Raw genomic sequence first — 57,671 nt, 5'->3', positions numbered from 1 at the left:
CCGCAGTCGCTGTTCTTCTTCAGTAAGTGGTGAGAAGTAATTATCAACTTTTGTTTCCATACTTGTTCCTCCGAGTTTTTTTGATTTGATAGTCCCATGGTAGCGTGTAAGAAAGATAACGTATATAATCATTTTCTCAGCATTGGAAAGGCATACATTTTTTAGGATTATTTCTCAGTCGAATTGGAAAACCATTGATTTATCAACGTTTATCATGATTGTGATTTTTTTAACATGTAAAAGTGATTATATACGTTGTCCCCGCCTCATGATACGTTGGAAATACCTATTTAAGTAAAAAAAGATGGAGGTTTTTCCTATGCAACAAACCCTAAAAAAAACGAACCGCCCGAAGAGTGAACGGGTTGTTCAAGGATTTATTATCGGTTTTCTACTACTCTTTACCTTAATGTGTCTCTTGCCTTTTCTGAACATTCTCGGAAGCTCCTTTGCTTCTTCTTCTGAGATTGCGACACGAACATTTATCATTATCCCACGTGAATTTAGCTTAAATGCTTACCGGTATATTCTCTCGACTCCCACGATTTTTACGAGTATTGGTGTTTCCCTTTTTGTGACCATCGTCGGAACGGTTCTTTCAATGATCTTGACCTCTTTTATGGCCTATGCTCTTTCAAGAAAATATTTGCATGGACGTGGCATCTTCAATTTTATTGTCGTATTTACGATGTTGTTTAGCGGAGGGATGATCCCAAGTTTTATTTTGGTACAAAGCCTCGGCTTGATCGATTCTCTCTGGGCACTGATCTTACCGAGCGCCATCAGTGCATATAATATGATCATTATGAGAAACTTTTTCCAAGGGATTCCTGATAGTTTAGAGGAATCAGCAAAAATGGATGGTTGCTCTGATTGGGGCGTCTTTTTCCGTATCATCTTACCTCTTTCCTTACCATCGATTGCGACGATCTCTTTGTTCTACGCTGTTAGTTATTGGAATACTTATCAATCAGCGATTTTGTACATCAATGATTCAGCGAAATGGCCGATCCAAGTGCTCCTTCGACAAATCGTGATTGTCTCCAGCGGGATGAACGCCGATGCCGCTAGTGTCGATGTTGTCCCCCCAGCACAATCCGTGAAAATGGCCGTGATCGTCGTTGCGACTTTGCCAATGTTGATCGCCTATCCATTTGTCCAGAAGTATTTCGTGAAAGGTGCCATGGTTGGTTCCGTCAAAGGGTAACCAACAGGCAGCAAAGAAAAAAAGCGTTTTTTGATCAACGATCAAAAAACGCTTTTTTTCTTTTAATCTTTGGATCGTTTGCGATACTCTCCGGGTGTCATCTGTTCTTTCTTTTTGAAAAAGCGGATGAAGTTTTGAGAGTTGGTATATTGTAGGTTGGCGGCGATTTCTTTGATGGTCAAATCGGTTTCTCTTAACCACTTTTTCGCGACTTGCAATCGATAGTTTTGTAAGTAATCGGCAAAATTGATGGATAATTCCTTTTTAAACACATTACTTAAGTAATTGGCATTATAATGCAACTGTTCAGCAATGCTATCTAAGGAGAGATCTTGGTCGTATTGTTGGTGTACGATCAAGACCATCTTTTCAGACAAGGAGCGAATTTCTCGATCTGTTTTGGCTTGTGTCGTTTCAACGATAGGTAAAACTAACTCTTGATAGATGATTTGCTCAACTTTGAACAAACTGGTTTGGTTGAGCACGGATTGATAGACTTTACGACTATTCTGCAAGCTAGTATGATCTGCTCCTAGGAGTTGTCCTAGCTGAACGATACTGTTGATCAACTTAAACAAGGCACTTTCAATCGTCAACGGATTTTTGTTTTCATGAATGATTTCGCGTACGACTTCTGTGTAACTCGTTTTGATGGTCGCTAGATCCCCACTACGCATTGCATCCAAAAAGGTGCTTTCTGCTTCTCTAGGGTACTGAACGATCGCGTTATTGTCTAATTGTGCCGCAATGTCGTCAAAAAAGATAATGACTTCTTCCCCTAAATTCATTCGATAGTGCAAGGCTTCTTTAGCGTTATCAACCGCTAATTTGGTTTCTACGAGGCGGTCGTAGGATTGTGAGACCCCACAACTTATTTTGATTTTCAAGTAATCTTTTGCCGCTTGATGGATCTTTTGACAATAGGTCAATACTTGTTTTTGGTCAACTGATTCAGGAAGCTTTAAAATTGTTCCTTGGGTTTCTTGACTGGAGATGATTGGCTGAAAACGCAAATTGGCCGGAATGATTTCAGAAACGAGATTCTCGATGGCAAGCAAGAAAATATCAATAGTCGCTGTTTCTCGTCCACACAAATCATCGATTTGAATCAGTAATACGGCAAAGTGTTCCGTTTCGGATACTTCATACCCAAATTGTGACAGTTTTAAGTGACTATCTGCTTCTGAGATACAGCCGCGAAACAAGTTTAATAGAAACAAGGATTCTAACTCGGGCTTTTGATGTTCAACTTTAACAGCAAGATCGTGGTTTTGATGTAAGACCTGGTCGATATCGGAAATCAACTGATTAACTTCTAATTTCTGACCTTGTTTTTTTGGCTTTAAAAGCTCACCGATCCGATTGATGGGTGAGGTAGCCACGATCGCAATGCGATAGGATACTAATAAAAAGAGGATGATCAAAAGACTGCCAATCACGATCAAACCGCTTCTTAATTCACGGATTGCTTGCGAAACGCTAGCAGGCGCCAGACGGATCACATGATACCACTGATTGTAATCCGATTGTGTGACCACATACTTATTGTTTTCTTTGTCAGTGAAGATGCCATCGCCGTGGGCAGCTGCAATCATTGTTTCTTGTAAGGCAGAATCGATCACTTCACCATTATCGAAAAGCAGTTGTCCGTCCGCATGAAAAATATTCAAAAAGGAATCGTCATGATCTGCCACCAACTGCGCAATGGTATGGTCTTGGATTTCAGCGATCCCCAAAGCAGTGGTTTCCTGTCGAAAAACAGGCAGCGTCATCACCATTTTTAAATAGCCATCTTCTGGCAACCAATACAAGTAGCGTTGGTTGTCAATCAACGCTTGAAAAGCAGCGAATTCAGTATCATCGATCTGTTTTAAGGAGCCTTCTTCGATTTTCCAATGCTGATTCAAATTCACCAATTGGTAGCTGGCGTTTTCGATTCCCATCACACCAATGTAAGCCAGTTGCGAATTGATCTCGCGCACTTGTCGATAATTCGTCACGGAAAACGGCTGTTCCATCGTATCGGAAAAGCTTTGCGTGCTGCTATATGTAGAAAAGGCATACTCCACCATCTGAATTTTTTGATCCAGATTTTCTTTGACTTGGTTGACCAAATTATGTTGACTTTGCAAAAACGTTTCTTGAATGTTTTGATACGTTCGATGATAAATGACCCCACTAAACCCAATGATTAAAGCGCTACCAATCAGAAAAATCAAAATAAATATTTTATAAAACAAGTTGGACGTTTGATGATAGCTTAAAAAGAATTTCATAGACTCCCTCCCATTACCTAACTATCTTCTTTTATACTAGCACATCCCAGAAAAAGTTCCTATGTTATTTTGAAAAATGTTTCACGTGTGCATCCTTGGTGTATTGACATTCTCGTGGGAACAAGCTATGCTTGAATCAAGCAAAAAGGAAGAAGGTTTTCTATGGTCACGATCAAAGATATCGCCAAAGTCGCTGGTGTTTCACATACAACTGTTTCTCGTGCGTTAAACGATAGCCCATTAATCAAGCCAGAAACAAAAAAGAAGATTGCAGCCATCGCTGAATCTTTACACTATGTGCCCAATGTCAATGCCAAAAGTCTGGTGAATCAAAAATCCTATATCATTGGACTTTATTTTTCTCATCTATCCATTGGTACTTCCGATAGCTTTTTAGTCGAAGTGATCAAAGGAATCAGTGATACCCTACCATCCGAATATACTTTGGCGGTTCATGAATTATTGCAATCCGATACATTTGATGAAGAGCCGAATCGCCTCGATGGAGCGATCGTGATGAGTCAAAGTGATCGTGATGACGGCTTTATCGCTGCTCTTTCAAAGAAAAACATTCCCATCGTCGTTTTGAATCGTCAATTGCAGGATGCAACCTTGATGAATGTCACTAGTAATGATGCCCAAGGGGTCTATCAAATGATCACCTATGTGCTTGAACAAGGCTTTCGAAAGATCGCCATGATCGAAGGGATCGCTTCCTTTGGTTCCGCTAGAGAGCGTCGCAAAGGATTTATGAAAGCGATTCAAGAAAAGCAGCTTGTCTGCCCGAAAGAATACTTCGTTGCTGGCGACTTCTCTTTGGAAAGTGGTCAGCTGGGTGCCCAGCAACTACTCGCTTTACCTGAACCACCTGAAGTGATTTTTTGCGCCAATGATGATATGGCGATCGGTGCGATCAATGCCTGTCATCAAGCAGGACGAAAGATCCCAGAGGAGATCGGTATCATCGGTTTTGATGATAGTTCTTTTTCTCCCTATACGTATCCCCCATTAACAACGATCCGCAAACCAGTCTATGAAATGAGTCAATTGGCAGCAACTCTGCTGTTGCAAGCATTTGCCAATCAAGTAGTTGAGAAACAACATTTCTTTGATACCTCGTTAATCATTCGTCAATCGCTGTAAGCCTCTTGTTTTCAAGAGCGCTTATGCAAAAATGTTAACGTGTGCATAACTATTTTTTAAGGAGGATTCTATGAAAAAAATTACCGAACAACCCCATCAAACCTATCCAGCCCGAGTGATTCAATTCGGGGAAGGCAATTTTATGCGGGGCTTTTTTAACTGGCAGCTGCAGCAAATGAACAAACAAGGGCTTTTTAATGGCAGTGCCGTTGTGGTACAGCCGATTGATCACGGCTTGAAAGAGCTGTTGGCACAACAAGAAAATCTCTACACCGTTATCTTAGAAGGACTTGTCGATGGCGCTCCTTCTCAAACATTTGAAGTCGTCTCCACCATTGATCAAGTGCTGAATCCTTATCAGCAATGGGAAGACTATCTTGCTTTAGCCGAAGATGAGCAACTCGAGATCATCGTTTCTAATACGACGGAAGCAGGTATAGCGTTTCACCCAGAGGATACCTTACACGATACCCCTCCCCACAGTTTCCCTGCAAAACTGACCGCTCTTTTGTATCGTCGTTTTCAACGACAAAAACCGGGATTTTTGATCATTCCTTGTGAATTAATCGATCGGAATGGTGAAAAACTAAAAGAGATCGTCTTACAATATGCCGCATTATGGTCTTTGGAGTCAGACTTCGTCAACTGGTTAGAAAAAGAAAACACCTTCTGCTGCAGCTTAGTCGATCGGATCGTTCCAGGATATCCTCGCGATAAAGTGGCACAATACCAAGAGATTCTTGGCTATGAGGATGCCGTAATGGTCACTGCGGAACCCTTTATGCTCTGGGTGATCGAAGGAAGCGGCGTAGCCGAAAAGCTTCCCTTGCAAGAAGCTGGGTTGAATGTGATCGTGACAGAAGATATGACCCCCTATCGTGAACAAAAAGTACATTTATTAAATGGTCCTCATACGGCGATAGTTCCACTCGGTCTTTTAGCTGGTTTAGAAACCGTTGAAGAAGTAATGAACGACCGTGATTTTGCAGCCTTTTTGGATGGTCTTTTTCTGGAAGAGTTGATTCCAATGCTTGATTTGCCTAAAGCGCAGCTTGCAGCTTATGCGGAACAAATCAAAGAGCGCTTCAGAAATCCTTATGTGAAGCATCAGCTGCAATCGATCGCTTTAAACAGCGTCTCAAAATTCCGTGCGCGTCTTCAACCAGTCTTAACTCGTTATGTCCAACAAAACCAGCAGTTACCAAAACGAATCACTGCCGCACTGGCAGGGTTGCTGACTTTCTATCTCACTCGACCTTTTCAAGATGATGACCTAGTGACAACCATATTTCAGCAAGTGAAACAATTACCAGCAGAAGAACAGATCGCCACTCTATTAAAAAAAGAGCAACTCTGGCATGCAGACCTGAGCTTTATGACAGCGACAATCAATGAAATGTGCGCATATCTAAAACAAGACGGACCCCGCCAGTTACTTGCGTCGATTGACACCCCTGAGCCAAGTTTGAAATAAAGGAGAATCTTTATGTCCAGCATATTAACAGAAACACCCGCGCAACTATTGAAATTGCACCCTAATGATAATGTCGCAGTCGCATTAAAACCACTAGCTGCTAAAACGACCCTTTCATTTGAAGACCAAACGATCACCCTTTTTGAGGATATTCCACAAGGACACAAAATCGCCCTCAAAGATCTAGCACAATCACAAGACGTGATCAAATATGGCTATCCCATTGGACATCTCTTAGCTGACGTGAAAACTGGCCAATGGTTGCATACCCACAATGTCAAAACCAACCTTTCTGGTACCTTAGCATACACCTATGCCCCCGATTTGCATCCCGTCCGTTATCCAAAAAGGGCTGCGACGTTCCAAGGGTACCGTCGAGCAAACGGCAAAGTTGGAATTCGTAATGATTTACTGATCGTGCCAACAGTTGGTTGTATCAATGGTATCGCTGAGATCATTGTTGAAAACTTCAAGAAGAATCATCCAGATCTTGGCACCTTTGATCATATTACGATCCTTAAACATCCCTACGGCTGCTCCCAGTTAGGCCAAGATCATCAAAACACCCGTCAAATTTTAATTGATGCGGTGCATCATCCAAATGCCGGTGGCGTCTTGGTCTTTGGCTTAGGTTGTGAGAACAACACCGTTCCCGAGTTTAAGAAAAACCTGGGTGACTACGATCCAAAGCGCGTCAAATTTATGGTGGCACAGGAAAGTGACGATGAAATTGCGGTCGGCGAAAGCTTATTAGAAGAATTACTGGAAGCAGCAAAAGAGGATCAACGAGAAGCCGTTCCCTTGAGTGAGCTAAAGATCGGGTTAAAATGTGGGGGTTCTGACGGGTTTTCTGGGATCACCGCCAACCCTTTGTTAGGGGCATTTTCTGACTTTTTAGTTTCTCAAGGTGGCAGCACGGTCTTGACGGAAGTACCCGAAATGTTTGGCGCTGAACAAGTCTTGATGGCGCGTGCACAAGATGAAGCAACCTTTGAAAAAATCCTCCATCTAATCAACGACTTTAAAGATTATTTTCTTGCTTACGGTGAACCAGTCTATGAAAATCCTTCTCCTGGCAATAAGGCAGGCGGTATCACTACGCTAGAAGATAAGTCATTAGGCTGTACCCAAAAATCTGGGACTTCCGCTGTGGTCGATGTCTTAAAATATGGGGAGAAACTCCGAAAGCCAGGCTTGAGCCTGCTGGAAGGTCCTGGAAACGACCTTGTTGCCGCTTCTGCACTGGCTTCTGCCGATTGCCAACTCGTCTTATTTACCACTGGTCGGGGCACGCCATTTGGTGCCTATGTGCCGACCATGAAAGTTGCCACGAATCAAGAGATTTATCATAAGAAACCCCACTGGATGGATTTCAACGCTGGTCGCTTGTTGGAAGAGCCGATGGAGGTCGTGCTGGAAGACTTTATTCAAGCGATCATCGATACTGCCAGTGGAAAACCGACTCGTAATGAAGCCAACAACGTTCGTGAGATCGCCATCTTTAAAAATGGTGTGACACTATAACCAAAGAAAAGAGGTTCGACATGTTTTTAAATGAAAACTATTTACTGCCAAATGAAATTGCTCAAACCCTTTACCATGAATATGCCAAAGATCTGCCGATCATTGATTACCACTGCCACTTAGACCCGAAAGAAATCTATGAGGATCGGCCCTTTAAAACTATCACCGAGGCATGGCTAAGTGGCGATCATTACAAGTGGCGATTGATGCGCGCTTGTGGCGTACCCGAAGAAGCGATTACGGGCAATGCCAGTGATTATGAAAAATTTTTGGCATGGTGTCAAACAGTGCCAAAATTGGTGGGAAATCCCCTTTACAGTTGGACCCATTTAGAGTTAAAGCGATTTTTTGCGATCGATCTTCCCGTTACTGAAGAAAATGCCGAAACTTTGTGGAGGCTATGCAACGAAAAATTGCAGCAAAAAGACTTTACCCGAAGAGCTTTGATTGCTCGCAGTAAAGTCGAGATCGTTTGCACCACAGATGATCCAGTCGATGATCTTCACTATCATCACCAATTAAGCCAAACAGAGCAACGTTTTCGGGTCTTGCCGACCTTTCGACCTGACAAAGCGTTACAAATCGACCATCCGAATTTTCTTACCTATGTTACCAAACTCGAAAAGAGTGTCGAAAACGCGATCACTACCTACGATGCTTTCTTGACAGCCTTGCGGGACCGTGTAAGCTATTTTCACCAGCATCACTGCCGCTTGTCTGACCATGCGCTGGATACTTTAGTGTATGCTACAGACGAACAGTTATCCCTTGAAGCAATTTTTGCCAAAGCATTAGCTGGAGAATCTTTGGAGGAAAAAGAAGTCTCGTTCTTCAAAACCAATGTTCTAGTTGAACTGATGCAGCTGTATCACGAACATGGTTGGACGATGCAACTGCATGTCCATGCGTACCGTAACTGCAACCAACGAATGTTTGAGCGCTTGGGACCAGATACTGGCTACGATGGCATCAATGATCAACCACTGACTCAAAACTTGCAGAAATTATTGAACGCTGCTGATGCGCAAGACCATTTGCCTCAAACGATTCTCTACTCCTTAAATCCCAATGACTATGATGCACTCGTCGCTTTGATGGGGTGCTTCCAGCAAGAAGGCAATAATAAATTGCAGTTAGGATCTGGTTGGTGGTATAACGACACCCGCGCAGGCATGCGTCACCAATTGACGAAATTCGCAGACGGCAGTGTGATCTTTAACTTTGTCGGCATGCTGACGGATTCAAGAAGCTTTCTGTCTTACACCCGTCATGAATATTTCCGACGCGTCTTTTGTGAATGGCTTGCTGAGATCGTTGTACGTGGTGAAGCACCTGCTGATCTTCGTCAGCTAAAACCATTAGTAGAAAATGTCTGTTATCAAAACGCCAAAAACTACTTCAAATTTCAGGAGAAAGACAATGGAAAAAATCGTCATCGTCGGTGATTCCACCGCATCGATCAAAGAGCCTAGCGCTCGTCCAGAAACGGGCTGGGGAGAAAAAATCTCACGGTATCTACCCCAGCATCAAATCGTCAACTTGGCAAAAAATGGGCGTTCCTCCAAGAGCTTCATTGAAGAAGGACGCTTGTTGCAGGCAGAAAAAGAACTACATGCTGGTGATTATCTCTTGATTCAATTTGGACACAATGATCAAAAAACAGATAGTCGCGGCACGACACCTGTTGAATATCAGCATAATTTAGCAACCTACGTGCAAACGGCACGCCAGCAGCAAGCGACACCGATCCTATTGACCTCGATCACTCGTTTGCATTACGTGGACCAACAACAACTTGATCCTTTGGCAGTCGGTCCTTACCCAGAAGCAATGCGTGCTTTGGCTACCTCCTTGGATGTGGTCTGTCTGGATCTTTTTGCCGCAACACAACGGTTCTTTTCAGCGCTGGAACCACAACAGGCGAAAACCTATTTTCTTCATTTAGAAAAAAATCAGCACCCCAATTATCCAGCCGGCATTACGGATAACACGCATTTAAATGACCAGGGTGCTACAGCCGTTGCCAAATTAGTTGCAGAATGTTTGAAAAATTCTCCATTACCGCTTGCACAACAAGTTTTGTTAGATTGAAACTCATTGTTCGTGTTTAATCTTCCCCTAACATAAATACGCTACCTGATTTTAAAAAGAGCAACTCAAGCAAAACGCTGCGAAGAACATTTTCCTTCACAGCGTTTTGCTTTTCCTTCTTTTTAAAAGATTTGTTTGCAATTGCTTTGCTTCAACCCATTTATCGCCAAGCTACCTTTTAAAGCCCTGCATTTATTAGGTGTTGCACCATAAAAATGGGAACGATTGCAATCGTCCCCATCCTTACTACTGATTGTTTTATTCAGGTTGTTTCCCGATATACGCCAAGATACCGCCATCTACATATAAGACATGGCCATTGACAAAGTTTGATGCCTCAGAAGCTAAGAAAACAGTTGGTCCTGCTAAATCTTCTGGCTCACCCCAACGGGCAGCAGGTGTTTTCGCTACGATAAATTGATCAAAGGGGTGACGAGAACCGTCTGGTTGGATCTCTCGTAATGGTGCAGTTTGCGGTGTTGCAATATAACCAGGTCCGATCCCATTACATTGGATGTTTGCTGAACCAAATTCGGCACAAATGTTTTTCGTCAACATTTTCAAGCCGCCTTTAGCCGCTGCGTATCCAGCTACCGTTTCTCTTCCCAATTCACTCATCATTGAGCAAATGTTGATGATTTTTCCATGTCCTTTTTTGATCATTGACGGTAAGACTGCTTTTGAAACGATAAATGGAGCGTTCAAGTCCACGTCAACGACTTGGCGGAAGTCTTCAGCAGACATCTCCAACATCGGGATTCGTTTGATGATCCCAGCATTATTGACTAAGATATCGATCACGCCAACTTCTTCTTCAATCTGCTTGACCATTTCGTTGACTGCTTTTTCATCCGTTACATCGCAGACATAACCGTGGGCTTCGATCCCTGCTTCACGATAGTTTGCTAATCCTTTATCCACTGATTCTTGATCCAAGTTGTTAAAAACGATCGTTGCTCCTGCTGCTGCTAGTGACCGAGCGATCGTAAAACCGATCCCATAGACAGCGCCTGTCACTAATGCGATCTTACCATCTAAACGAAATTGATCCATTGAAAAATCCATAATTGATAAACCCTCTTTCTTTTTATTTTAAGTCGTCCATTGCCACCATATCCATGTCGGTATAGGTGATATTTTCGCCACACATTGCCCAGATAAAGGAGTAGTTACTTGTTCCAACACCCGAATGGATCGACCAGCTTGGAGAAATAACGGCTTGTTCTCCACTAACGACTAAATGCTTCGTTTCATCTGGTTTGCCCATCATATGGAACACTTTTGTGTCTTCGTTGGCAAAATCAAAATACACATATGCTTCCATCCGACGTTCATGGGTATGACTTGGCATCGTATTCCAAGCACTGCCTGGTTCTAAGATCGTATACCCCATTTGTAATTGACAGCTTTCGCAAACGTTTGGGTGAATATATTGATAAATTTTCCGTTCATTTAATGTCAAGCCTTCGCCAGTCTCCATTGGTGTGACTTGATCAATACTGATTTTTACATTTGGGTATTTCTTATGTGCTGGCACGCAAGATAGATAGAATTTCGCTGGATTTGCTGGATCATCTGAGTGGAACAAGACTTGTTTGGTTTCCTTGCCGATATAGTAGCCGTCTTGTTTTTTCATTGGTTCTTTTTGGCCATCGATCGTGATCGCACCAGGTCCTCCAATATTGATGACGCCTAATTCGCGACGTTCTAAGAAGTATTCCACCCCTAATTCGCTGCTTAATTGCACTTCTAACGCTTCTTCTGTCGGTGTCACTCCGCCAAAGATCATCCGATCATTGTGGGTATAGGTCAGCATGATTTGTCCTGGTGTGAAAATTTTTTCTACCAAAAATTCTCTGCGTAATTCCTCGGTACTATAGTGACGAATATCAAGTGGACTATGGGTATAGCGTGTTTCCATGTGTTGCATGTTTTATTCCTCCTATCGAATAATTTTTCCTGAACCTGTTGCAATAAATTCTTGTATCTCATTGGCGCTAAACTGATTACAGTCGCCATGGATCGTATGTTTCAAAGCAGATGCGGCTGTGGCAAAATCAACGATTTCTTGGTCTTGTTTCTTCGTGACAACACCATGTAGGATACCAGCTGAAAAGGCATCGCCGCCTCCGACGCGATCAACGATTGGATTGATCTCATGGGTAGCAGAAACGACATAATTGCCGTTATGCCATAGGCTTCCTGTCAATTGATTGTGACTTGCTGAGAGCACCTGACGACTAGTTGAATAAAAGAGCTGGATATTTGGGTATTTCCGATGCATTTCTTGATAATAGTAGTCATCTTCGACTTCCTCTGTTGGAGCTGATACATCCATAAAGACTTGGGCATCTAACTGTCCTGCCGAGCAATAATCGACATAGGGGAGCACTTCTTGCAAAAAGACGCGTGCTTCAGCGGTCGTCCACAGCTTTCCACGATAATTGATATCGAAACTGATTTTACAACCAGCTGCTTTCGCTTCTTTGATCAACGTCAGCAAAAGTGTCTTCCAAGTCGTTGAAAGAGCGGGCGTGATCCCTGAAAGGTGAACAATATCAACCCCATCAAAAAGGTCAGATTGCCACTCATTTTCTTTCATTTGAGCAAAGCTAGAGCCTGCGCGATCATAAACCACTCGCGCTGCTCGTTCCCCGATACCGGTTTCAATATAGTAAGTACCTAGTCGGGAACCGCCACGAAGCACGTGGCGACAATCGACGCCATAGCTTCGTAAATGATGAAAAACGGCATCTCCTAAAGCATTCTCAGGCACTTTACTAGCAAAAGAAACGCGATGACCAAAATTCGCTAAGGAGATCGCAACATTGGCTTCTCCACCGCCATAATGGGCAGCAAACATCGAACTATGGGCGATTCGTTCGCCTAACGTTGTCGATAGACGCAACATGATTTCTCCTAGTGTCAGAATGTTTGCCATCTTACTTTCCTCGAATCTCTTTTAATTTTGCCGCATATTGTTTCGCTACTTCTGTTACTTTGTCAAAATCCCCACTTGCTGCTGGCGCTAACAAATTCCCCCCTACACCAACGGCTACAACACCCGCTGCAAACCATTCTTGCATGTTGTCTAAGCTGACACCACCGGTCGGCATAATGTTTAATTGTGGCAATGGCGCTTTGAAGGCCGAGATGATACTTGGTCCATACGCACTACCCGGGAATAGTTTAATGATATCTGCGCCTGCTTTTAAGGCGTCCTTCATTTCTGAAATGGTCATGCAACCAGGCAGATACGGGATTTGATATAAATTACATAATTCAGCCGTTTCTTGATCAAAGGTTGGGCTGACGACATATTCTGCTCCTGCCATGATCGCTAAGCGGGCGGTCACTGCATCAAGAACGGTCCCCGCACCAACAACTACCTCTGGATTCTCTTTGAAGATTGCTACTAATTCAGCGATTACATCCGCCGCTTGAGGCACTGTAAAAGTCAACTCAATGCCGGTGATCCCCCCTGCAACGATCGCTTTACTTGCTTGTAGTGCTTCTTCTTTTGAAGCGCCACGTACAACAGCGATCACACCGCTTTCCTTTAGTTTCATTAAATTCGCTACTTTTTTCATTAAGACCCTCCACTTATTTCCTATTTGGAAAATGGTATTTATTATAAAGAAACTTACACGTTCATTATACCGTTCTCGTTTTTATTTGCAAGGGCTTTCCATTAAAAAGTTTACAACGCTTGCTCAATTTGTTGTTTTGTCGCAATAATCGCATCGATCAATGTCGTTTTGTATTTTGGGGTCAAGCGGTATTTCGGTAGGCTGATAGAAAACGCCCCAACGATCTCCTGATCTTTTGTCAGTGAGGCGCCGATGCAATAGATTTCTTGTTCCATTTCTTCATCATCAAAGGCTACTTGGTTCGCTTTTGCCTGTTCCAATTCTTTCTTCAACTTCAACTGATTTGTAATGGTATTTTCGGTATAAGCGGTTAAAGGCGTTGCTGCCAAGTACTCCTCTACTTGAGGGGCATCAAACTCCGCTAAAACGGCTTTCCCCATGGCAGAGCTATACAACGGTCTTGTGATTCCTACTTTTGAAGACATGCGGATCGTTTGATTCTGAGGCTCCAATTTATTGACATAAAGAATCTCATTGGCGGTCAAGACCCCTAAGTGGATCGTTTCATCCGCCGTTTTCTGCAATGCTTCCAAGTATGGCAAGCTGATTTCCACTAAATCAAGCTCTTGAATGTTTTGATTCGCATACTTGATCAGCTTAGACCCTAAGCGATAATTCTTCTCTTTGTCGCGTTTGACATAGCCGATCATTTGTAGCGTTTCCAATATTTTCAAAGCTGTGGATGGGGTCAGTTTCGTTGCTTCTGAAATTTCTTGCAATGGTTTACTTGGCGCTTCTGCGAGGTAATCTAAAATGGTTGCTGCTTTTAGTAGTACGGTTCCATATGGTTTTTGTGTCATCATTTCTCCACCTTTATTTTCTATATAAGAAATTATAATATCTTTTTAGGAAATGCACAATCTTTTTCCTCTATAAAAGCATGACGCGATTCCTATTTTACTTTCTGTCGTTATTCATTGTATGATGAAGGCAAGACAAAGGAGTGCCGAACAATGGACTTAAATGTATTGATCAAAGGAAAAAAATTGACTGACAATGAGCTGCAAATTCTTGATTATTTGCTTGCAAATACCGCTGCGATCGATGGACTGCCCTTAAGAGAAATCGCTAAAACGATCTACACTTCCCCAGCAACCATCGTGCGGCTTGCGCAAAAACTAGGTTTTTCTGGCTATCTAGAGCTGCTTTACTTCTTAAAGAATCGCTTGAAAAATCAGACGATCACTGAAGCCGCCATCGATTACCAAATTGACGCTGCCAGTATTGCAGATACGATCGAAGCGATCAAAGAAATCTATGGACAAAACAAGAACAAGTTTATTACGATTTATGCCACAGGTTTTTCGGGGATCGTGGCAGAATACCTCCACAAAAAAATGCTTGTCAACGGCATCAAAACCTTATTAGTCAGTGCTTCTGACTCAGGTGGGATCATTAGTAACAACATTGAGAACATCAGTATGTTGATCACCATTTCTAAATCTGGCGAAACACAAAAAGTGCTGGAAAAGATGGCATTAGCCAATGAACATCACATACCAACTGTTTTGTTTTGTGGTAACGGTGAGCATCGCGCCAATCAACTAGCGACCTTTTCCTTTGAAGTGACAGATGAACGTCCCTACGACACCCAAAACATCCAGTACACCAGTTTCTTTGGCAAACTGCTCTTATTGATGGAATATATCGTTGACGCTTTCACGTGTGTTGAAAAAGAAAACCAGCAACCCTAGTGGATTGCTGGTTTTTGCTTATGCATGAAAATACGTTTTTGCCAGTTCTTGATAAAGCGCGTGGTTCTGCAGATCAGGAACAAATTTTTCATCTGGCTGATCTTGCCGCACAACAGAGCTTTTGTACAAATCATACAAGCCGAATATCGGTTCATTTTCATCGGAAAGATAACAGGTTAGCCCCAACACATCCGCGGTCATTTGACCTAATAGTTTTGTTTGAAAGAAACCACCACTTACAGTGACTGCCCCTTCCAACTGCGCCATTTGCTTTAATAAATCGATGTTCATCAGCATGCCTTCGAGGACTGCCCGTAACATATCTGAGCGATTGTGTTTCAGGGTCAAGCCAGAAAAGCCACCTGTGATTTCATTCGTCCAAAAGGGTGCCCGCTCGCCATTTAAATAGGGGAAAAAACGTAAACCGTTGCTGCCGATCGGTGATTCCTCCATGACTTGCGGCAGATAATGATAAAACCCATCAGGATCTTCTGATAAGGTCTCTTTTGCCCAAGCAAGCACACAACCGCCATTATTCGAAGGTGCCCCTACGACATAGAGGTCTTCTTGCAGATAGTAGCAAAAATTTTGTTTTTGGCGATCAAAGACCGTGGTCTCACTTACTTTACGAACCGCCGCACTGGTTCCGATCGTCAAGCTGTTGCGGATCCCTGTAGAAATATAGCCAGCATATGCTGCCAAACACCCATCGCTAGCCCCACACATCACTTCTACCTCAGGCTTCAAGCCACACCGCTGCGCCATCTCCTTGGTAATCAAAAAACGATCAGTCGGTGCACATAAAGGCGCTAATTGGGCTTTTGAAAGGGATAAATAGTTGAGAATCTTTTGACTCCATTGCTTTTCTTTCAAAGAAAAAAGACCGGTCGCTGATGCGGTACTATAATCGATCCGTGCTTGTCCGGTAAACAACGCCATTGCTAGTTCTTTTAAGCCTAACCATTTCGTCTCTTTGGAATATGAACCACTTGTTTGAAAATAAGCCAGTTTCGCAAAGGGAGACATCGCATGGATTGGTGTCCCTGTCTCTTCATAAAACGTTGCCGCCAGATCCGTTTGACGAAAGGCCGTCATCGTTTGATTCGCTTGATTGTCTGACCAAATGTAAATCTCTTCTGCTGTCTCACCAGCCACTGGCATCAAACTGTGCATGGCGGTACTGAACCCGATCACTGTGATTGCCGCTTTTAATTGAGCGGGAATCGTTGTGACACCACTGATTAATTGGCTACTGATCTGGGTCGCTGATTGGGTCTGTTTTAACCCGTGGCTATGGGTTTTGATTGGTAATGACTGTGAGTAAATGATTTTCCGATCTTCAATGACCCCAAATTTTATGGCTGTTGTGCCGATATCAATCCCTAAAAACATCGCATTGCTCCCTCTCATCTGATTCAATTAGCTTTATTCTACCATAGTTAGTGGCATATTCTAGCATACCTGTCTGATCGTTTTGTTGAGAAGACGTTTAGTGGTGATTTTCTTCAGAGAAGTATCCTTCCACAGCAAAAATAAAAAAAGAAAGATTCTCGGAGAATCTTCCTCTTTCCAGTTAGCCAATCAGCAAATGTTTCGCAAATGTGAAACAAATCAAGACAATCCTGGCCAGTAATCACCATTTTCCGAGACCAAATCATCGAGTAACTCTTTGGCTACTTTTGCGCTAGGAATCGTTTTGGAAAGGCTTAACGCTTGCCACATTTTTTGATAGCTCTTTTCCACATATACTTCGACCACTAATTTTTCCACAGTCACCTGTTGGAACATGAGCGCTTGTTGGAAGGCAGGAATTTTTCCTTGAGCGAGGGCTTCTGGTCCATCAGAACCGACGATACATGGCACTTCCACCATGGCATCATCCGGGAAGTTCGCAATCGCGCCGTTGTTTTCCACAATCATGACCATTCGCTCATGCGTATTAAAAGCGATGGCGCGTGCCAAATCAACGATAAAGGTTGCATGGGCATCAATCTCAAAAGCGATCCCTTCAGCAGATCCTTGTGCAGTGATCTTTTTGGCATGATCGAACACTCGTCTTTCCCGTCCTTCCATCACTTCATTGGAACGCGTATACTCCGGGTGTTCTTTCATGTGTTCGTAGACGTAATCTGGGTATAAATAATACTTCAAGTACGTATTTGGCAGATATTCTGGTGTGAGAGCCAAGAGGTCTTTGGCTTTTTTGTGGGTGTCTTGCCAACTTGGGTCTGTATGTTGAGTATCCACTTCGATCTGCGTCAAATAGCCATGTTCTGCAACATAGTCACGTATGGTTTGAATGTACTCCGTGCCTTCTTTGTCTTTGACACTAGTCCACCAGCCAAAATGATTCAAGCCAAAGTAGCGAACTTCTAGTTCCTCTGGCTGTTTGCCAATGATTTGCGACATGCGCCGCAACGTGCCCACGGGCATGTCACAGATATTCAGAACTTTTGATTTAGGACGCAAGACTCGACATGCTTCAGCTACGATTGCAGCCGGATTGGAATAATTCAGCATCCAACAATCGGGGGAATACTTTTCCATGTAATCAATGATCTCCAGCATACCAGTGATGCTGCGCATCCCATAAGCGATCCCTCCTGGACCACAGGTTTCTTGACCAAAGACGCCATGACGCAAGGGAACTTTTTCATCTTTTTCCCGCATATCATACTTTCCTACTCGGATATGCGCCATACAGAAATCGATATCGCTGAAGGCTTCCTCAGGATCCGTCGTAAATGAAAATTCGATTTGCGGTGCTTGTTCTTTTAATAAGATCGCTAGGGCTTCACCGAGGATCGCTTGGCGTGCTTCATCATTGTCGTATAGTTTCAGCTTTCTTAAAGGAAAGCGTTCTTGATTATCAAGCAGCATCATAACGATTCCCGGGGTAAAGGTACTGCCGCCCCCTGCGATCACTACTGAAAAATTTTTCATCATTCAATCTCTCCTTCTCTTCCAAGATAATTTTCTAATTCTTCCCGCACTTTCGGCACAGTCAACCCGTAAACGACATGGACATTTTCACCATTTTTGATCACGCCTTTGGCTTGTGTTTCGTCTTTTAGTAGCGCTTCATCCACGAGTTCAGGATCCTTTAGTTTTAAACGTAAGCGGGTATAGCAGTTGTCGATGGTTTTGATATTGTCATCGCCACCTAGCGCTTTGGTGATGATTGCTGAGATACTTGTTTCACCAGTCGGACTAATGGCGGCTTGGTCACTCGCCATGACCCCGACACCTGCTCCAGCAAGTTGTTTTTCTTTGTACTCTTTCTTCGAATACAGTTTGGTCTCTGTCCCATCTTCTTCACGCCCGACCGTTTTCAAATTCAGTTTCGTGATCAAAAAGCGGAACAAGAAGTAATAAAGAAAGAAGAAGACGACTCCGACGATCAAGTACACTGGCCAGCGAGTTTTCTCGATCCCTAAGGGCAAGTTGTACAAAAGAAAGTCGATGAAGCCATTCGGTCCGATGGCGCGAGAACCAAAGAGATTTAACGCCACCATGCTCAAGCCGCTAAGTGCAGAATGAATGACGAACAAAACAGGTGCCACGAACATAAAAGAAAATTCGATTGGTTCAGTCACACCTGCAATAAAGGAAGTGACGACAGCTGGAATCAAAATGGCTTTGACTTTGACTTTATTTTCTGGTTTTGCCGTTTGATACATCGCCAAACAGGCACCGATCAGTCCAAACATTTTTGAGATCCCACGAGCGTCCCAAATGACACTTTGCGATAATACGCGGACTGCTGGGTCAGCAATTTCCGCAAAATAAATGTTTCGTGCCCCTTCAAAGACTTGACCGCCAACTTCTGCGACACCGCCTAATGAGGTATACAAAAACGGCGTGTAGATCAAGTGATGCAAGCCAGTTGGAATCAATAAGCGTTCCAACATACCGTACAAGAAGATGCCAAAGTTGCCCGTTTGTTGAATGATGCCGCCTAAACCGTCGATGCCAGTTTGTATTACTGGCCATATAAACGTGAAAACGATGGCTAATAACACGACGACCGGAATCAAGACAATAAAGACGAAGCGCGCGCCGCCATAAACTTGAAAGGCGTTGTTAAAGGTCGTATCGATAAAACGATTATGGATCAATGCTACGACGATCCCTAAAATGATCCCCAGAAAGACCCCCATATCCAACACTTGGATTCCTAAAACGATCGCTTGTCCTGAACCTTGAAGGGCATCGGCTGGAACCAACATCCCCCGAAGTTCCATGAATTTATTCATGGCATTCAAGAAGACGAAATAACCTAACAACGCGGTAAATCCCGCTTCAGCTTTTTTCTTATTAGCTAACCCTAGAGCAATCCCGACACAAAAAATAATGCCCAAATTGGTTAAAATCGGTAATAAGGAAGCGGATAAGATACTACCAAAACCGGTGGTTATCGGATTATCCAAAAAGGGAAACTGCTCAAGCAAGCGGACATTTGTAAACACATTCCCAACGGCAATCAATATCCCTGCGATCGGCAAAATCAAGACGGGCACAAACATTGCCTTGGAGAATTTCTGCATCGCATCCATCACTTTTTCTTTCATTGAGGAAACTCCTTTGTAATTGATTTGTAGGTTCATTATAGGAAACATTTGTTACTAATAGAATAGCAAACGTTTTCAATTCAATGCGTTTCAAAGATTGGAATGTGTTTCATCCTGTTTACTTCCTTGCTAGTGGTGAATACAAGCAACAAAAAAAGAGTGAATCAAGATTGATCCACTCTTTTTAGATGCAACACTTTTTGATAGAAATACAAGGGCCCAGACAGACAAAATAGATAGAAGATACCTGGTGCTGATTGCCATGTGAAGAAATAGCCGATCGCTGCTAGGACTAAGATTCCGATCCCTTTATGGTAGTGCATCATCGTAAAGAAAAAACTACTACGAAAAAGGTCAAACAAGTTTTGCCGATCTTGCATTTTTGATTGCATCACATACAGGTTAATGTTGTAAGACAACAAAAAAGTAAGAAAAATGATGGTCAAAAAAGAGAAAAACAATGAATTCGTCAAAGTAGCAGAACGCCACAAGCTGAGTCCGCATAAAAATGAGAAGAGATTGAAGACCCCTAGTGGCAGAGTCTTCAATAACGCGCTTTTGCTATTTTTCAAAAAGGGTTTTAGCAGTTTTGCTTCAGGATGTTCGTAAGCATCGACCACTGCTCGCAAAGCGGCTGGAAACGTGATGATCGGAAACGATACCACTAAAAACAAGAGATTCAATACCAGCATACGAAAAACGATTTCGCAAAGACGATAAAAACGACTCTCTAAAGCAAACATCACACTCACACACCTTTAGTTTAATTTTTCAATATTTTCAGCGATTTTCTCATTTCGGTAATCAACGATTGCTGACCATCCATTGTTTTCTCGTTCTTTTAGGTAGTCTTCCCAAATCTGACGGCCCGCTTCTTCCGAGTCTGCTTGAATAAAGTTGACCAACGCTTGCACTCTTGCTGTGTTGATGGAAGTGAGGTTTCTTGCTTCAGAACCGGTGCGAGGATCAATGTCTTCGATCTCAAAACGCGGCGCCAATTTGTCTTGCGACCATTCCACCATCTGCCGAATCGATGTTGCTGGTTTTTGTCCCATTTGAATGGCGTAATTGTCATTGCCAACAAACCAATAAGAACCTAAACCAATTTCCTTATCAAAGCGAGCAATATCAGAATTTCGTAACGCTTCTGTTTCTTCTGAGTACTCAACCACGCCATCCACAAGATTGTATGTTTCCCCTTCGATACCAAAGGTAGTGACCATCGTGCCATACTCACTTGCTAAATACGTCAAAAGTTCCATGGCTTTTTGGGGTTCTTTTGTCGACGTCGTGATGAAGGTTTGTGTCCATCCACCAATATTTCCGCCAGTAAAAGTGGAATCATCGCCATTCGAATTTTTCGGACCATCGACGGCAATATAGGTTTGCTCAGGATTACGGGCATTATTATCGGACATAAACTCATTGAGTCCCTTCGTATTCGTATGCAGGTAAGCAAAATAACGCCCTTGTCCTAGTTTTTCCTTCATCGTGTTGTCATTGTCTGAAAACTGGTCATTGTTGATGTATCCCTCATTGTACGCTTTTCTAAATGTCTCGATCCAAGTGATGTACTCCTCATCAGCGTCACGATCATTGAATTGACCGTCTACACTTGGTGCGATACTGAGAAAGTCTTGCAAAGTACCACCATAGGCGCCATCCCCACCATTGGAAATATCTAGTGCAGTCGAAGCAAATGGGACTAGAGCTGCACCATCATCTGCTGTCGGAAATGCTTCTTTTGCCCGTTTTAACGCATCTAAAAATCCTTCTGGCGTCGACATATCGGGTTCACCTAACGCTTCGTAAATATCTTTGCGGACAATGAAAACTTGGTCTCCCACTACATTGCCGTCCTCATAATCTTGTGCAGTCGTGGAAAAGCTCGGGTATCCATAAATGTTGCCATCTTCTAAAGTAAACCATTGAACAGATTCCGGTTTCGCTGCATGTTCTAAGAAGTAAGGGTCATATTTTTCTGCCAAAAGATTCAATGGCAAGGCAAATTTTGTCGCTTCATTTGCAGCAGACAGGTTTTTATCGAAGGTCATGATATCTGGAAGATCGCCACCAGCTAGCATCGTATTAAGGTTCTCGTCATTTCCTGAAATAAATTCGACATTGATATTCATGTCTTCTTTGATTTTTCGCGTCACAGTGTCTTTGCCCCACCCCGGCTGAGCATACCAATCAAAATTGACATACCATTTTAAGGTAGCTTCATGGTCGGTGTCTTTTTGCCAGCTTGGTGTATCTTTGTCTGCTTCAAAGCGAGCTTCTGGCAGATCTTCTACCTCAGCAGCTCCTTTTGACTCGCTGCTGGAATTACCACAGGCACTTAATACCATGACTGATGTACATACGAGACCGATCCCTAAAAATAATTTGCTTGCTTTCATTTTTTTCTCTCCTTTTGTCTATTCTTTTACTGATCCAAGAGTCATCCCTTGAATAAAGTACTTTTGTAAAAATGGGTAGATCACGACGACAGGAACCGTCGTTACCACCATGGTTGCTAATTGCAATGACTGTGAAGTTGTATTTCTGACAACATTGGTTCCGGTCGCCACTGCGGGCGATAGATTTTCCGAAACGATCCGAAATAGTAGCATTTGTAAAGGATATAAACTACGATCATCCACATAGATATTGGCGGTCATGTAGTCGTTCCACTGAAAGACGCCGTGGAATAATGCAATGGTTGCCAAAACTGGAAGGGACAATGGCAAAATGATTTTCACGAAAATAATAAAAGGATTGGCGCCATCCATCATGGCAGATTCTTCCAGCGAAAATGGAATGCTCCGGAAAAAATTCATCAAAATCACCATATCGTAAAAAGAAAATAAGACAGGAATGATGTAAACCCAAAAATTATTTAACAATCCTAATTCTTTGAATAAGAGAAAGGTTGGGATCATTCCTCCGGAAACGAACATCGTTAAAATCCCCATGTTCATGTAGATTTTCCGTCCCATTAAGTTTCTGCGACTCATCCCATAGGCGACCATCGCCGTTAATGCCGTATGCAAAACAACGCCAATCACTGTTTTTGCAACTGAGATAACAAAAGCTTTATAGATCGCAGAATCTTCAAAAACGGTGTAGTAACTTTCTAGTGAAAATTCCCGTGGCCAGAAATAGATCCCCCCTCTTGCGGCATCGGTTGCATCATTGAACGACAAAGCGACGATATTCCATAATGGCAACGCAATGATGGCTAAAAAGAATACCATGAAAATCACATTGGCGGTATTGAAGATCTTCTCATCTTTTGAAAATGTTTGTTTCATACTTTTCCTCCTCTAAAAGACTGATTCATCACTGATTTTTTTGGTCAAAAGATGACTTCCTACTACGAGGATCAAAGAAACAACCGACACAAACAGGCCAACGGCGGTCGCATAGGAGAAGTCTCCTTGTTGGATCCCCATTTTATAGACAAATGAATTAATGACTTCACTGGACTGATAATTGACAGGGTTTTGTAAGACGAGTGTCTGATCGAGGTTTGAACCCAATAACCCACCCACTGACAAAACAAATGTCAAGGCGATAATATGACGGATCGAAGGAATCGTGATCCGCGTGATCTGCTGGAACTTCGTGGCGCCATCCATTCTAGCTGCTTCATAAAGAGCTGGATTGATCCCCGTCATAGCAGCGATGTATAAAATCGTATTCCAGCCAACTTCTTTCCAAATATCGGAAATGACTGCAATCGCCCAATATTTTTCGGGATCGGTCAAGAAGCGGATCGGTTCATCGATCAACCCAAAACCTAACAGTAAATTATTGACCAGACCGGTATCAGACAACCACGTAATAAACATGCCACCTAAGATGACCCAAGAAAGAAAGTGCGGCAAATAAGACACCGTTTGAACGACCTTCTTCAAGCGCACATGAACGATTTCATTGATCAATACCGCTAAACCAATCGCCGCTGGAAAGCCAATCAGTAGTTTAAAAAAGCTGATGCCCAATGTATTACTCATCACCGTCCAAAACATTGAATCACTAAAAAATTCTTGAAAATATTGAGTACCGACCCACTCCGCATTTGCGATCGAATCAAGAACTGAGTAATCTTTAAACGCGATAACGATCCCATACAATGGGATAAAATTAAAAATAATCATCAAGATAATACCTGGCCAAACCATCGCTTGATAAAAGCTTTGGCTTTTTAGTTTTTGCAAAAATGACCTTTTCTGTGGGGTTGCTTTTAGTATGACACCTTTTGATTCCATTTTTCCACCCTTTCTAAAACGCTTACTTTTTCACCCAAAGGAAATACATGCTTTCCTTTATTGGTTCATCAATTGATAGACCGCACCAATCATACCAGCATCATTTTTTAATTTTGCTCGTTGAATCGGTGCAATCGTGCGACCTTCTAAATAACCAATACTTTCATGGCGAGCTTTTAGCTGGCTCATGGTCTCTTCAAGCCTTGTCATGAAACCATCATTTTCACTGACCCCACCACCAACCAAAATCAGCTCGGGATCAAATGTACTGATCAAATTCAGTAAGCCCACTGATAAATCTTGGAAAAATTGAGCAATCACTTGGTTCGCTACTACTTCTCCTTGTTCTCCTCTCTGGAAGATCTCGACTGCATCTTGAGGCAGATCACTTCGCCCTTGTTGCTGAAGTGCCAGTTGATACTGATGGCAAAGACCACCCACGATGGCTGCTCGTTGATTCAAGGAAACTGACTCTAGATTTCCCTGTTCAGGCAATGTGTCGATCAGCATCCACCCAAATTCACCTGCCATGCCATGACTGCCTCGATAGAGCTGATTGTTGACGATGATCCCGCCACCAATACCAGTTCCCACAACAAGACAAAGATAGTTCTCACAAGCCTGTGCATGCCCAAGCCATTTTTCAGCAATCGCTGCAGCATTGGCATCATTTTCAACAAGGACTGGCAGCTTGACACGTTTCTCTAATTCCAACTTTAGGTTGATTCCATAAAGCGGTTTGATTGATCCTGCCGTGATCATCGTGCCATCTTTTTGGATGATGCCCGGTGCGCTAATACCGACACCTTCGATCACTGCATCTTGCTGCAGCGATTCGATCAATGCTGTGATGGATTGCAAAAATTTTTCTTTTTCATGAATGGTTGGCATCTGTCCTTTCTTCACAATTTCACCCGTTCTCAAAATCACACCATATTTGATAGCCGTTCCTCCAACATCAATTCCAATAAACATTGCTTCACCCTCATTATTCATTTACTTGTTTTGTCGATTGCTTAATACTCAATTCTCCTGGTAAAACGTAGGAGACACCACATGCATTTTCCTCAATCATTTCGATCAAGTGGTTTACTGCCGTGACCCCTTGCAATTGGATTGGATTTTTCACAGTCGTCAACCGAGGCATGAAATAGTCCAAGAGATCGATGCCATCAAAGCCAATTACGCTGAAATCATCCGGCACCCGCCACTTGGTCTCATGGATCGCCTTGACCGTTCCTATCGCACTAAGATCATTTCCCGCCAGAAACGCTGTGGGTAAATCTTTCTGCTCTAGCAAAAACTGTTGCACGCGGACTCTCGTTCGTTCTTCTTCAAAGAACCCCTGCAATTGATAGTCCGACCGTTTAGAAACCCCTGCCTCATTTAATGCTTCTAAATACCCTCTTAAACGCTCATCACTATCATAAACACCAGTAATACCACTGATAAAGGCAATTTTTTTGTGGCCAAGTGACAAAAGATACTCGGTGGCTGCTTTCCCTTTTTCGAAAGAATCAAAGACTACACTGCCGAAGTTCTTCTCTTGAATGTTTCGATCGATAAAGACGGCTTTGATTTGTTCTCGTTCCATCGCAGCCAAATCCTGCTTCGTTAAAAAATCTTCAAATCCAATAATGCCATCAACAACACCACCTAAAATACTATTGAGGACAACGCGCTTATCTGCAGATAAAAACACGTTGACTGCATACCCATGTTTTTCTGCCTCTCTGGCAATGGCTTCAACTAGTACGCTAAAGTAGGGGCCCTTAATGCTGGTGGTGTAAAAACCAAGCATCTTGGTTTTCGTGTTTTTTAATTGTTTGCCCATCAAATTTGGGACATAATGCAACCGCTGCGCGGCGGCCATCACACGTTCTTTCGTTGCGGGCCGAACAACATCGACACCGTTTAATGCTTTAGACACGGTCGCAATCGACACGTTTGCCTCCTTTGCCACTTCCCGAATCGTGATTCGATTTGTCAAATGATTCTCCCCTCCTGAAGGATTCTTCCCAAAAATAAAAACGTTTTTATTTTTCTGAAAAAATCAACGACCACTCTAAGGTTGGCCATCCGATAAACCAACTATATATAAAAACGTTTTCACCCACAATGGTTCTAGGACTAGTTGGCGCATGTACCAGCACCTTGAAACCTGTGCCACTTTGGTACAAGTTGTACCCGAAAAAAAAAGCCTCGAAAGGCTTTTAAATCGTGAGCGTACCAATCAACTTCGCTGAGGCAGCAGCAAAGCCAAGGTATAAGGAAATCGTACCAGGATCACTTTCTGTCGAGAAATCGGAATGAACATAAGCAAAATCCTCTGGTGTAACATAGAATGAATGCTGCCTTTCTTCGGCTGCAGCAAGATGGATTTTTTGCCATTGTTTCAATTCCCTCATCGGTCGTGCTACTTCCGTAACATCGTCTCTGCTATAGAGTTGCAATGTCGTTGTATGCGGCACATCGCCCTCATTTTTCAGTGTGCAACTGATCTCAAATGGCGCACCCTTTTCCTGAGGAATAATGATTTGGGTGTGGGTAATCGTGCATTTACTATAGCCTATCCCCGAGCCAAAAGAAAACAACGGCTCATTTTTTTCATCCATATAGCGCGAAATATATTTTTGATCACTATTCTCTTCTGTCAGTGGCCGACCTGTAGAGAGTTGAGCATAAGTCAACGGCAACTGTCCTTCTGCCCTTGGAAAACTCATAGCTAAACGTCCTTGCGGTTCAGATTCGCCCATCAACAAATCTGCCAATGCATTACCGCCTTCTGATCCAGGGAACCAGGCAATCATGATTGCTTGACAAAGAGGCTCGATGGCGGTCAAAACCAGTGGTCTGCCACAGAAAAGAATCGTTGCGATCCTAGGATTGACCTGACTTACTGCTTCAATCAATGCTTCTTGCTTTCTTGATAAAGAAAGTTTGGTCAGACTTGCCGCTTCTCCCGCTTCCTCGCTGGTTTCCCCCAGAGCCAATAAAACGACCTCAGCTCCTTTAGCGACTTTACACGCCTCATCAAGAAAGGCGCTCGTCAACATTTCCCCATCAGGGTACGGTAAGACAGTTAAGTCAATTTCTTTTTGAGAAAGACCTTCCGCTAAGGAGACCGCAGCCTCTGGTTTGCCGATCCACGACCAAGCCCCCAAAAGATCCTTTGAATCTGCTTTGGGACCGATCAGCGCGACCTTTTGTTTTTTCTGCAAAGGCAACAGTGCCTGGTTTTTCAGAAGAACCGTTGTTTGCTTTGCTGCTTCTCGTGAAAGAAGACGGGTTTCCTTTAGGAGTCTAGGCGTTAAGTTTTCCGGTGCTAACCCTCTATAAGGGTCTTCAAAAAGGCCTAGCTTGTTCTTTAAATGTAGCACATGAAAAACCGCCTTATTCAACTGCTCTTTCATAGCAGGATCTGCCTGAATGATTTGCTCTAGTGCGTTCAAATAGCAATCACTCATCATATCCATTTCGACACCTGCAGTAAAAGCTTTCTGTGCGGCTTCCTTTCGATCAGCAGCTACACGATGCGCCATCAATTCCGCCACCGCTGCCCAATCTGAGATGATCAAGCCATCAAACCCAAGCTTTTCTCGCAATACTTCCTGCAACAATGGTTGATTGGCTGTGGCCGGCACACCATGGATCGTATTAAAAGAAGTCATGACCAATTCTGCACCAGCTTCAATCGCCGCCTGAAACGCGGGCAGATAATTTTGGTAGAGCTCCAGATCAGACAAATCGACAGTATGGTAATCCCGGCCGCCTTCTGCAGCGCCATAGCCGATAAAGTGTTTGACACAAGCAGCAATTCGCTGTTTATTTTCTGCAAGGGAAGCAGTTCCTTGATACCCTCGTACATAAGCAGCCGTCAACACCGCAGATAAGGTCGGATCTTCCCCATTACTTTCCAAGACCCTCCCCCAGCGCGCGTCTTTAACATGATCCGCCATCGGTGAAAACGTGACATGGACACCAGCTTCTGCCGCTTCTTTTGCTGAAGCTTTAGCAACCTCTTCCACTAACTGCGCATCAAAGGAAGATGCTAAGGCCAGTGGAATTGGGAAAATCGTTTCATACCCATGGATAACATCTGCCATAAAAACAAGAGGAATCTTTAAGCGACTTTTCTGAAGATAAGACGTTTGGATGGCATACACTTGTTCCGCAGTATGAGTGCCCAACACAGAACCAATCGAAAATAATTGGTCTTCACTCATGTGCCATTGTTGCATCGGACCGGTGATTTCTCCTCCTTGCGCAAAAAAATCTGGCGTCAGTTGGACCAACTGGCCCACTTTTTCAGCTACAGTCATTTGGTCAATCAGTTCTTTTAGTTTTACGGTTTGCACTATTATTCTCTCCAATCATTAGGCTCTCTTCTTTTGCTTATCGAACTTGCGGCATTTGCTCCTTCTTAGCAGAAGCAACATGTTGCCGATTCCTTTCATTCAGTATAATTAAAAACGTTTTCAAAAAAAGACGATCTTCATACTTTGGTGCAACTCATGGCAAAAAGGAAAAATCTTCATCATGGTACAAGGTGTACCATAAATAATGGATAACACCAAATCCCCTGATACATCCGACATTGTGTCTTCTCCGATGCTAACAAAAAGAAGCTGCAAATCGCTGCAGCTTCTTTTTGTTTATTGTTAAGGAACAAATGAAAGTTCCCAAAGAATGGTTGCTGAATATCTCGTGGCTTGAGGAGTCGCACTAATTGGCACCTCAAGTTTGACACTTTGATCCATTGTTTCTCGATCGCCAAAGCGCTGGACCCAAGTGCCTCTGCCTTGGTTGGCACCTGCTTGTGCGATTATCTCCGCATTTCCAACAGTCAGTGCTGCTTGCTGTTTGTGAGTAGGTGGCTCAGACACGTTTTCTCGAGTCGTTACTACATCGATATTGTCTAATAAAATTCTAGCACCAGTCAGTTGATGCCCTTCATCACTTTCAAAAGGCTCTCGTAAGGTTGCACGGAGGGTCCAACCGGAATTTTCCCGCCTCCGATCTGAAACCTGCACATAATTAGGGCGTAGATTATCATTTGGATCAGCCGGCTGAAGCAGTTTCTGCGGCAGGGCATCGTAGGTCGTCGTTTCTGACCGAATGCCAACTGTCCCAAACTGGAATTGGGAAACAAAATCCAAGCTGACAAACCCTTGTTCTGCATCAATCTCAGGCGGATTCTCAGGATTTACTTGCGTATCCGGATCAAGAGGGTCTACTGGTTGCGGAGTACTTTCCAAACCATAAACCAGCCAGTATTCTTGTTCATCTCGGGTGACTCTTGTTTCCAGCGGCTGACCGTCCCGCTCGTAAAGATATTGGTAATAAGGAATCTCCTCAGGAAGGATATCGACCGATTCATTTACGAATTCTCCTTGATAGGTTGGTTCCCTCAATGCTACCCCTTCTTCATCTATGTGATTGATCTTGATGTTCGATGGCACGCGATCAAATAAAAAAGTAACATTCTGATGGAAAGGCTGCGGCATAATAGCAAATGTACCTGGGTCAAAGTGTTCTGTGACATACTCAACCCCGTAATAGTCATACCCTAACTGATAGGGTTCATCGCTCTCTCGGTGCTCTCTCGGTTCTTGGGGTCAAGGGTATGAAGGAAACGTAATGGTAGTTCTAATGTTTCAGTTGGTAGAATATCCTCCCCTGTCTCTCGATCCAGATAGTTTACATGGACGGTTCCAGTACCAATGTGATATTCCATCCAATCAAAAGTAAAGGTATGGCGATCACTCCTTGCACCTGTACTTCCAGTAATAAGAAAAGCCATCGCAGAAACATCCTCAGGTTGCCAATCACTAATATCTCTACGCCATGTCCGATTGTCATAATCGACTTGAAACCATCTCCCATTTTCATCCGGCTGATATTGAATAAGTACATCCAAATCATGTCCCAAGCGATTTCCAGCTCTTTGCGGTAATGCATCATTGCCGGTATAGGTCGCCATCGTTCGCGGACCTGTATGATAGATGAATCCAGCGAATGGCGCACCGCCAACAGACATTGGATCTCTAATCACCTCAAATCGATTCGTGAATTCTTCAAAAACACTAGGTGTAGTGTTATAATTATTGTCCAATTTAAACCCAAAGCCATCGATCAAACCGCCAATACCAAACGCATTTCCTGGATACCCGACTTCATCTGTAGCCGAATTGTGAAAGCCAAAAGCAATGCCATCGGCTCCGTCTAATCTCGTTCCGATATTTGCTTTGCCTTTTAGCGTAAATGGACGATCCAAACTGAGCCTTTCTTTTAAAGTAACATTACCAACGTGATCTGATAGATTGGGCGTTAACAGCACTTCTCCTGTTTGCTCGTTATAAGTAGCATCGATAGGGTGTCCTTGCAAATCAAAATGATCTAAGAAATCTGCTCGCTCAATTCGAATTTTAGCTGTAGTATCACTTCTATCATCTACTTCTGCCTCTCTTCCTACTTCATCCGCAGCCTCATCTGCTTGATCTACTTCCGCAGAGTCATTCTCTTCTTCCGTCGAATCAGTGTCTTCGGCATCCGTATGATCTAAGATCAGCAGGCGCTGCGTAGCAGTCTCGGCAACGATGATCTCATATTCTCCGATCGTATCCACAAGAATCGGTAAGACAAAAGTCGTTTGTGGGGTCTCGCTGTTCAGCTGCCACACACCTTCGTGGTCTGTTGCTACCACCGTTAGTTCATCGTTCAAAGCTTCCTGATCAATGATTATTTCCTGAGGCAACGCGATGTCCACCGTTTCGAGGGCAACTTCTGAGTAGAAAATAAAATCTATTACGTGCTCGACCTCTCCTTGGATCAGTTCCTCCGCAAAGGAGATTTCTCCACTCACTTCATCGTCGGCCTTCTCCTCGTGTTCTTCCTCTGGTGTCCACGAAAAAATCGTCTCGGCATTCATGATTGTTAATGTTGTAATCAGTGGGAGTAAGGCAAGTAGAACCAGCAACCACTTATTTTTTTTGCGAAAAAATGAGTTCATCGCATTCACTCCTAAATGTCATTTCTCTTATTTTCCCCATGGGATCTAGCCCCACTTAGGGAATGTTGATTTCCCTTTTTTGATAAGTTGTTTTACTACGTATATGTTAAGTGCGGTGATCAGCAAGAGACTTCCAAGAATCACCCAATCCAACCGTTGAATGAAGTTTGTCTGGGGCAGCTGCCCGCCGGGTTTACCCGTGTCTTGCGGTGGACGCGGAACAGGACCGGTTGGTGGAGATGGTTCTGGTTGATCCAAAGGCTCATAAATCCCGGTAAACCCCACTGTCCCCTCCGTTTCCGTTGAACGTCTCTCCTCGCCAAAACTCGTTCTTGTAAACCCGAAAGCGAACAATAAGACCAAACATACTTTCAAAGCCCTTCCTCTAATAGATGCACCGTTGATATCCATTCTCCCTCCTCCTTGTGAGTTGTTCATTTCGAAAACGATCGTTTTTGAGACGTGTTATTTTATTAAAGCCAATCTCTTTACAAAAGCCTAAATAGTACTGTTTATATGGAATTCATTCTATCTTGATCGTAGTCGTACTTGATATCTCAAAAACCATGGTTTTCAAACATGTCATACTAATTATATCGATGTTCTACTTAGAATAAAATTCACGATATTCCTCGATCGATGAATATCCTGCATGAAGTTAAAAAAAACATACGTTTCATTCATATGTTATTGTTGCAACTATTTTAGAAACTTGCCATCTCCCTTTTATACAACAAAAAGCTCAATGATCTTAAATTACGTTATTCCTTTAATCCTCGACACCTTGAATCGACGCTTCATGTCAGGCGTCCCTCTCATTTTCTATCAACAAGACTGAACCGTAATTAGCTTGCTAAAATGCAAAAAAAACAGGTCCAAAAGTTATCAAAAGAAAAGTCTCTTGATCCATTAAACCTGTTTGTTTTTTTCATTTATTAAAGGAAAAATGTAGCTTATTCCCCTGCGGATAAAGAAAACTGACGAACCGTCTCCGACAACGCTTCGACTAAGAAAAGGCAAGGAATTTGCGTCGTCAAATCTTCATACTTGTTGATGCGTTTCACATCAACTGAATAGTCTAAGACATAATCGGACATTCGCCCCAGTGTGCTGTTGGCGTCACTGGTGATTGCTACAGTGGTGAAGTCAGGATTATTACGAAAGCCATTGACCACTTCAATGATCTCGGTGGTCGTTCCGGTGATTGAAAGGACCACGATCATATTGTCTGAAGTATGTTTCAGCTTCGCAAAGATTGGATAGGTATTATCCACCAAAGCATAACTGTTAAATCCGATCGTGGCAAAACGGCGGGCAGCATATTCACACATTGAACCTGACGCACCGATGCCATAAAAAATAATATTCTCACATTCCAGCATTCGTTCAGCGATTCGCCGGATTTTTCCTTCGACGTCTCGCGGGAAGCGTTCCGGATCCAAAACGGTCATACTGCTAAAAAAACTGACAGCATCTAACTCAGGTGCTTTGAACTGGGTACGAAATTCTGTAAAGCTCTCATACCCTAATTTACGGATAAAGCGCATAACAGAAGAAGCTGAGGTGTGGGATTCAAGCGCGATCTCCCGGACACGCATGTAAGGAATCTTATCACTTTGGCTCGACATATAATGATAAATCGCACGATCGGTCTCTGATAACTCATTGAAATCGATTTTTCCAAAAAAAGACATAGTAAACGCTCCTATTTTCTCATTCTCCTATCAATGTACCACAAGCTAGCAAAAACATCACAACTGTTTGATAAGAAATAATTCCATCGGCTGTTCAAATCCAGGACTTGTCAAAAGTAACCCACCGGCATCTTGGTAACCAAGGTTGCGATAGAAATGCTGTGCCTGCTCGTCGACTTGCGTGGAAGTCAAACAAAGAGCATGGCCGGCTGCTTTTTGCTGTTGTTCCCAATAAGTAACCAACCGTTTCCCAAGTCCCTTGCCTTGATGCGCTTCTGCGATCACTAACATGGTACAAAAAGGAATCGTGTCCCAGAAAAAATTGTAGCGCAGTAACCCTACTGGCTGTTCGTCTGCAACTATCACATAAGCAGTTTTTTCCATTATCTTTTTGGCGAAGACTTCCTTTGGTAAGTGAGTATCCAAAGAAAACCAAAACGCTTGATCTGCAGCTATTGCCGGTCGAATCGTAATCACTGATTTTTCGTCCCTTCCTGCTGTTTTTTTGTCTTATCGTAGAGAAAATGGTCTTTTTTAATCACTTTCCGTCTTTTCGTATTCAGAAAGCAATGCTAAAAAGGCATCGCCATACTTATCCAATTTGTTTTGGCCAACCCCTTTGATCTGTAAAAAATCGATCGGCGTTTTTGGCTGAACTTCCGCCAATTCTCGCAGTGTTTTATCAGAAAAAACGACATACGGCGGCAAATTTTGTTCTTGTGCGAGATTCAATCGTAAGGTGCGCAGTTGATCGAACAGTTCATCATCAACCACTAACTGTTTGACTTTGGTTTGTTTTCTATAAACTTTTGCTTTTCCAAGCAACACATCAATCCCCGCATTGGTCACACTTAACAAAGGGTATTGCCCTTCTGACGGCAAAAGATACCCTGATGCTGTTAAATAATCGATCAGCTGATTGACTTCCTTTTGAGACCAATCTTTCATTAATCCATAAGTTGGTAACTTTTCAAAGCCCCACTGTTTGACTTTTTGGTCGCCAGAGCCCGTTAGCACTTTCCCCACCAAGGCTTTCCCGAAGCGTTCGCCCATTCGTTTCACACATGACAACACTTTTTGTGTATCCACTGTGATATCCACTTGTTCTCTTTCATCAAGGCAATTGCTGCAACGACCGCAATCGGGTCCATCTTCTCCAAAATAACGCAAAATATAGCGCTGTAAGCACAGTTGGGTATGTCCGTATTGGCTCATCTCCCGCAATTTCAAGTATTCGTTTTGGCGATAAAGAATATCTGATTCGGATTGATCGATAAAGAATTGCTGAATCTGCATGTCTTGTGGAGCATAAAGTAAGATCGCATCACTAGGTTCGCCGTCTCGTCCGGCACGCCCGGCTTCCTGATAATAAGACTCCAAATTTCCAGGTATCTGGGCATGGATCACGAAACGGACATTGCTTTTGTTGATTCCCATCCCGAATGCATTGGTAGCTACCATCACTTGCAGGCGGTCATAAAGAAATTCTTCTTGGAAAAATGAGCGCTCTTCTTCTGAAAGTCCGCCATGGTAATACCCGACGGACACGCGTTCATGTTTCAACAGGTGATAGATCCGTTCCACTTCCTTGCGGGTACTGGCGTAAATGATACCTGATTGTCCTTGGTTCATTTTCAAATACGTTGTGATGTAGGTATCTTTTTGATCCTTGACGACTTGAAAAGCCAAATTTTCCCGAGCAAACCCGGTTTTGACTTGATTTTCTGCCGGAATTGAAAGTAAGTTTTCGATGTCTTCGGCAACTTTGGGTGTAGCTGTCGCGGTAAGGGCAACGATCGTTGGCTTCTGCTCCCAGTTTTCGATCGTTTCGGCGAGTCGCAGATAGCTCGGGCGAAAATCATGTCCCCATTGGGAAATACAGTGGGCTTCATCAACGGCCAATAAAGCGATCGGCATCTGCCGCAATGAGTAGCGGAAAGATTCTGAGTCTAAGCGTTCTGGCGAAACATACAGCAGTTTGATTCGCCCTTGGCGTGCTTCTTGCAAGCGTTGATTGATCTGTGCTCCTGTCAAGGAAGAATTGATATACGCTGCTGGGATCCCCATATCAACGAGGCTATCTACTTGGTCTTTCATTAATGAAATCAAAGGGGAGATGACCAAGGTCACTCCATCCAGCAAGAGCGCTGGCAATTGATAACAAATGGATTTCCCTCCACCTGTGGGCATGATTCCCAAAACATTTTGTTGTGTTAAAATAGATTGAATAATCGTTTCTTGACCTTCACGAAACTGTGAATAGCCAAAATGTTCTTTTAAGACTGTTTGAATAGTTTGCATAATACCCTCTTTTCCATTTCCTTATTATACGCAATTAAGTACGCAAAGAAAACGGCATTAAGAGAACTTTCGCTTTTTATTCGCTTTTCAATGAAATCAAACAAAGGAGTCTTCTACTATGAAAAAAGTTATGATTATCGGCGGTGGGATCATCGGTTTGACCCTCGCCAATTATCTTGATAAAACCAAATTTGACGTGACTGTCATTGATTCCCTCATCGGTCAAGCAACATCTGCCAGCGCTGGCATCATTTCCCCTTGGCTATCCAAACGCCGCAATAAAAAATGGTACCAGTTAGCACAAGACGGAGCCGCTTTCTTCCCGAAATTGGTACGGGATTTTGCTTTAGATGAATCCATCTATGCCCCATGTGGCACTTTGGTAGTGCGACCAGAAAAGGCGCTTCAAGAACTGGCAGAATTAGCTGAAAATCGACGTAAGGCGGCACCAGGAATCGGCGAAATCGACTTACTGACGGGCTCACAAACCAAAGAGGTATTGCCATTACTAAAAGAAATGCCCTCTTTACGAATCACAGGCGGTGGCCGCTTAGATGGTCAGGCTTATCTTGCCCACTTAAAAGCAAACGCTCAGCAGCAGCAAGTGACTTTTATTGAAGAAAAAGCTGAGATCGTCAGAACCGGCCACCATTGGCAAATCAAAACCAAGGATCACTTTCTTGAGACCGAGATTCTTTGCCTGACAGCTGGACCGGGATTACTAGACTTGTTATCACCTTTAGGGTATCAAGTCGATATCCGTCCGCAAAAAGGCCAGTTGCTCTCTTTTGCCACCAACCTGCCGACAAACAGTTGGCCGGTCGCCATGCTAGAAGGCGAAGGCGACTTGATTCCCTTCTCTAATGGTCAAATTTTATTAGGCGCTACTCATGAAAATGATGCTGGTTGGGATTTGACACCTACTGAAGCAGCCCAACAGCAATTGATGACAGGAATCGGTGCTTTTCTTGAAGACCCCGAAGCACTCTTTGCTGCCCCAATGACTATGCGAGTCGGCACACGCGCTTACACCTCTGATTTTGCGCCTTTCTTTGGGGAAGTGCCTGATGAAACGAATTTGTTCGCCGCCAGCGGGCTAGGTTCTTCCGGTTTAACGACGGGACCTTACATCGGTTATCTTCTAGCAAATCGGATCAATGAGGTACATGCGCAACCAACAGACTTCTCGTCCTACACCAAACCGATGACAGAGTATATCAAAAAGCGCCTTTGATAGGAAACCACTAAAAAACCACCAGAACCGTTACGGCCTGGTGGTTGTGCTGTTTGATTCTTGTAAAATTACGGACAATTTCCTAACTACTAGTTAAACATATTCTCCTGTTTCCCAATAATCGAGTAAAACTTCATTGATGATCTCACGATCCAGTGGTTCACGGATATCATCATCAAAGGCATCTTCGATCGGGACATCGCCCACAGCTTTGATACAAACCGGGACGACCGGATTCGGATGATCCTCTGCTGTCAACACTTTTTCAATCTTGATCTTATGTGTCCAATCTGCCCCCATATCATAAATATAGGTCATGGACTTACAATACTGAAAATCTTGGTCAATAGCGGACGCATCCGTTGGAACGGAATTGCCTAAGCCGATCGATTTCGAGCCGGCAATAAACAAATACAAATGTTGATTCATCCACTCAAAGGCAATCTGGATCAAAATATGTAGCTGTTCATAGGTCAGCCCTGCAGGAATAATCAAACGACGCCAAATTGGCGGACGGTATCCTTCTAAATCAATACGGACCTGATAGGCGACCGGCGTATCTGCTGCGTCATCAAAGGCCGTATGTTTTGTTGGAAATGGGACGATTTTTGGCGAGATTGCAGCAATCCGTGGGTCATCAACGGGCAATAGATCATGTTCTTCGGGATCGGTGTCTTTAATCATTGCTAACATCGCTTCTTTCTTTTCAGCTGACCAAAACTGTGGTTTGGACATCCGAGCGAAAAAGATAGGTTGTTTTTCAGCCAATACAAAGGCAATTTCTAGGTATTGCGATTTGGTAATATGCTTTTCTTTATACATGCAGTAATAAAAGTCTTCAATGGCTGTTTTGGCAAACGGAAGAAAATTTAGACTGTACGGTACTTCTTGAGGCAGCATTTCAGTATATACCCATTCAACAAAGACTTTGTCTTTTAGTTTGGTCATGCCGCCATCTGTTTCCGCGCAAAAGATCAAGTAAAAAACAGGATCTAAGTAATGCTCAAGATCGTCGTCACTAACCACACTGGGTCCGCCATACAAATCAACGTGATCCATCATCCGGTCAATCACTTTCGCTAATTTCTTCAATGTTTTTTCCAAAAAAATCTCGCTCCTTCCTATCAAGTTTACTTTGACGAAAAGAGCGAGGATTGTCAATCTTTTTTTTAATGGGAGAGCATTTCCTGTGCAATTTCTAATCCGCTCATCCCCGTTGGGTAATAGGTCGGCCAATGCTCCATTTCCTCTAGTAACGCTTCATGACTCTCGTTGCCAAAGTAGATATGGAAATGATGTGAAGCACCTGGTGCGATCATATGGTCGCTAAATTGGATATATTTGAACGCCGCATCTTCATCGGTGCTTTCAAATAAGAAGCGTACGCCACGATTACCAGCTGAGTAGTTCAAAACCTCTTTGCCAGTATACACATACTTAGCTTCTTTCTCAGTACCATCATCAAAAATAAATGTCATTGTATTGTCTGTGATCTTGATCTGAGCAACATCCGTTTGATACCCTGTCGTATAATACTCTTTGTATTCGTCAGCTGTCATTTTCTTGTCCATTTTTGCTTTATAATCAAACACTTGATCCAATGTTCCGTCTTGTAAAAATGGGTAAACGGATTGCCAGTATCCTGCCCAGTCAGATAAAGGACGGTCTTGTACATCGGCATCCTCAAAGTAGCCGTTATAAACTGTTTTTTCTTTTTCGGCTTCAGCCATTTCTTTGTCATTTGCTACATCGGTGGTTTTTCTCAAGGCATCGCGGTTTTGCTCCATAATTGAAATGTAGTCTTCCCCGTTATCCATCTGCTCTTGGGTCAAGCCTTCTAATGGGTTCAAAACAGCTAATTCAACTCCTGCTTCTGACGCTAACGTCCGGGCAATGCTGTCTTTGGCATTTTCTTCAAAATAGATCGTCTGAATACCTGTTTCTTGAACGAACTCTTTTAGTTCTGCGATCCGTGAAGCGGAAGGCTCTTCACTTGGTGAAAGACCGGAGATCGGAACTTGGGTCAATCCGTATTCTAAAGCTAAATAACCAAAAGCGGCGTGCTGCGTTACAAAATGATTTTGCGCCGGATTGCTAAATGCTTCTTCATACGATTCATGAAGATCTTGTAATTGTGCTAAATAATTTGCCGCATTTTCAGCAAAGGCTGTCGCTTTCGCTGGATAAGCCTCACTCAGCTGGTCACGGATCGCCTCTACTTGTTTCATGGCTAAGCTTGGGGCTAACCAGACATGGGGATCTAATTCATGAGAATGACCATCATCGCCGTGGTCATGATCGTGATCGTGGTCGTGGTCATCGTCACCGGGTAACAGGACCATTCCTTCTGTGGCTTTAACCACTGTCACATCCCCGTCATTTAACGTGGCTTCAATCGAAGGAACCCACATTTCCATGTTCTCATTGTTGTAGACGAAAACATCCGCATCTTGGATCTTTGCCATATCTTTTGCAGAAGGTTCATAATCGTGGGAATCAGTGCCTGCGGGCATCAATAATTCAACCTCCCCTTCATCCCCTACAACTTGACGAGCAAAATCATACATCGGATAAAACGTAGCCATGACCTGGATTTGTTCATTATCAGAAGCAGCGTTGCCTGATTGTTCAGTTGCATCAGAGCCTCCTTGTCCACAGGCCGCCAAAGCTAGGGCTACTGTTGATAACATCGTTATTTTAAAAAACTTCTTCATTTTCAAAATACACTCCTTTTTATTTTTCCATATTTCCTTTTCCTCGGCAAAACACTGATAAATCAATTACGATTTACAAAAACAAAACGTAATGTTTACGTTTTACCATCGGTTTTCTACTTTACACAACTATTTACTCCTTGTCAACAGCTTTTCAAGATGTTTTTTTATATGTAAAAACTTTCATATGTACCACTGCTGATATCATTATTAACTTACTGAATGGATCGGTTGATTCGGCAACAATCGGCAAATGACGAAAATCGCTATCTATTGTCCTTTGTCGCCTCCTGTGCTACACTCGAGGGGTAATTGAATACAAGATTATCCACTAGGGGCGCTTTATGCTGAGATAGACGTATGTCTGGTCCCTTAGAACCTGATTTGGTTAGTACCAACGTAGGGAAGTGGCAGCGCATGATTTTTCGCGTTCCCATTTTTTCTGTCTACGTGTGGATAGAAAAAGGAGGAACGCTTTTTTTGTAGACAGAAAAACCATCGAGAGGAGAAGAGAAAAATGACAAATGAACCAATCGCCTGTGCGGCAGATGGGATCGATATCACGGGGTGCCGAGTTAGCTTGTACCCAATGAAAGACCATTTCGCGCAACAAATTTTAACAAGTATCGAAAAAACGAATACGAGCGCTGTTTGGCAGCAGACCGATCTGTTCAGTACCCTTTTTCGAGGGGAAGCGCCTAATGTCATAGACGCAGCAGAGGCGCTATTTATCAACGCCTACGAATCAAAGACACACCTCGTGGGTGAGTTTACTTTTTCCAAAGGCTGTCCCGGAGACACTGCGGGTGACACATTCTTGAATGGCGAACAGGCGCAACCCAATAAAGGAAAGAACCTAGCGAATGGTGACTTTTTGGTTGATTGCAAATATTCGTTTTACGTATTTGGCGAAAATCATTATATGGAAGAAATCGCCACGATCGTCCAGCTGGCAGAGACTCATGGCTTGAGCCCTCGTTCTGCTCACTATGTGACGATGCTGACCGGATCAGCAAGCCAACTCTTTGCTTATTTTGAAGCCGCATTAGCTTATGCCCATGACCATCTCCCCCACTATGTTCTGGAAGCGACTGTTTCGGTCAACAGCCCTTCAAAAAAGGAGGCGATGCCACGTGACTAAGTGGGCTTTGAAAGATGTCATCATGGTAGGAATTGCTTCGTTGATTTTTGGCGTGATCTATCTTGGGGCTGTCCATTTCGGATTGTTGTTAGGTACGCTTCTAACGCCCTTTGGTTTATCTGTCTTAGCCAATGAGTTTATCTTTGGTGTTTGGTTCATGGCGGCAGCTTTTGCCGGATATGTGCTACGTAAGCCGGGAGCAGCTACGATCACTGAAATGATTGCGGCTCTTTTAGAAGTGTTTATGGGAAATTTTTATGGACCTATCATTTTTATTAGCGGTTTTGTACAGGGGATCGGAACAGAAGCCGGTTTTGCATTAGGCCGCTACCGACGATACGGGTGGTTCCCTTTAGTTACTGGAGCCGTGGGCGCCACGATCACGAGTTTTCTTTGGGGAATCATTCGGTCAAATTTCATTAACCTACAATGGCAGTTGCTGTTGGCGATCTTTCTTATTCGCTTGCTTTCTTCGTTATTCTTTTCAGCCTTTTTAGTGAAGATCGTCTGTGACCACTTGACACGGATGGGGGTCCTCAACAGTTACCCCATCGCTGAAGATCAAACGGTCATCGTCAAACGGAAAACCGCATGAGCCTGTCGGTAAAAAACGGCAGTTTTTTGGTGGATCAAAAGCGACTTGAATTGACTCTGTCTTTGGCCCCTGGTGAAACAAAAGGGATTTATGGTGCTTCAGGAACAGGAAAAAGCACCCTTTTCCATCTCTTAGCGGGACTAAATGAGAAGGGGTTTGATGGAGGGACGTATACGATTGACGGCCAAACGATGAACCAGCTTTCCATCCGGGAAAGAAGCACGTCCGTCAGCTTATTGTTTCAAAATCCTGATATGCAATTTTGCATGGCAACACCGCGAGAAGAGTTGCTTTTCTGTTTAGAGAATCAATGTATTTCCCAAAAAGACATGCCAAACAAAGTGGCTGAAGCTTTGGCATTTTGCGAGATTACCCACCTTGCTGATCAACCTTTCACGACCTTGTCTGGTGGTGAAAAACAGCTAGCCGCATTGGCTTGTTGTCTGATATTAAAAAGTCGTTACTTGCTTTTGGACGAACCCTTTGCCAATTTGGATTCGGACACAAGTCAAAAAGTCATACGAAAACTGCAGCAAATCCAACACAAAAATGCTCTTGGTATTTTATTGATCGATCATCAAATCAAAGAGACCGCTAACTGGGTCGATGAGTGGCTGCTGATTGAAGAGGAATTCAGAAAGATCAATCAAGCAGCGCTCCGCCAACTTGATCAGCACCTACGCAAGTCGCTGCCGCTTGTGAACATTAAATCGACTTCTAACGAAAAACGGCTTTCATTTCAAAATTTCCGATTACCCATCCGAAACCATGAAATTGTTTTCCCAGATCTTGCCTTTGATAAGGGCTCACTGATTGGGATCACTGGACGTAGCGGCAGCGGCAAGTCTTCGTTTTTAAAAGCTATTTTACAGCAGCAGGCCTATAAGGGGGATATTCTTTTGGCAGGTAAACCAATCAAGAAGTATCCGTCACCTTTTCGCTCCATCAGTTGGATCATGCAAAATCCGCAAGACCAATTTTTGGCAGCTACCGTTGCGCAAGAGCTTAGCCAAGGAAGCGCCCCGACCGAGAGCGACAAACTACTCGAAAAATTGCGTCTGCAAAACAAGAGTGCCCTGTCGCCTTTTCTACTGAGTCAAGGACAGCAACGGCGCTTGGCTGTTGCCTCCTTACTGCAGCGCCCGGTAGACCTACTGCTAGTAGACGAGCCGACATATGGTCAAGATGTCACACAAGCTTGGCAGATCATGGAACTATTAGCTGCTAAAGCAACCACTGGCACGTTAGTTTTGATCGTTAGTCACGATGTCTTATTGTTGCAACAGTTTTGCTCGCAAATCATTGATTTCAATTGCTATCAAAAGGAGGTCGCAGATGCGTACACTCAATCCCACAGTCAAGTTATTCGCCATTTTAGGACTCGCCTTAGTGGTTTCTTTTCAAAATAATTTCAGATTGAATTTATTGCTCTCTGTCCTATTCTTCGTTATTACTGTAAAAGAGCGCTCCTTGAAAAAAAGTCTTTTGCTCTTCTCTGCATTAACACTGGCAGCTGTAGGGGTCTTTTTCACTGGTCTCCTTTACTATCAAGACCATCAAGGCGCTCCCTCCTCAACGGCAGCTATTCACTATGGGCTTGACATGGCGAGCCGAATCTACTGCTTCGGTATTCTGGGCAGTTCTTTCAGTGTGACGACCACGATCAATGAATTGATTTATTCGCTGCAGCAACAGCTGCACCTGCCTGCCGTTTTTGCGTACGGTCTGCTCGCTGCGTTTCAAATTGCTCCGATCATTCCAGCAGAGTATCAAAACATCCGCAATAGCATGCGTTCCAGAGGAATCTCAGTCAATTCGTTTTCTTTCAAAATGTTGATTCCTTTACTCGTCAAATCCATTCGCTGGTCCGAACTTTTGGCGACGGCAATGCTTTCAAGAGGTTTCGACGGTGAAGGAACGCGAACTTATGCCAAGACATTTCAAATCACTTTTATGGATACGCTGTTTTTATCCTTATGTTTGATGGTGGGACTTGGCGGAACACTCATCCTATAAAGGGGAAAGAGACAAAAAGACAAAGAAACGTATGGGTTTCTTTGTCTTTTTTCATTGATTTATTAAGAAGTGATCGTCTTTTTTACTGAGCCAGATTTGATTTGGTAAAACGTAACAAACATCGTCGTTGCTAATATATACAAGGCGAAAAGAAGATACATGTTTTTAAACAGCTGGATCGTCGTTTGGTTCAACCAGGCCCCTACTTTGGGAATATAAAATATCGGCTGGCCAATCAATTGACTTTTTTGAATTTCGTTTGGTTCCATCTGATTTTGATTGTCGCCAATGGTGTAGAGCACCGATTGATTTTCCCCAACCGCAACGATTCGCCGCGTCCGCATCTGTCTACCTTGATCAACATAATACGTTACTTCGTTGCCAACCACTAAATTATCTTCAGAAGCTTTTTTTACAAAAAGGAGTGTCCCTTCAGAATATGTCGGTTCCATTGCATCACTAGCAACAATAGCCATTGTGAAACCAAACGCATGTGGGATCACCACAATTAGTACAGACAGCAGCATGAACATCAGTACAAAAAGTGAGAGCATGATACTTTGTTTTGGAAAAAGCTTCATTTTCTATTCTCCTTCTAAACCTCAGTTTCTTTTATGATTCTATAACATAACTCTATTTTTTTCAAATATTTAAAAACGTTTCATTGAATTTTTATACGAAGATTACTCGATTATTATTTGACTTTATTTAATTATTTATATTATGCTAAAGGCGATTAAAAAACAGAGGAGAAAAAGTATGCCTTTTTTAAATAACAAGTTTTTTTTAAAGCGTTGGATTCCCTTCATCCTTCTGGTCCTATTTTTACTGGGAAGTATTGTCTTTTTTCTCGTTCTTTTTTTATTCCCAACTTCTGATATCCATGCAGTGGAGAAAAAGGAAGACTGGATTTTCTATGCTGAGGACAATCCCGAATCTACTTTCATTAGCCGTTATGTGAAACATTTACCTAGTGTAAAAGCCAATGATCGTTTTGTGATGAAGCGAAAAATGACCAACGATTATAAATACCCTACAATGTTACTAATTGGCGATCATCAACACATGACTGTCTATCTCGATGACCAAGAAATTTACACCAACGATGAGCCCAATGATCCACTGACTCTCAATCATCCAGGCAAAACATTGTCTTTTATCACCTTGCCTGAGGATTATGTTGGTAAAACCTTGAAAATATACGTGACTAGTCCTTTTGACACCTATTCTGGCTTCCCAGCAGAAGTCTTTTTTGGCCCTGCAAATGCACTGATCGGCTATGTCTTCAGTCTGTCAATTTTAAATATTTACATTCTTTTATTTACTGGTTTTATTTGTATCATCAATTTATTTTATATCTTAGTTTCTTTTATCAATCAACGAAGGCTGAAAATATCTTCTCTCTTATTCAGCGGCTTTGCCTTAACAGCAGGCTTGGAAGCGGGCTTCAGCGATATGCTTGGTGGACTACTGTTTCCCCCAATCGTCAACTCTGTAATGTTAAATATTCTTTCTATTATTACACCAATGTTTTTGATCGGCTTTTACTGCACGAATATGCATTTTATTCGCAAGTACTACCAGAAATGGTTATACTTCCACTATTCATTCGGTCTGTTAGCGATACTTTTCGCACTTTTCCAAGCACAAAGTTTGCCCGTCATCATGAATTATATGTTCTTGTTGAATATTACCAGTACCTTCGTTACTTCTTTTGCAGCAATTTATGAAGCATTGAAAAAAAATCCTTTTTATGTCATTTGTGCGCCTTGGATCGTGATTGCGGCTATTGGTCATTGTTTCTTGTATATTCAGGATATTTTAGTTTTGCCACAATCTGATATCAATTGGCGTTCGATCATCTTTTTCTTATTAATTATCATTTTTACTTGCTACGGCTTCCTTGAACTCTTTTTTGCCAGCGAGGGTAAAAATAAGCAGATCGATACGGCAGATATCAAAGTGCGTTTATATGAGAACCAACAAGCGATCAGCCCTGAACAAACGTTAAAATGGCAGCAAGTTTTACGAACCATCAAACAAAGAACCCATACCGTCAAGGATATGTTAGAAGATCAGCAGTTGGCAGCGGCCTATGAAGGCCTTAGTGAGATTGAAGAACAGATCAAGCAGCAGTTAACGAGTCCTTCCGTTGAAAAAGAATCACTCACGACGATGCTGCTTGCTAATTATAAACACACAGCTGCTCAAAAAAGGATCACCTTTGCCTGTGATGGCATCATAGAACCACTGGAACAATTGGCGGAAAATGATCGTCTATCCTTGATCGCTCATTGCCTAGAGTACGCCATCCGATACACTTGTGCGGTCACTGATCCTCAAAAGCGAAGACTCGCGTTGAGGGTGAATGACACGAAGGGCCAGTTGCATATCGACTGCCAAATGCCGCTTCTCTCAAATGAAGAAGCAGAAAAACTACAGAACAATGAAACCAAACGACAGGCGATGCAGGCTGACATGCAAATGCTAGAACAACTTTGTTTAGCCTACCAAGGAAGTATCCGGATTGAAGAAACTGACGGGCTTCACCTCTTGCATTTGACACTTAGGGCGAAAATAGATCCGCTGTCTTTCGACTGACCGTCTTGCTACATTAGTTTTAAAGGAGCGATTTTAAGAAAAAGCGAAAAAACTCTTGCTTTTTTCGCTTTTTCGCTTTAGCATGATAAAGAACAGCAACAAGCATTGGAATAGTAGTTTTATGATGGTCTTAGAGAGTCGATGGCAGCTGAAAAATCGACACCCACTGATAAAATGAACCTACCCAATGGCAATGACCGCAAAACGGTCGGTGGAAAGGCCTTATCCTTTACGAGTTGGATTATCCCGATAGATAATCAACAAAGGTGGTACCGCGAAATCCAAGCATTTCGTCCTTTTTTAGGACGAGATGCTTTTTTATTTTTTTAAGGAGGAAAAAGAATGACACAAAAAAATGATTTTACAGAATGGTATATCCAAACGATCCAAAAAGCCGAATTGATGGCTTACTCCCCAGTGAAAGGCTCCATTATTTTCCGTCCTGACGGCTTCGAACTTTGGGAGCATATCCAAGAAGAGTTCAATCGATTCTTGAAAAAAGAGGGCATTCGCAATGCGTACTTCCCAATGCTGATTCCGCAAAATTTCTTTATGAAAGAAGCCGATCATATTGAAGGTTTTGCGCCTGAATTGCCATGGGTCACAGAAGTCGGCAATGAAAAATTGGAAGAACCTTTGGCCTTGCGTCCAACCTCAGAAACCATGATTGGCTCTGCCTTTTCTGATTGGATCAACTCCTACCGTGACCTGCCTTATGAAATCAATCAATGGGCAAACGTCTTTCGTTGGGAAAAGAAAACATTGCCTTTCTTGCGTACCTCAGAGTTTTTATGGCAAGAAGGCCATACCGCTCATGAAAACGAAGAAGATGCACGTCAACGCACCATGAAAATCTTGGATGAATATGCCCGCCTTTGCGAAGAATTCCTAGCGATCCCTGTTTATCGCGGAAAAAAAACCCCTTCTGAGCGTTTTGCTGGAGCAGTTGATACTTATTCGATCGAAGCGATGATGAAAGACGGCAAAGCAGTCCAAGCAGGAACCAGCCACTACATGGGGACAAAATTTGCTGAAGCATTTGATATTACGTATTTAACGAAAGAAAACAAGCATGTCCATGCCCACACAACCTCTTGGGGTGTCTCTACCCGCTTGTTGGGGGCCTTGATCATGACCCATGGCGATGAAAATGGGTTAGTTTTCCCACCAACCATTGCACCAACCCAAGTTGTGTTGTTACCAGTCGGTCCATGGAAAAAGAATCCAGCCATCTTAGAAAAATTAGAAGAACTGTATGCCAACTTTAAAGCCAAGGGCATTCGTGTTCGATTGGATGATTCTGATAACTCACCTGGCTATAAGTTCAATGAATGGGAACTAAAAGGCGCTTGCTTGCGAATCGAATGTGGCCCAAGAGATTTAGAAGCTGGCAAAGTGATGGTCAAAGTCCGCGACTTGGCTGACAAGCAAACAGTCGCCCTTGAGGACTTGGAAGCCTTCGTTGATCAAGAACTGCAAGCAATGACCCCACGCTTATTGGCAGCTGCGAAGGAACGTAACAAAGATAATGAGTACACCAACATCGATACATTGGATGAACTAAAAGCCCATATCGAAACGTGCAAACAAGAAGACAAAGTGACTGGCTTTGTTTTGATCGGTTGGGACGGCTCGGAAGAAACGGAAGCGAAAATCAAAGAAGAAACCGGCTTTACTACCCGAAACATTCCGTTTGAAGCACCAATGGAAAAAACAGTCGATATCGTCAGTGGCAAACCTGCCAAGCATACCGTTTGGATCGCCCGCGCATACTAATAGAAAAAACGAAGCAGCCAGATTGAAAAGGCTGCTTCGTTTTTTGATTAATAAATCAATGAAAGAAAATCTTCAGGCGTGATGTTGCCAAAATATTTTTTAACATCAATGTTGGCGATGACTTGTGCCAAATCTTCCTTGGCATAACGAGTTCCGATCAGGGCTTGTTCGACATCTGCAATGTCCCCTAGTCCGAAAAAGTCGCCAAAGATTTTTGCATCCGTGATTTTTCCTTCTGCCACATTCAAACGAACTTCGATGGAGCCGATTGGGAAGCGATGACGGCGTTCAATATCAAAAGCTGGAGATTTACCGTAATTCCAATCCCAGTTGCGATAATACTTATCGGAAATCTCATTGATCTTGACCCAATCCTCTTCAGTCAGTTCATAGGTTTTGACTTCTTCCACGGAATCGACACCAAAAATCTTCAATAAGATTTCTTGACGGAACTCTTCAGTCGTCATGTCTTGCTTCTCTTTTGGCAAGAATGGTTTGATGTTGGTCACTCTTGAGCGGATCGATTTGATGCCTTTTGATTCGATTTTGTCTTTGCGGACTTTCAAGGCGTTGACCACTTCATTGATGTCACTGTCAAACATGATCGTCCCATGAGCAAACATCCGGCCATTCGTTGCGTACATCGCATTCCCAGAAAACTTCATGTCATTGATCACAAGGTCGTTGCGCCCTTTTAGTTGCGCCCCTTCAACACCCATCTCATGCAAGGCTTGGACGATTGGTTTGGTCAGTTTTTCAAAATCTCTGAAAGAATTGCCATCGTCAGGCATAATAAAGCTGAAATTCAAGTTTCCGAAATCATGATAGACTGCTCCGCCGCCGCTGAAACGACGAACGACATGAATACCATGTTCATCCACATATTCCTTATTGATCTCTTCGATCGTATTTTGATTGCGTCCAATGATAATCGATGGTTCATTAATGTAAAAAAGTAAGATTGGTTCATCCACTTTCATTTCTTGAAGAAGAAAAATCTCGATGGCTAAATTGATGCGTGGGTCGTTCAGTTCATTCGGTACAAAAAGCATACTATTCGTTCCTCCTAATTAGATGATTTCTACTATTTTTTGAACAGCCGCCAACTCAACAGGGATTCCATTGGCAGCTAGCGCAGCCTCTTCTCGTAACTGTTCTAAGTCACCGTGTTGCGGCAAATGCGTCAACATTAATTTTTTCACCTGCGCTGCATGGGCGATCTCCCCTGCTTCTTTTGAAGTAAAATGAGCCTTGTGCCGCTCATTTCCTGCAAAAAGATAGGTATCTGCCAAGAATAAGTCAGCCCCTTCAGCAAACGCAACGAAAGATTCTAAATAGCCAGAGTCTCCAGTAAAAACAAAGACCTTGCCCGTACTTTTCTCAACAAATCGCATGGCATAGCAAGTGACTGGATGGATCGTTTTCATAAAGGTAATGGTGAACGGGCCCAATTCCAACGACTTAGACTGAAGGTAATCAAATCCTTGAGTCACTCCCGGCATCGTCAGACTTTCAAAATGAACCCTGTCCTCCCCATGACCGTAGATCGGCAAAACCTGCCGTTCTTCGTTTTCGGGATATAATTGCCAATAGTATTGTAATACCCCCAGATCCGCAATATGATCGTGATGGTAATGTGTCAAAATCACTGCATCTAAGTCTAAGGGATCAAGGATCTTTTCTAATTGGACCAAGGTGGTACTTCCCGCATCAAGCAGCAAATGAAAGCCATCTGACTCTACTAAATAGCCAGTAGTCCCTTCACCATTATACGGATAGGCACCTAAACAGCCTAAGACAGTTATTTTCACATGTGTTTCCTCCTCTTTGGCTCCAGCTGATTTTCTACTTCTTTTATGCTATCACATCTCAGCTGATTTGACTAAAATCCGACCATTTTTTTGCGAAAAAGGATCAAGAAAATGAGAAAAAAACGACGTCTATTGATGAATCCCTTGAATGAGTGTTCAACTCTATCCTTAAGGAACCATTCCAATGGTACGTCGTCTTTTTTTGCTTATCTGATCAGCGCTCGTTGTTCATTGATCAATTCTTCATAGAATGCTGCGTTGACCGCATACGCATAGGCGTTTGCCCACAACATCCCGATCAAAAGCGCCAAGAAACCCAGAATAAACCAACCAATCAGTGATAACTGCAGCCAAATGTATTGCCCCAGATGCGGCCGTAAGAGAGCAAAGGCTACTTTGATAGACTGAAGAACCCCTAATTCCGGTTGATCATAGCGCAGATAGATTGCTAATTGGATCACACCAGTAACGACTTGTGACAAAAAGAAGAACAAAATGATGGAGAGAAAGGTCCCAATCACAAAAGCGACCGAACCATTAAACATAGCCACATCAACAGAGATTCCCCGATTAAAATTTAATACCAAGTCCAAATACTGATTGAGTCCTGATAAGACAAACTGCGGCAAGAAAATCGCAAAACTCAAAAGATAATTTAAAAGCGCGCTCACTAAATTTAATAGCAAAAACGGTACATACAGACGCTTATCAAAGACTAGAAAAATATCCGCCACCTGGATTCCTCTGCCACGAACCAGATAGAGTGCCATGATACTCAATGCTACCGAAAACGCAAAGAAGACAAAATTATCCAAGATCAGATCGATCCAGCTCCCTGCATTGTTTGCACCAAAAGAAGTCCCAATACTACTAAAAAGCGAGCTGACCACCGCTTGAACGGCAACCGTCGCTAAAATACTTAAGACGAACGTTCCCCAGAATCCTCGCAAGGAGTTTTTAGCCGTCTCACGAATCATTGTGTTTGATCTCATAGGCTCACCTTAATAACTGCGCAATGCTTTAACGGTTTTATCATCTAAGCGGCGGACCACTTCCGTTACAAGCTTAACTGTATTAAAGTAATCATCCTCATGAATGACGGAAGTATGCGAGTGCAAGTAACGAACGGGCACTGTAATAGCGATCGAAGGAACCCCATCACGAGTCAAATGCATTTGTCCGGCATCAGTTCCTCCACCAGTGATTACGGTATATTGGAAGGGAATCTCCATCTCTTCGGCGACATCGATCACAAAATTCAATAATTTCTTGTGAGGAATCATGGAAGCATCGAAAATCAAGACTTGTGGGCCTTTGCCTAACACAGAATCCGCTTCTTTTGGTGTCATTCCAGGTGTGTCCCCAGCGGTACCAGTATCTAGTGCGATAGCGATATCAGGATTCACTAAGTGAGTGCTTGTTCGCGCACCTCGTAGTCCAACTTCTTCCATCACGTCACTGCCGGCAAACAAGCAGTTTGGATGTCCTTCTGCTGCCAAGGTTTCTAATACCCGCAGTGATACCGCCGTACCGATTCGATTGTCCCATGCTTTTGCTAGCAAAAATTTGCTGTCGTTCATCCGTTTGTATTGGATATAGGGAGTGATCATGTCTCCAGGACGGATGCCCCAACCTTTGGCTTCTTCTTCGCTTGACGCGCCAATATCGATGAACATATCTTTGATATCGTAAGGTTTGTTTCGAGTCTCTGGACTCAACACATGGGGTGGTTTTGAGCCGACGACACCGTGGATCACTTTGCCTTCATTGGTTTTGATCTCCACTTGCTGTGCCAGCATCACTTGCCCCCACCAGCCCCCAAGGGTTTGAAATTCAATAAAGCCTTTTTCTGTGATTTTTGTTACCATAAAGCCGACTTCATCCATATGTCCCGAAATAAAAATTTTCGGACCGCCGCCATCACCAACATGTTTGGCAATGACACTTCCTAAACCATCAAAAAAGATATCTTCAGCAAAGTCTTTGGCATATTCTTTAAAGACTTCACGCACTTCCTCCTCATTCCCAGGAACCCCACGTGCAGTCGTTAGGTCTATTAAAAGCTGTTCTTCTTTTTTCTCCATTTCGCTTCCTCCTTTGTCTCGTTGATTATGATTATACCATTCTCTTAATCTGGTACCAGAGGGAAATACAAAAAGATTGGTTAAATGAAAAAAACGCTCCTCGTTTTGTAGTGATCCTCAAGGTTAGATTTTTTGGTCTAACCTTTAAGGTTCGCTTCAATTCTAGGGATCGTTTTAGAAAGAATTCAATCAAGTTTCAATAATCCGCAGACACAGCTTGACGGTAATCAAATAGGCAAACAGATAGACGACTGCTGCCACTGCTGCAAACAAATGAGCAACCCAATACCCGGGACTATCGATGATCTGTGTGAAAGTATTGATGGCAAATACCGCATGCAAAATCGCCAATAAGGTGCCAGGCATAAAAATCCAAATGTTTTGCCAGTACACCAACTTGCGCACTTCATTACGGGTGTAGCCTAATTTTGTCAATAGTCGGTAATTGTACTTTTCCCGCTCCGTGTTAGAAAATTGCCGAACGATCAAACTACTAGACGTGGTGATCAAAACGATCACCCCAACAAATAGCGATACGAACAAAATGATTCCTGCTTGTCGTCGCACCCCGCGCATTGTTGTAAAGCGATTGGCTAACGTTAGCCGATATGCGGTCGTCTGACCACTATCACTACTTGAATCCCGAGCGGTCTCTGGATAAAAGCGTACGTTTTTTTGGTCGTCGCTAAATTCATAGGTCAATGGATGCGCCCACTCGATTGGCAGCTCTTCATCCAACAACTGTGTCAGCGCGTCTGTTTGCACCTTTTCGGTCTGTAAATAAGCAATGGTATAGGTGAATCCTTTGATTTGTTGGTACGCCTCATCTTGAATGACAAGGACATTGGGTAAAGAATAGCGTAAAGCACTATCACCAAAATAATCTTGTTCGGCTTGAATGAGTTTAAAATTATGCTGACTGCCGACTTTGACTTCATCGCGATATGTGATAAATGAGCGAGTTACGTCGTATTGACTGTCAAAAAGTACAGCTTGCTTATCAGTACTCAGTCGAATCTCAGGAGCACCCGGAACCAGTTTTCGCAGACGCTGATAATCCGAAAGTGCCACCAGATTCACCATCATATTTTCGACACTTTCATCTTGCAACTCTCCTAGGTAGCGTGTCTGCACCGTCATATTGGTCATTTTGTAGGGAATTGCTTGTTCCGCTGTAATTGGCACATCCGACTTTTCTAAAAGGGTACGCAAGGCCCCTGCCTGCTCTCCTGACACCTGAAAGGAAGTTGGATAGATACGGTTCGTTGCTTGGTAATTCAAAGAGATGACCCCCATTGTTCCCCCTATCAATGAAATCGCGATTGCAGTGATAATCGTCAAAAGGGCGTAGCTTTTCCACGTCCTTTGCAAGTAAGCACGCACGTTATTGTAAGCAATCAACTTCGCCCCTTTGATAAGGCGTTTTTTTGGTTTACTCAAAAAATACAACAGTGCTGGCAAGGAACAATCAAAAAAGAGATAGGTTGCCGTTATACAGCAAAATAGAATCAGTAAAGGGATCCATAGAATCGCTGAAAAATCTTGCGTATACGTGATATAGTTGGTCCATGTTTCCCTTAGGGTCAATGACAGATAATACCCTACCCCAAGTAAAATCAGACCTAGGACCCCCATCAATGTACGAAACGGAGTCATTTTCATTTTTTTGATCGGTAAGCGGTATTCGGTCTTGATCAATTCACTCATTGGGGTACGCCAAACAAAAAGGATCACTTGAATACTCAATATAATCATTGCGGCGATAAAGACAAAGACCGTCGAAAAAATCGATTGCGGTGAATTAAAGAAATGACTGGTCAAATTTAGGCCCATCGCCCGAATCAAAATCATTGAGAAGAATTTTGAAAAAATAATTCCCATAAAGATACCGGTCACTAGAGAGAAAAAATTTAGTAAAAACGTTTCCCGTAGCAACAGCCAAGCAAGACGACCTTGCCGCAACCCCAAAAGCTGGTAAACACTGATTTCTTTTTGTCGCTGACTAAGAAAAAAATGATTGGCACTCAGCATAAAAAACAAGACGACAAAGGCAACCACACTGCTGCCGAATCCTAAAACCCCTTCAATGCGGATGTCTTGCTGGACCCGTTGATTCAGCAGACGATCATTCATCAAGGCGTTAAAGGAATAAAAAATCATCACGGCGGTCATCATACAAATAAAATACACCATATAATTGCGAAACTGCCGCAAAAAACTCCGCCAGCCGATTTTAAACAACATGGCGCGGACCGCCTCCAATCGTAGCCTGCATATCGATGATTTTTTCGAAAAATTCCTGACGGCTGCCTTTTTTGACAACTTCCGCAAAGAAGACACCATCGCGAATGAACAGAATCCGATTGCAGTAGCTGGCGGTAAAAGGATCGTGGGTGACCATCAAGATCGTCGTTTTTTCTTGTTGATTGATTTGCGCTAAATACCGTAACAATTCTGTTGCCGCTTTTGAATCAAGGGCTCCCGTGGGTTCATCAGCAAAAAGGACCGCCGGACGACTGATGATCGCCCGAGCAGCAGCGACCCTTTGTTTTTGCCCTACAGACAATTCTTCTGGGTAGCGATCCAACAAGTGTTCGATCCCTAACAAATTGGCCGTCTCCTCGATACGTACTTGGGTTTCCTTCACGGGCAAGCGATCAATCGCTAAAGGCAGCAAAATATTGTCTCTGGCTGTCAATGTCTCTAAAAGATTAAAATCTTGAAAGATGAAGCCAATCTGCTGACGGCGAAAATCGCTGAGGGCTTTTTCCGACATTCGGGTAATGTCTTTGCCATCGATATAGATCGAGCCTAAGCTAGGTCGCATGATTGAAGACAAAAGATTCATCAAGGTCGTTTTCCCAGCACCGCTTGGCCCCATGACCCCAACAAATTCTCCTTGATCCACTGCAAAAGAAAGGTTATCTAATACTTTGGTTTGATTGAAACGGGTGCCGTAACTTTTTGTCAGATGCTTCACATCGATCATATTTTTCACACAGAACCCTCCTTTAAAAAAATTCTCTCCTTATGTTAGCATACTTTATCATTGAATACTTCTGCTTCAAAACAGAGAAAAAATAAATTTAAAAAAGTTTTTATTCATTATGTGAAACATGGAACAACCAAATCCTTAATCTTATCAAGTTTTCTCGGAAACACCTAAATGAATATACACCATATATTGTGTATATCCAAAACACAAACCCTTTTCGACTACTATATATAGTTGCTCATTTCTACAATTTGTTTTATTATATTGTGGAAGATAAGGAGTGGTAGAAATGATGAACATTAAGAGAAATCCTGAGCAAGGGTTGGAAAGACAGTCCGCTTTGCGTCAGTTAAAAATCGTAAAACGTGATGGACGGCTTGTCGATTTTGATGATCAAAAAATTTATGATGCGTTAGTGAAAGCCCTGAGAAAAATCAACGGTGAGCTTTCTCCCATCGACCACGAAAAAATCACCGAGATCGTTGACAGTGTCGATCACGAGATCGCGGAACGTTTTCGTACAAATGTAAAAATCTATGAGATCCAAAATATCGTCGAGCATATCTTGTTAGCAAAGAACGAGTATGCCTTGGCTGAAGAATATATCAACTACCGGACCCATCGTGATTTCGAACGCAGCAAAGCAACAGACATCAACTTTACGATCAATAAATTGATGAATAAAGATCAATCGGTCGTCAATGAAAATGCCAATAAGGATAGTAACGTGTTCAACACACAACGTGATTTGACCGCTGGGATCGTAGGAAAATCGATTGGTTTGAAAATGCTGCCTCCTCACGTGGCAAATGCCCACCAAAAAGGCGACATTCATTACCATGACTTGGATTATCATCCATATACCCCAATGACTAACTGCTGCCTAATCGATTTTAAAGGCATGCTAAATAATGGGTTTAAAATTGGGAACGCCGAAGTGGAATCGCCAAAATCGATCCAAACGGCCACCGCTCAAATCTCACAAATCATTGCAAATGTAGCATCGAGTCAATATGGTGGCTGTTCTGCTGATCGAACAGATGAATTATTGGCTCCTTTTGCTGAGTTGAATTACCAAAAACATTTAAAAGATGCCGAAGAATGGATTGAGACACCCGAACGTCGGGAAGCTTACGCGAAGAGCAAAACCCGCAAAGATATCTACGATGCAATGCAAAGTCTAGAATACGAAATCAATACGTTATTCACCTCTAACGGACAAACGCCGTTTACTTCCCTTGGCTTTGGTTTAGGAACCAACTGGTTCGAACGGGAAATTCAACGAGCGATTCTCCAAATTCGCATCAACGGGTTAGGCAGTGAAAAGCGTACTGCTATTTTCCCGAAATTGATTTTTAGTATTCGCCGTGGGGTCAACTTGGCACCTACCGATCCGAACTATGATATTAAAGAACTGGCTTTAGAATGTGCCACTAAACGGATGTATCCGGATATTTTGAATTATGATAAATTGGTTGAATTGACTGGCAGCTTTAAAGTGCCGATGGGCTGTCGTTCTTTCTTGCAAGGCTGGAAAAACGAACGTGGTGAAGAAATCAATGTCGGTCGGATGAATCTAGGTGTCGTGACATTGAATATTCCACGGATCGCCTTAGAAGCAAATGGCGATCAAGAAAAATTCTGGTCACTGCTGGAGGACCGTCTGCAAATCGTTAAAGATGCCCTTGTCTATCGAGTGGAACGCTGTAAAGAAGCGAGTCCCGCCAATGCGCCGATCCTTTATATGTATGGGGCTTTCGGTGAACGTTTGGATCGCAAAGACAATGTCAACGAATTATTCAAAAACAAACGTGCCACTGTTTCGCTTGGTTACATTGGTTTATACGAAGCTGCTTCGGCTTTTTACGGTGGAACTTGGGAACAAGACCCAGAAGCAAAGGCCTTTACGATGGCGATCGTGAAAGAATTGAAAGCTCATGCCGATGCCTGGGGCGATGAATACGGCTATCATTTCAGTGTGTACTCGACCCCTAGTGAAAGCTTGACCGATCGTTTCTGTCGCTTAGATACCGAAAAATTCGGTGAAGTTGAAAATATTACCGACAAAGAATATTATACCAATAGCTTCCACTATGATGTGCGGAAAAATCCGACACCATTTGAGAAACTTGATTTTGAAAAGGACTATCCAAAATACTGTTCTGGTGGCTTTATTCATTACTGTGAATATCCAGTCTTGCAGCAAAATCCAAAAGCGTTAGAAGCAGTTTGGGATTACGCATATGATCGGGTCGCTTATCTTGGAACAAATACCCCTATCGACCACTGTTACGAGTGCGGATATGAAGGAGACTTTAATCCAACCGAACGAGGCTTTGAATGTCCACAATGTGGCAATCACGATCCAAAAAGTTGTGATGTTGTCAAAAGAACCTGCGGGTATCTTGGAAATCCTCAAGCTCGCCCGATGGTCAACGGTCGTCACAAAGAAATCTCTGCTCGGGTCAAACATTTGCAAGAATAATCATAAAAGGAGTGTTAGATTTCTTCTACACTCCTTTTATCGAACAACCCCTGTAATTCACAATAGAAAGAAGTTTTCTTATGAGAAATCCTAAGCCCCAAGAATGGAAAGCAAACGAGTACAGTCAAAATTATATCGCTGATTACAAAGCCTTCAACTTTGTGGACGGTGAAGGCATCCGAAATAGTTTATATGTGAGCGGCTGCCTGTTTGCTTGTGAAGGCTGTTTCAACAAAGCCGTCCAAAACTTTCGCTACGGCACACCTTTTACCCAAGAGCTAGAGGATCGAATCATTGAGGATCTGCGACATGACTATGTTCAAGGACTGACCCTCCTAGGCGGCGAACCTTTTTTGAACACGACGGTCTGTCTGAAAGTTGTTGATCGCGTTCGCGCCGAATTTGGTCATAGCAAGGACATTTGGAGCTGGTCAGGCTACACTTACGAAGAACTGCTCTTGGAAACCCCTGACAAACTAGAACTTTTATCCAAAATTGATATTTTGGTGGACGGCCGTTTTGAACTCAGCAAGCGAAACCTAAACTTGCAGTTTCGTGGTAGCAGCAATCAACGAATCATTGATCTTGCTGCATCTCGAGAACAAGGAAAAGCGGTTATCTGGGCAAAGTGCAAAGATGCTGAAGCAAGTTACGAACAAATCAAAAAACAAATTTAACGACTCAAAACACCGTGCATCTTGAGATGACCCCAAAAGTTAGACCAAAAAATCGAACTTTTGGGGTCACCACATCTTCCTTCAAAGATGATGCACGGTGTTTTTTTTGTTATATAAAAATCAGTGACCAAGCTTTTAAAGGTACTTACTTGCTTCACGAACCGTCAAAGGCGCCAGACTTTTTTGATGGCGTAGAAGAAAATCTTGGACCCACAGAGGATTCGTCTTGGCATAGTCTCGCAAGCTCCAGCCAATGGCTTTGTTGATAAAGAATTCAGAACTCCCCAAATTGTTGACAAGGATCTCTTCAAGTAATGGTCGATCCATCTGTTCTTTTTGCAACAATTGGTGAAGAATCGCCACTCGCCGTAGCCAAAGATTATCCTCAAGACTCCAACGAAGCATCTCAGCCTTTAACGCTGGCAGTCGGCGAACAAGCTTTCTGACGACCTCACTTAGTGCGTCCACGCTATCCCACCAAGATTTCGTTATGACTAACTGTTCAATTTTTCCTAGATCAACGGCTGATAAAAAGGGCTCCAGCGCCACTAAATAATCAATCGCAAGGTACTGGTGTTCTCGATAGCTGCTTTGCCAACATTGATCGATAAATTCCCAATCGATTCGTTTCATTTGTTTTGCTGCTTTA

The 57,671-nt window shown here is 43.0% G+C and carries 47 protein-coding genes, 1 pseudogene, 1 riboswitch and 1 other annotated feature (2 of these 50 only partly in view); of the genes and pseudogenes, 16 read left to right on the top strand and 32 right to left on the bottom strand.

Going from position 1 to position 57,671, the window contains the following annotated elements:
* Positions 1-60, bottom strand: the beginning of a protein-coding gene (locus A5877_RS15840; protein WP_008381525.1) for a sugar ABC transporter permease. Its footprint begins 909 nt before the window's first position; only the first 60 of its 969 coding nucleotides appear in the window; it begins with the start codon at positions 58-60; the stop codon falls past the left edge of the window.
* Between the two features lie 259 nt (positions 61-319).
* On the opposite strand from A5877_RS15840, the gene A5877_RS15835 reads away from it, so the two are divergent.
* Positions 320-1,207, top strand: a complete 888-nt coding sequence (locus tag A5877_RS15835) for a carbohydrate ABC transporter permease (protein ID WP_008381527.1) — start codon at positions 320-322, stop codon at positions 1,205-1,207.
* 62 nt (positions 1,208-1,269) lie between these two features.
* Here the strand turns inward: A5877_RS15835 and A5877_RS15830 are convergent, their stop codons facing one another.
* The gene (locus A5877_RS15830) at positions 1,270-3,483 is read right to left on the bottom strand and encodes an AraC family transcriptional regulator (RefSeq protein WP_086317240.1); all 2,214 of its coding nucleotides are present in this window, start codon (positions 3,481-3,483) and stop codon (positions 1,270-1,272) included.
* 162 nt (positions 3,484-3,645) lie between these two features.
* Here A5877_RS15830 and A5877_RS15825 point away from each other — a divergent pair, with 162 nt between their 5' ends.
* The 5 genes from A5877_RS15825 to A5877_RS15805 all read left to right on the top strand — a co-directional run bounded on the left by A5877_RS15825 (position 3,646) and on the right by A5877_RS15805 (position 9,715).
* Positions 3,646-4,626 carry a LacI family DNA-binding transcriptional regulator gene (locus A5877_RS15825; protein WP_016621181.1) on the top strand — a complete coding sequence of 327 codons (981 nt, stop codon included), beginning with the start codon at positions 3,646-3,648 and terminating at the stop codon, positions 4,624-4,626.
* Between the two features lie 70 nt (positions 4,627-4,696).
* A complete protein-coding gene (locus A5877_RS15820) occupies positions 4,697-6,100 on the top strand; it encodes a tagaturonate reductase (RefSeq protein WP_086317237.1) in 1,404 nt (467 codons plus the stop codon).
* A gap of 12 nt (positions 6,101-6,112) precedes the next feature.
* Positions 6,113-7,624 carry a UxaA family hydrolase gene (locus A5877_RS15815; protein ID WP_086317235.1) on the top strand — a complete coding sequence of 504 codons (1,512 nt, stop codon included), beginning with the start codon at positions 6,113-6,115 and terminating at the stop codon, positions 7,622-7,624.
* A 20-nt stretch (positions 7,625-7,644) separates the two neighbouring features.
* Positions 7,645-9,069: a glucuronate isomerase gene (gene uxaC / locus A5877_RS15810; RefSeq protein ID WP_008381536.1), complete on the top strand. Its 1,425-nt coding sequence runs from the start codon at positions 7,645-7,647 to the stop codon at positions 9,067-9,069.
* Positions 9,044-9,715, top strand: a complete 672-nt coding sequence (locus tag A5877_RS15805) for a rhamnogalacturonan acetylesterase (RefSeq protein ID WP_008381539.1) — start codon at positions 9,044-9,046, stop codon at positions 9,713-9,715. Before uxaC ends, A5877_RS15805 begins: the two co-directional genes overlap by 26 nt.
* A 258-nt stretch (positions 9,716-9,973) precedes the next feature.
* Here A5877_RS15805 and A5877_RS15800 read toward each other — a convergent pair whose 3' ends face one another.
* The 5 genes from A5877_RS15800 to A5877_RS15780 form a co-directional block, all read right to left on the bottom strand.
* Positions 9,974-10,780, bottom strand: coding sequence for a gluconate 5-dehydrogenase (locus A5877_RS15800; protein WP_005229917.1), 807 nt, complete (start codon positions 10,778-10,780; stop codon positions 9,974-9,976).
* Between the two features lie 22 nt (positions 10,781-10,802).
* A complete protein-coding gene (gene kduI / locus A5877_RS15795; RefSeq protein ID WP_008381541.1) occupies positions 10,803-11,645 on the bottom strand; it encodes a 5-dehydro-4-deoxy-D-glucuronate isomerase in 843 nt (280 codons plus the stop codon).
* 12 nt (positions 11,646-11,657) lie between these two features.
* Complete coding sequence (locus A5877_RS15790) at positions 11,658-12,656, bottom strand: sugar kinase (protein WP_008381542.1); 999 nt, start codon at positions 12,654-12,656, stop codon at positions 11,658-11,660.
* A 1-nt stretch (position 12,657) separates the two neighbouring features.
* Positions 12,658-13,305 carry a bifunctional 4-hydroxy-2-oxoglutarate aldolase/2-dehydro-3-deoxy-phosphogluconate aldolase gene (locus A5877_RS15785; RefSeq protein ID WP_008381543.1) on the bottom strand — a complete coding sequence of 216 codons (648 nt, stop codon included), beginning with the start codon at positions 13,303-13,305 and terminating at the stop codon, positions 12,658-12,660.
* A gap of 110 nt (positions 13,306-13,415) precedes the next feature.
* Positions 13,416-14,168, bottom strand: coding sequence for an IclR family transcriptional regulator (locus A5877_RS15780; RefSeq protein WP_016613298.1), 753 nt, complete (start codon positions 14,166-14,168; stop codon positions 13,416-13,418).
* A 150-nt stretch (positions 14,169-14,318) separates the two neighbouring features.
* Here A5877_RS15780 and A5877_RS15775 point away from each other — a divergent pair, with 150 nt between their 5' ends.
* A complete protein-coding gene (locus A5877_RS15775; RefSeq protein WP_008381545.1) occupies positions 14,319-15,059 on the top strand; it encodes a MurR/RpiR family transcriptional regulator in 741 nt (246 codons plus the stop codon).
* 18 nt (positions 15,060-15,077) lie between these two features.
* Here A5877_RS15775 and A5877_RS15770 read toward each other — a convergent pair whose 3' ends face one another.
* The 15 genes and pseudogenes from A5877_RS15770 to recQ form a co-directional block, all read right to left on the bottom strand.
* Positions 15,078-16,451 (bottom strand): gluconokinase, encoded by a 1,374-nt coding sequence (locus A5877_RS15770; protein WP_008381546.1) that lies wholly within the window; start codon positions 16,449-16,451, stop codon positions 15,078-15,080.
* 219 nt (positions 16,452-16,670) lie between these two features.
* Complete coding sequence (locus A5877_RS15760; protein WP_086317475.1) at positions 16,671-18,002, bottom strand: 6-phospho-alpha-glucosidase; 1,332 nt, start codon at positions 18,000-18,002, stop codon at positions 16,671-16,673.
* Positions 18,002-19,630 (bottom strand): PTS transporter subunit EIIC, encoded by a 1,629-nt coding sequence (locus tag A5877_RS15755; protein WP_008381549.1) that lies wholly within the window; start codon positions 19,628-19,630, stop codon positions 18,002-18,004. The genes A5877_RS15760 and A5877_RS15755 overlap by 1 nt, the downstream gene beginning before the upstream one ends.
* A gap of 164 nt (positions 19,631-19,794) precedes the next feature.
* Complete coding sequence (locus A5877_RS15750) at positions 19,795-20,373, bottom strand: hypothetical protein (protein ID WP_008381551.1); 579 nt, start codon at positions 20,371-20,373, stop codon at positions 19,795-19,797.
* A 15-nt stretch (positions 20,374-20,388) separates the two neighbouring features.
* Positions 20,389-22,032 (bottom strand): ABC transporter, encoded by a 1,644-nt coding sequence (locus A5877_RS15745; RefSeq protein ID WP_086317231.1) that lies wholly within the window; start codon positions 22,030-22,032, stop codon positions 20,389-20,391.
* Between the two features lie 18 nt (positions 22,033-22,050).
* Entirely contained in the window at positions 22,051-22,926 is an 876-nt protein-coding gene (locus A5877_RS15740) for a carbohydrate ABC transporter permease (protein WP_005236529.1), read from the bottom strand.
* 12 nt (positions 22,927-22,938) lie between these two features.
* A complete protein-coding gene (locus tag A5877_RS15735; protein ID WP_086317229.1) occupies positions 22,939-23,886 on the bottom strand; it encodes a sugar ABC transporter permease in 948 nt (315 codons plus the stop codon).
* Between the two features lie 57 nt (positions 23,887-23,943).
* Positions 23,944-24,861: an ROK family protein gene (locus A5877_RS15730; RefSeq protein ID WP_176273492.1), complete on the bottom strand. Its 918-nt coding sequence runs from the start codon at positions 24,859-24,861 to the stop codon at positions 23,944-23,946.
* Positions 24,862-24,874: 13 nt separating this feature from the next.
* Positions 24,875-25,876, bottom strand: coding sequence for a LacI family DNA-binding transcriptional regulator (locus A5877_RS15725; RefSeq protein WP_042890402.1), 1,002 nt, complete (start codon positions 25,874-25,876; stop codon positions 24,875-24,877).
* Between the two features lie 223 nt (positions 25,877-26,099).
* Positions 26,100-28,244: a glycoside hydrolase family 3 N-terminal domain-containing protein gene (locus A5877_RS15720; RefSeq protein ID WP_086299553.1), complete on the bottom strand. Its 2,145-nt coding sequence runs from the start codon at positions 28,242-28,244 to the stop codon at positions 26,100-26,102.
* A gap of 303 nt (positions 28,245-28,547) precedes the next feature.
* Positions 28,548-30,898 (bottom strand): annotated as a pseudogene (locus A5877_RS17480) (WxL domain-containing protein).
* 45 nt (positions 30,899-30,943) lie between these two features.
* On the bottom strand, positions 30,944-31,309 hold the full coding sequence (locus A5877_RS15710) for a hypothetical protein (RefSeq protein WP_008381556.1): 366 nt from the start codon (positions 31,307-31,309) through the stop codon (positions 30,944-30,946).
* 542 nt (positions 31,310-31,851) lie between these two features.
* Entirely contained in the window at positions 31,852-32,592 is a 741-nt protein-coding gene (locus A5877_RS15705; RefSeq protein WP_086299555.1) for a MurR/RpiR family transcriptional regulator, read from the bottom strand.
* A gap of 57 nt (positions 32,593-32,649) precedes the next feature.
* A complete protein-coding gene (locus A5877_RS15700) occupies positions 32,650-33,069 on the bottom strand; it encodes a GNAT family N-acetyltransferase (protein ID WP_005236549.1) in 420 nt (139 codons plus the stop codon).
* 57 nt (positions 33,070-33,126) lie between these two features.
* Positions 33,127-34,893: a DNA helicase RecQ gene (recQ, locus tag A5877_RS15695; RefSeq protein ID WP_005236551.1), complete on the bottom strand. Its 1,767-nt coding sequence runs from the start codon at positions 34,891-34,893 to the stop codon at positions 33,127-33,129.
* 118 nt (positions 34,894-35,011) lie between these two features.
* Here recQ and A5877_RS15690 point away from each other — a divergent pair, with 118 nt between their 5' ends.
* Entirely contained in the window at positions 35,012-36,127 is a 1,116-nt protein-coding gene (locus tag A5877_RS15690) for an FAD-binding oxidoreductase (RefSeq protein ID WP_086299556.1), read from the top strand.
* 93 nt (positions 36,128-36,220) lie between these two features.
* Here the strand turns inward: A5877_RS15690 and A5877_RS15685 are convergent, their stop codons facing one another.
* Entirely contained in the window at positions 36,221-37,231 is a 1,011-nt protein-coding gene (locus tag A5877_RS15685) for a plasmid pRiA4b ORF-3 family protein (RefSeq protein ID WP_008381564.1), read from the bottom strand.
* 65 nt (positions 37,232-37,296) lie between these two features.
* A complete protein-coding gene (locus tag A5877_RS15680; protein ID WP_086299557.1) occupies positions 37,297-38,841 on the bottom strand; it encodes a zinc ABC transporter substrate-binding protein AdcA in 1,545 nt (514 codons plus the stop codon).
* Positions 38,842-39,164: 323 nt separating this feature from the next.
* Positions 39,165-39,264, top strand: a riboswitch (TPP riboswitch).
* A gap of 94 nt (positions 39,265-39,358) precedes the next feature.
* On the opposite strand from A5877_RS15680, the gene A5877_RS15675 reads away from it, so the two are divergent.
* From A5877_RS15675 to A5877_RS15660, 4 genes are read left to right on the top strand one after another with little or no spacing between them, the layout of a single operon-like run.
* Complete coding sequence (locus A5877_RS15675; protein ID WP_086317224.1) at positions 39,359-39,982, top strand: YkoF family thiamine/hydroxymethylpyrimidine-binding protein; 624 nt, start codon at positions 39,359-39,361, stop codon at positions 39,980-39,982.
* Complete coding sequence (locus tag A5877_RS15670; RefSeq protein WP_005236560.1) at positions 39,975-40,577, top strand: ECF transporter S component; 603 nt, start codon at positions 39,975-39,977, stop codon at positions 40,575-40,577. The genes A5877_RS15675 and A5877_RS15670 overlap by 8 nt, the downstream gene beginning before the upstream one ends.
* Positions 40,574-41,986: an ABC transporter ATP-binding protein gene (locus tag A5877_RS15665; protein ID WP_086317222.1), complete on the top strand. Its 1,413-nt coding sequence runs from the start codon at positions 40,574-40,576 to the stop codon at positions 41,984-41,986. Before A5877_RS15670 ends, A5877_RS15665 begins: the two co-directional genes overlap by 4 nt.
* Positions 41,913-42,593: an energy-coupling factor transporter transmembrane component T gene (locus A5877_RS15660; RefSeq protein ID WP_086317220.1), complete on the top strand. Its 681-nt coding sequence runs from the start codon at positions 41,913-41,915 to the stop codon at positions 42,591-42,593. The genes A5877_RS15665 and A5877_RS15660 overlap by 74 nt, the downstream gene beginning before the upstream one ends.
* Before the next feature lie 62 nt (positions 42,594-42,655).
* Here the strand turns inward: A5877_RS15660 and A5877_RS15655 are convergent, their stop codons facing one another.
* On the bottom strand, positions 42,656-43,174 hold the full coding sequence (locus tag A5877_RS15655) for a signal peptidase I (protein WP_016613282.1): 519 nt from the start codon (positions 43,172-43,174) through the stop codon (positions 42,656-42,658).
* Positions 43,175-43,352: 178 nt separating this feature from the next.
* On the opposite strand from A5877_RS15655, the gene A5877_RS15650 reads away from it, so the two are divergent.
* Together A5877_RS15650 and proS are read left to right on the top strand one after the other, a co-directional pair.
* Positions 43,353-45,194 carry a hypothetical protein gene (locus A5877_RS15650; protein ID WP_254907491.1) on the top strand — a complete coding sequence of 614 codons (1,842 nt, stop codon included), beginning with the start codon at positions 43,353-43,355 and terminating at the stop codon, positions 45,192-45,194.
* A gap of 96 nt (positions 45,195-45,290) precedes the next feature.
* Positions 45,291-45,495 (top strand) — a binding site (T-box leader).
* Positions 45,496-45,536: 41 nt separating this feature from the next.
* Positions 45,537-46,970, top strand: a complete 1,434-nt coding sequence (proS, locus tag A5877_RS15640) for a proline--tRNA ligase (protein ID WP_086317216.1) — start codon at positions 45,537-45,539, stop codon at positions 46,968-46,970.
* 47 nt (positions 46,971-47,017) lie between these two features.
* Here the strand turns inward: proS and A5877_RS15635 are convergent, their stop codons facing one another.
* The 6 genes from A5877_RS15635 to A5877_RS15610 all read right to left on the bottom strand — a co-directional run bounded on the left by A5877_RS15635 (position 47,018) and on the right by A5877_RS15610 (position 53,863).
* The gene (locus tag A5877_RS15635) at positions 47,018-48,022 is read right to left on the bottom strand and encodes a lipoate--protein ligase (RefSeq protein ID WP_005236575.1); all 1,005 of its coding nucleotides are present in this window, start codon (positions 48,020-48,022) and stop codon (positions 47,018-47,020) included.
* An 18-nt stretch (positions 48,023-48,040) separates the two neighbouring features.
* On the bottom strand, positions 48,041-48,781 hold the full coding sequence (locus A5877_RS15630) for an MBL fold metallo-hydrolase (protein ID WP_086317214.1): 741 nt from the start codon (positions 48,779-48,781) through the stop codon (positions 48,041-48,043).
* A gap of 206 nt (positions 48,782-48,987) precedes the next feature.
* On the bottom strand, positions 48,988-49,773 hold the full coding sequence (locus A5877_RS15625; RefSeq protein ID WP_228100676.1) for a DUF975 family protein: 786 nt from the start codon (positions 49,771-49,773) through the stop codon (positions 48,988-48,990).
* Between the two features lie 9 nt (positions 49,774-49,782).
* The gene (locus tag A5877_RS15620) at positions 49,783-50,865 is read right to left on the bottom strand and encodes a M42 family metallopeptidase (RefSeq protein ID WP_008381585.1); all 1,083 of its coding nucleotides are present in this window, start codon (positions 50,863-50,865) and stop codon (positions 49,783-49,785) included.
* A 189-nt stretch (positions 50,866-51,054) separates the two neighbouring features.
* A complete protein-coding gene (locus A5877_RS15615; protein ID WP_005236604.1) occupies positions 51,055-53,109 on the bottom strand; it encodes an FtsX-like permease family protein in 2,055 nt (684 codons plus the stop codon).
* Entirely contained in the window at positions 53,099-53,863 is a 765-nt protein-coding gene (locus tag A5877_RS15610; protein ID WP_005236606.1) for an ABC transporter ATP-binding protein, read from the bottom strand. Before A5877_RS15610 ends, A5877_RS15615 begins: the two co-directional genes overlap by 11 nt.
* A 286-nt stretch (positions 53,864-54,149) precedes the next feature.
* Between A5877_RS15610 and nrdD the strand changes: the two genes are divergently transcribed.
* On the top strand, positions 54,150-56,345 hold the full coding sequence (nrdD, locus tag A5877_RS15600) for an anaerobic ribonucleoside-triphosphate reductase (RefSeq protein WP_005236607.1): 2,196 nt from the start codon (positions 54,150-54,152) through the stop codon (positions 56,343-56,345).
* Positions 56,346-56,425: 80 nt separating this feature from the next.
* Positions 56,426-57,022, top strand: coding sequence for an anaerobic ribonucleoside-triphosphate reductase activating protein (gene nrdG, locus A5877_RS15595; protein ID WP_005236608.1), 597 nt, complete (start codon positions 56,426-56,428; stop codon positions 57,020-57,022).
* A 135-nt stretch (positions 57,023-57,157) separates the two neighbouring features.
* Here nrdG and A5877_RS15590 read toward each other — a convergent pair whose 3' ends face one another.
* On the bottom strand, positions 57,158-57,671 hold the 3' portion of the coding sequence (locus tag A5877_RS15590) for a DNA alkylation repair protein (protein ID WP_086317212.1). The gene runs 143 nt beyond the window's last position; only the last 514 of its 657 coding nucleotides appear in the window; the start codon falls outside the window, past its right edge; it ends in the stop codon at positions 57,158-57,160.

Origin of the sequence: Enterococcus sp. 3C7_DIV0644 (genome assembly GCF_002141235.1) — a bacterium.
GTDB classification, from domain to species: domain Bacteria; phylum Bacillota; class Bacilli; order Lactobacillales; family Enterococcaceae; genus Enterococcus_D; species Enterococcus_D entomosocium.
Note: the sequence above shows the minus strand (reverse complement) of the source record. Positions and strands in the feature narration are given on the sequence as shown.

What these genes read in the sequence shown, in the direction of transcription:
- A5877_RS15835 (WP_008381527.1), top strand. Translation starts at nt 320, where the DNA reads ATGCAACAAACCCTAAAAAAAACGAACCGCCCGAAGAGTGAACGGGTT.
- A5877_RS15830 (WP_086317240.1), bottom strand. Translation starts at nt 3,483, where the DNA reads ATGAAATTCTTTTTAAGCTATCATCAAACGTCCAACTTGTTTTATAAA.
- A5877_RS15825 (WP_016621181.1), top strand. Translation starts at nt 3,646, where the DNA reads ATGGTCACGATCAAAGATATCGCCAAAGTCGCTGGTGTTTCACATACA.
- A5877_RS15820 (WP_086317237.1), top strand. Translation starts at nt 4,697, where the DNA reads ATGAAAAAAATTACCGAACAACCCCATCAAACCTATCCAGCCCGAGTG.
- A5877_RS15815 (WP_086317235.1), top strand. Translation starts at nt 6,113, where the DNA reads ATGTCCAGCATATTAACAGAAACACCCGCGCAACTATTGAAATTGCAC.
- uxaC (WP_008381536.1), top strand. Translation starts at nt 7,645, where the DNA reads ATGTTTTTAAATGAAAACTATTTACTGCCAAATGAAATTGCTCAAACC.
- A5877_RS15805 (WP_008381539.1), top strand. Translation starts at nt 9,044, where the DNA reads ATGGAAAAAATCGTCATCGTCGGTGATTCCACCGCATCGATCAAAGAG.
- A5877_RS15800 (WP_005229917.1), bottom strand. Translation starts at nt 10,780, where the DNA reads ATGGATTTTTCAATGGATCAATTTCGTTTAGATGGTAAGATCGCATTA.
- kduI (WP_008381541.1), bottom strand. Translation starts at nt 11,645, where the DNA reads ATGCAACACATGGAAACACGCTATACCCATAGTCCACTTGATATTCGT.
- A5877_RS15790 (WP_008381542.1), bottom strand. Translation starts at nt 12,656, where the DNA reads ATGGCAAACATTCTGACACTAGGAGAAATCATGTTGCGTCTATCGACA.
- A5877_RS15785 (WP_008381543.1), bottom strand. Translation starts at nt 13,305, where the DNA reads ATGAAAAAAGTAGCGAATTTAATGAAACTAAAGGAAAGCGGTGTGATC.
- A5877_RS15780 (WP_016613298.1), bottom strand. Translation starts at nt 14,168, where the DNA reads ATGATGACACAAAAACCATATGGAACCGTACTACTAAAAGCAGCAACC.
- A5877_RS15775 (WP_008381545.1), top strand. Translation starts at nt 14,319, where the DNA reads ATGGACTTAAATGTATTGATCAAAGGAAAAAAATTGACTGACAATGAG.
- A5877_RS15770 (WP_008381546.1), bottom strand. Translation starts at nt 16,451, where the DNA reads ATGTTTTTAGGGATTGATATCGGCACAACAGCCATAAAATTTGGGGTC.
- A5877_RS15760 (WP_086317475.1), bottom strand. Translation starts at nt 18,002, where the DNA reads ATGAAAAATTTTTCAGTAGTGATCGCAGGGGGCGGCAGTACCTTTACC.
- A5877_RS15755 (WP_008381549.1), bottom strand. Translation starts at nt 19,630, where the DNA reads ATGAAAGAAAAAGTGATGGATGCGATGCAGAAATTCTCCAAGGCAATG.
- A5877_RS15750 (WP_008381551.1), bottom strand. Translation starts at nt 20,373, where the DNA reads ATGTTTGCTTTAGAGAGTCGTTTTTATCGTCTTTGCGAAATCGTTTTT.
- A5877_RS15745 (WP_086317231.1), bottom strand. Translation starts at nt 22,032, where the DNA reads ATGAAAGCAAGCAAATTATTTTTAGGGATCGGTCTCGTATGTACATCA.
- A5877_RS15740 (WP_005236529.1), bottom strand. Translation starts at nt 22,926, where the DNA reads ATGAAACAAACATTTTCAAAAGATGAGAAGATCTTCAATACCGCCAAT.
- A5877_RS15735 (WP_086317229.1), bottom strand. Translation starts at nt 23,886, where the DNA reads ATGGAATCAAAAGGTGTCATACTAAAAGCAACCCCACAGAAAAGGTCA.
- A5877_RS15730 (WP_176273492.1), bottom strand. Translation starts at nt 24,861, where the DNA reads ATGTTTATTGGAATTGATGTTGGAGGAACGGCTATCAAATATGGTGTG.
- A5877_RS15710 (WP_008381556.1), bottom strand. Translation starts at nt 31,309, where the DNA reads ATGGATATCAACGGTGCATCTATTAGAGGAAGGGCTTTGAAAGTATGT.
- A5877_RS15705 (WP_086299555.1), bottom strand. Translation starts at nt 32,592, where the DNA reads ATGTCTTTTTTTGGAAAAATCGATTTCAATGAGTTATCAGAGACCGAT.
- recQ (WP_005236551.1), bottom strand. Translation starts at nt 34,893, where the DNA reads ATGCAAACTATTCAAACAGTCTTAAAAGAACATTTTGGCTATTCACAG.
- A5877_RS15690 (WP_086299556.1), top strand. Translation starts at nt 35,012, where the DNA reads ATGAAAAAAGTTATGATTATCGGCGGTGGGATCATCGGTTTGACCCTC.
- A5877_RS15680 (WP_086299557.1), bottom strand. Translation starts at nt 38,841, where the DNA reads ATGAAGAAGTTTTTTAAAATAACGATGTTATCAACAGTAGCCCTAGCT.
- A5877_RS15675 (WP_086317224.1), top strand. Translation starts at nt 39,359, where the DNA reads ATGACAAATGAACCAATCGCCTGTGCGGCAGATGGGATCGATATCACG.
- A5877_RS15665 (WP_086317222.1), top strand. Translation starts at nt 40,574, where the DNA reads ATGAGCCTGTCGGTAAAAAACGGCAGTTTTTTGGTGGATCAAAAGCGA.
- A5877_RS15660 (WP_086317220.1), top strand. Translation starts at nt 41,913, where the DNA reads ATGCGTACACTCAATCCCACAGTCAAGTTATTCGCCATTTTAGGACTC.
- A5877_RS15655 (WP_016613282.1), bottom strand. Translation starts at nt 43,174, where the DNA reads ATGAAGCTTTTTCCAAAACAAAGTATCATGCTCTCACTTTTTGTACTG.
- A5877_RS15650 (WP_254907491.1), top strand. Translation starts at nt 43,353, where the DNA reads ATGCCTTTTTTAAATAACAAGTTTTTTTTAAAGCGTTGGATTCCCTTC.
- proS (WP_086317216.1), top strand. Translation starts at nt 45,537, where the DNA reads ATGACACAAAAAAATGATTTTACAGAATGGTATATCCAAACGATCCAA.
- A5877_RS15635 (WP_005236575.1), bottom strand. Translation starts at nt 48,022, where the DNA reads ATGCTTTTTGTACCGAATGAACTGAACGACCCACGCATCAATTTAGCC.
- A5877_RS15625 (WP_228100676.1), bottom strand. Translation starts at nt 49,773, where the DNA reads ATGAGATCAAACACAATGATTCGTGAGACGGCTAAAAACTCCTTGCGA.
- A5877_RS15620 (WP_008381585.1), bottom strand. Translation starts at nt 50,865, where the DNA reads ATGGAGAAAAAAGAAGAACAGCTTTTAATAGACCTAACGACTGCACGT.
- A5877_RS15615 (WP_005236604.1), bottom strand. Translation starts at nt 53,109, where the DNA reads ATGTTGTTTAAAATCGGCTGGCGGAGTTTTTTGCGGCAGTTTCGCAAT.
- nrdD (WP_005236607.1), top strand. Translation starts at nt 54,150, where the DNA reads ATGATGAACATTAAGAGAAATCCTGAGCAAGGGTTGGAAAGACAGTCC.
- nrdG (WP_005236608.1), top strand. Translation starts at nt 56,426, where the DNA reads ATGAGAAATCCTAAGCCCCAAGAATGGAAAGCAAACGAGTACAGTCAA.